This is a genomic window from Mesobacterium pallidum, assembly GCF_019966535.1.
Taxonomy (GTDB): Bacteria; Pseudomonadota; Alphaproteobacteria; order Rhodobacterales; family Rhodobacteraceae; genus Mesobacterium; species Mesobacterium pallidum.
The window spans coordinates 1-52,819 of the sequence record NZ_JAIMID010000029.1; the positions used below are offsets into that span (position 1 = coordinate 1).

Below are 52,819 nucleotides of genomic sequence, written 5' to 3' on the forward strand. Positions count from 1 at the left end.
GGCCGGCGGGACCGGCAACGACACCTACCGCTTTTCCGCCGGTTTCGGGCAGGACCGGATCAGCGATTACGACTACCAGGCGAGCGGCAGCGCCGATGCCAACGTCGTCGAATTCGACGCCACGCTCAGCGCCGCCGATTTCGTGGTCTACGAAGATGGCAGCTACCTGCGGCTGGCCTTTGCCGGCACGGCGGACTGGGTACGCATCCCCGTGCCGTCGCCGGGCTTCGAAGGCGAGGTCGACCCGGAGACGCCGGCGATCACGCAGGTCACCTTCCTGGGCGACGGCACCAGCTACACCTATGCCCAGCTCGAGGCGATGGCGGTCCCGCTGCCTGCTGGCCTGTTCCTCTTCGGTGACGTGGTCGATGACACGCTGACCGGCAGCACAGCGGCCGACAGGCTCGAGGGCCTTGGCGGCAATGACCTGCTGATCGGGCAGGGCGGCAACGACACGCTGCTGGGCGGACTTGGCCAAGACACGCTGACCATCGGCGGGGGCCGCGTGACGGCCGATGGCCAGGGCGGCGGCACCACCACCTACCGGGTGACCGGCGGGTTCGACAGCATCGACCTGGCGGCGGATTACAGCGGCGAGGTCAACGTGCTCGAACTGCCGGGCGTGGCCAGCACGGATGTCACCATCGGCTACGGGATCAGCTCGCGGCTCAGCATCGCCGAGACTGGTGGCGCGGGCCGCATCATCCTTGGCTCGGGCGCGGTGTCCGAGGTGCGGTTCTCGGACGTCACGCTCACGCTGGCAGACCTGTACCTGGCGGCCGATGCGACCGGGCGCACCGGGCTCGACCTCTTTGCCAGCTCGGGCACCGTGTCACTCGATGGCGGGGCGGGCGACGATTACCTGTCGGGCCGGTCGGGTAGCCAGGTGCTGCAGGGCTTTGGCGGCGCGGATTCGCTCAGCGGCTCGTCGGGCGACGACACGCTGGACGGCGGCGCCGGGCATGACACGCTGAACGGCGGCTCGGGCAACGACACCTATCTTTTCTCGACCGGGTTCGGCCACGACCTGCTGTATCTCGACGGGGGCAGCGACGCCTTCGACGTCATCGTCTTCGATGCCAGCGTGACGCCGGGCGACATCGGCGTGACCCAGGGGCCGGGCGGCTACGAGCTGTCCACGGATGGCGGGGCGAATACGCTGACGCTGTCGGGCGACAGAGGGCAGATCGCCGAGATCCGCTTTGCCGACGGCACCGTCTGGACCCCGGCGACGCTGGCCGCGCTGGCCGTGCCCGCGGGGCTTGACCAGACCGGGACGCAGGTGGCCGACACCCTGGCCGGCGGCGCGGGCAACGACGAGATCGCGGGCGGCTTCGGCGACGACCTGCTGTCCGGCGGCGACGGCAACGATTACATCTACGGCGGCGCCGGGCTCGACACGATCACCGGCGGGGCAGGGGACGATTACCTCGAGGATGACACGGGCGGCGCGGTCTACACTTTCGGCGCCGGCTTCGGACAGGACTACATCTGGAACCTGCGCGACCCGGGCAGCACCTCGGCCGTCGCGTTCGACGCCACCATCCTGCCCGCCGACGTGATCGTCGAAGAGCTGGGCGAGGGCGGCTCCTGGGCGCTGCGCATCGCCGGCACGGGCGACATGATCACCTTCGATCAATACACCAGTTCCTCCGGCGACGCATATGGCCTCGACGAGGTGCGTTTTGCCGATGGCACGACCTGGGACGCGGCCGAGCTGGCGGCGCGGCTGGTGTCGGTGCCGTGGCAGACCTCGATCTACGGGGACAACCCGCCGATGCCCGAGGGCGGGGCGGGTGACGACATCATCACCGGCAATTCCGACGCCAACCTGCTGGTCGGCAACGGCGGCAATGACACGCTGGACGCGGGGTCGGGCGACGACACGCTGGACGGCGGGGCGGGTGACGACAGCCTCGCGGGGGGCAACGGGCAGAACAGCTACCTCTTTTCGGCCGGGTTCGGGCAGGACACCCTCTACGATTACGGCTACGACAGCGAGATCGTCTTTGACGCGACGCTGGCGCCCGCCGACATCCGGGTCGAGCAGGCGGGCAGCGACCTGATCCTGCATGTGATCGGCACCGAGGACCGGATCACCATTCTTTACGGTGCGACCTACAGCGATCTCGAGCAGGTCGTCTTTGACGACGGCACCACCTGGACCAAGGCCGAGATGATCGCGGCCGTGGTGGCGGGCACGGGCGTGGTCGTCGCCAGTTCGGAGGCGGCGGACACGATCACCGGCACCCCCGGGGCCGACAGCCTCGACGGCATGGGCGGCGGCGACAGCATCGACGGGCTGGCGGGCGATGACACCCTTGTCGGCGGCACCGGGGCGGACACCGTCACGGGCGGTACCGGCGACGACCTGCTGACCGACGAAGGCGGCGACGACACCTACCTTTATGCCCTTGGCGACGGCAGCGACCGGATCGAGGACGCGGGCGGTATCGACCGGCTGGCCTTTGGCCCGGGCATCGCGCCCGCGGACGTGACCGTGACCCAGATCGGCGGCACCGACATCCTGCTGCGCATCGGCACCGACACGCAGGACCGCATCACCATCGCGGGCGCCTGGGACGATCCCGCCCGCGCGATCGAGACCGTGGCTTTCGACGATGGCACGAGCTGGAGCCACGCCGACCTTGTCGCGCTGGCCCTTTCGGGCAGCGCCGGGCCGGAGGTGCAGATCGGCTCGGCCCTTGCCGATACCGTGGACGGCCTGGGCGGCGACGACCGGATCGAGGGCCGCGCGGGCGACGACAGCCTGCTGGGCGGCTCCGGGTCCGACACGCTTTCTGGCGGCGACGGGGCCGATACGCTGGTCGGCGGCACTGGCGGCGACACGCTGGACGGCGGCGCGGGCGACGATGTCTACCGCTTCGGCCTGGGCGAGGGGTCGGACACGATCACCGACGGCGGCGGCCTCGACCGGGTCGAGATGGCGGCGGGGCTGCTGCCCGGCTCCCTCGCGGTCACGGCGCTGAACGGCACCGACATCGTGCTGCGCGTCACCGGCAGCGAGGACCGGCTGGTCCTTGCGGGCGCGCTGGACGATGTGGCGCGCGAGATCGAGGAGATCCGCTTTGCCGATGGCACCAGCTGGAGCCACGCGGACCTGCTGGCCCGGATCCCTGCCGAGACGGACAAGACCGTCGCAGGCACAACCGGCGATGACAGCCTCGCGCCCGGCGCGGGCGATGACACGGTCGATGCGCTGGACGGTGCGGACCTGGTCGACGGCGGCGCGGGTCATGACCTGCTGGAGGGCGGGCTCGGCAACGACACCGTCACCGGCGGTCAGGGCAACGATGCGCTCACCGATGCGGGGGGCGACGACCTTTACCATTTCGCGCGCGGCGACGGTCAGGACAGGCTCACCGATCTTAGCGGCCTGGACGCGATCCAGCTGGGCGCGGGGATCGCGCCCGCTGACCTTTGGGTGGTGCAGGACCCGGCGGGTACCGGGCTGATCCTGCGCTTTGCCGGGACCGAGGACCGCATCCACCTGGCCGGCGCGCTGGCCGACAGCGCGCTTGCCATCGAAGAGCTGCGGTTCGACGGCGGCGCGGTGCTGACCTTTGCCGAACTGGTGGCGCTGAGCCAGCAGCCGACCGAGGGCTCGGAAACGATCACCGGGACCGCCAGCGACGACGCGCTTTACGGCGCGGGCGGCGACGATTCCCTCGACAGCGGCGGCGGCGACAGCGCGCTTTATGGCGAGGGCGGGTCGGACACGCTGACCGGCCGCGACGGCAACGACACGCTGGACGGCGGCGCCGGGACCGACAGCCTGATGGGCGGGCTGGGCGATGACGCCTATGTCTTCGGCCTCGGGTCCGGGCAGGACACGATCACCGACACCGGCGGCCTTGACCGGGTGGAATTCGGCGCGGGCGTGGAGGCCGCGCAGATCACCGTGCGCAAGACCGGAACCGGAGTCGAATTGCGCCTTGCGGATGGCCCCGACCGCCTGACCATCGCCGATTTCCCGAACGGCGCCGGCACGATCGAGACGCTGCTCTTTGCCGATGGCAGCAGCTGGGACGCGGCCGAACTGCTGCGCCGCGCGACGGCCGGGACGGCGGGCGACGACAGCTATGCGGGAAGCGCCGGCGACGACGTGCTGGTGGGCCTCGCGGGCGACGACACGCTGGACGGGCTGGCCGGCAACGACCTGCTCGACGGCGGCGCGGATGACGATGTGCTTTCCGGCGGCGCCGGGGCGGATACGCTCGATGGTGGTGCGGGCGAGGATACGGCCAGCGGCGGCACGGGCGGCGACCTGTATGTCTTTGCGGCCGGCGACGGCATCCTGCTGATCGACGACCAGGGCGATGGCACGGACGACACGTTGCGGATCGAGGGCTATGCGCTGGACGCCCTGCGCTTTGCCAAGACCGGGACGGATGGCGCCGACCTGACCATCCGCTTTGCCGGCAGCACCGACCGCATCGTGGTGACCGGCGCCTTTGCCGGTACCGCGGGCGCCATCGAGACGCTGCTGCTGGCCGACAGCCTTGCCACGCTGACCCTTGCCGAGATCGAGGCGCGGGTGCAGCCCGACATCGGCATCGACGGCAGCGCGCTTTACGGCGACGAGACCGCCAACACGCTCACCGGCACCGCTTTGGGAGACTACCTGAGCGGCGGCGCCGGGGCGGATACCCTGACCGGCGGGGACGGGGACGACATCTTTGGCGACATTGCCGCCGATGACGCGGTCGACCAGATGACCGGCGGCGCCGGGCGCGACACCTATCGCTACCTGCCCAGCTTCGACATCGCGGCCGACGTGGCCGAAGACGTGATCACCGATTTCACGCCCGGCGATGCGGGCGACGTGATCCGGCTCAGCGCCTCGACCCCCAACCCCTTTGCCACCGGCCGGTTGCAGATCGTGCAGGACGGGGCCGACACCACGCTGATGCTGACCGGCGACGACGGCACGGCGCGGTCGATCCTGCGGCTTTCGGGCGTGGACGCGGGCCTGCTGACCCCCGCCAACTTCGGCGGGGTCTCGCTGACGCGCGACAGCTCGGGCCTCAGCGACAGCGACGATCCGACCGAGGCCGGCGGCGGCCCGCTGGGCGACCTGGTCTACGGCAATGGCGGGGCCGACACGATCAACGGCTACGGCGGCAACGACACGCTGGCCGGCGGCGCGGACGGCGATCAGGTCAACGGCGGCTTTGGCGACGATTCGGTCGCGGGCGAGGCCGGGCATGACGCGCTGACCGGCGGTGCCGGCAACGACATCCTCTCGGGCGGCGCAGGCGATGACACGCTGACGGGCGGCGACGAGGATGCCGAGTTCGCGGGCAACGACATCTTCGACGGGGGCCTCGGCGACGATCTGCTGCAGGGCGGGGCCGAGAACGACATCTACGTCCTTGGCGCCAACGATGGCCGGGACACGATCACCGATGCGGGTGGCACGGACCGCATCGCATTCGACGCCAGCGTGGCGCCGGGCGACGTCACGGTGGTGCAGATCGGAGACGAGCTGGAGCTGCGCGTCGCGGGCGGGACGACCCGCGTGCGGCTGGCCGGCGCGGTGATCGAAGAGATCGCCTTTGACGGTGGCACGACCTGGGACTGGGCCGAGGTGCTGACCCGCGCGATGGGCGCGACGGAAGGCGACGACGCGCTCGCGATCCTGGCGGGGCAGAGCCTTGACGGGCTCGGCGGCAACGACACGCTGACCGGCAGCGACCTGGCGGACACGATCACCGGCGGGACAGGCGACGATGTGCTGCGCGGCGGTCTGGGCGATGACGTCTACCGCTTCGCGGCCGGTTTCGGCCAGGACGCGATCGACGACCGGGACGGGCTCAACGTGATCGAGCTGGGCGCGGGCATCGCGCCCGCCGACGTGGCCCTGGTGCGCGGGCAAAAGACCGTCATCCTCGAGGTGCTGGGCACCGGCGACCGCATCGACCTCGGTTGGGACGCCGACCCGGCCATGGCGATCCGCGAAGTGCGCTTTGACGGCGGCACGGTCTGGACGGCGGCGACGCTGGTCGGCATGGCGCTGGCCGCGACGGCGGGCGACGACGTGATCCACGGCACGGACGGGGCCGAGACCCTGACCGGCGGCGCGGGCGATGACCGGCTGATCGGTGACGATGGCGCGGACGATCTGACCGGCGGCACCGGCGTCGACCTGTTGGAAGGCGGGCTTGGCGACGACACCTACCGCTTTGCCCTCGGCGACGACCAGGACCGGATCGCGGACGGTGGCGGCAGCGACGTGCTGGTGCTTGGCCCCGGCATCACCGAGGCCGACATCCGCGTCGCGCAATCGAGCGACGGCAGCGCGATGATCCTCGCCATCGGCGCGGACGGCGACCGCATCCGCATCGACGACATGCTGGGCGCGGGCCGGATCGAGACGATCCGCTTCGACAGCGGCACCGAATGGGGCATGGCCGACCTGCTGGCCCGTGTGCCCACTGCGCTCGACGATCACATCTTCGGCGACGAGACCGACAACCCGCTGACCGGGGGCCTGGGCGACGACCGCATCTCGGGCGGAGCGGGCGATGACACCTACACCTTCGCGGCCGGCGACGGGCGCGACATCATCCGCGACGGGGCGTCCTCGGGCGCGGACCGGCTGGTCATCAGCGGCTACGCGCTGTCCGAGATCCGGTTCGCGCAGCTCGGGACCGACAGCACCGACCTTGCCATCCAGTTCGACGGCAGCGACGACCAGATCCTGATCGCAGGCGGGCTCGACACCCGGGGGCGCGGGATCGAGACGGTCGAGATCGCGGATGACGGCGTGAGCCTGACGATCGCGGACATCACGGCGCGGCTGGTCGCGGCGCAGGCCAGCGACGGCGCCGACACGGTGCTGGGCAGCGACAGCGACGACACGCTGGCGGGCGGTCCGGGCGACGACCTGCTGATCGGCCAGCGCGGCAACGACGTGTTCGACTACGCCAGCGGCGACGGCGACGACCGGATCGAGGCGCTGGAGGGCGGCGCGAACGAGGTGCGCCTGCTCGACTACCTGCCCGAGGACGTGGTGCTCGCCGTGCGCGCCGGGCCGACCAGCGACGATTTCACCATCGGCTTTGCCACCAACGGTGACCGTCTGGTGCTGGTCGGCGCGCTGGGGTCCGGCAACGCGGGGAGCACGACGCTGCAGGTCCGCTTTGCCGACGACACCGTCTGGGGTCGGGCCGAGATGCGCGCCCGTGCGCTTCAGGACATCGAGACCGGTTTCGACGATTCAATCTTCGGCTTCGACGGGGACGACCTGATCGACTTCGGCGCTGGCGACGACTGGGCCGACGGGCGCGGCGGGGCCGATGGCTATACCTTCTCGGTCGGAGACGGGCAGGACCGGATCAAGGACAGCGGCACCGCGACCACCGACCTCGACGTCGTTTCGTTCGTCGGGTTCGACCCGGCGCAGGCCACGGTCAGCCGCCTGTTCCGCGGCAGCGAGACGGTGCTGATCGAGTTCGTGGACCAGCCCGGCGACAGCCTGATGGTGATCGACGCGCTGTCCAGCGGCGGCACCTCGGTCGAGGAATACCGCTTTGACGACGGCACCAGCTGGACCCGCGCCGACCTGCTGACGCTTTTGGACAACAACGCGCCGGTCGCCAATGACGACGGCTATTTCTCGGTCGTGACGGGGCAGGAGCTGGCGATCTCGCTGAACGACCTCTTGGCCAACGATTTCGACGCGGACGACGACGCGCTGACGGTCACGCTGGTCGACGGCAGCCCGGACGGCACGGCGACGCTGGTGGGCGACGGCACGCTGCGGTTCACCTCGGTCACCGATTTCACCGGCACCACGACGATCCGCTACCGCATCACCGACGGCCGCAACGCCTTTGACGAAGCGGTCATCAACGTGAACGTGCGGCCCGTGGCTGAGGCGCTGGACGACACCGGGTTCACGGTGGACGAGGACGATTACCTTGTCATCCGGGCCGAGCGGCTGCTGTCGAACGACGTGGACGGCGACCGGATGATCGTCGGCCAGGTGCTGGACGCGGTGGGCGGCACGGTCGCGCTGACCACGGATGGCAACATCGGCTTTACCCCCGACGCCGATTACAACGGCCCGGCGCAGTTCACCTATGCCGCCAACACGCCCGAAGGCGGGCGGGCCGAGGCCATCGTCCATATCGACGTGCTGCCGGTGAACGACGACCCGACGGGGGTGAACGATGGCGGCTTCACGGTCGACGAGAACGCGTCCACCCTGATCGACCCGGCCGCACTGCTGGCAAACGATAGTGACATCGATGGCGACACGCTGGTACTGCAGTCGGTGCAAAGCTCGGCCGACCTGCTGGTCACGATCAACGGCGACGGCCAGATCGTGGTCACCCCGCGCGCCGATTTCTTCGGCACGGCGAGCTTTGGCTACACGGTCGCCGACCCGTCGGGCGCGACCGACACGGCCACGGTCACGGTTACGGTCACCCCCGGCAACAGCGACCCCGAGGCGGTGGACGACCGCTTTGTCACCGAGGACATCGGCGACCCGATCCGCGAGGACAACCCGGTCGTCATCAGCCTGTCCCGGCTGATCGCCAACGACAGCGACCCGGACGGCGACACGCTGACGCTGGTCTCGGTCAGCGGCGCCAGCAACGGCCGCGCCACGCTGCTGGACAACCAGACCGTGCTGTTCGAACCGACGGCGAATTTCAACGGCGAGGCGGCGTTCACCTACACCATTTCGGACGGGCAGGGCGGCACGGCCTCGGCAACCGCGACGCTGGTCTACCAGCCGGTCAACGACCGGCCCGTGGCGCGCGACGACCATTACAGCGACAGCGAGCTGCCGATCCTGCGCGGCACCGAGGACGTCGTGATGACGATCCCGATCGCAGAGCTGCTCAAGAACGATTACGATGTCGAAGGCTTCTCGGTCACCTTCGAGAACGCGACCGGCGGCGTGAACGGCGACGTGGTGGTGGATGGCGACAACGTCGTCTTTACCCCCGATGCGGATTTCTGGGGCGAGGCCACGTTCGGCTATTCCATCACCGACCCCGAGGGGCTGGTCGATGGCGGGCTGGTGACGATGTATTTCGAGGCGGTGGGCGATGCCCCGCCCGAGCCCGAGAGCGACCAGATCCTGATCCCCGAGGACATCCCGACCGTGATCCGTCTGGACACGCTGCTGGGCAACGATTTCGACATTGACGGCGATACGCTCGAGATCATCGGCTGGCGGCCGCTGAACGGGCTGGGCGATGTCTTTACCTTCGGAGCCGCGGCCGCCGGGCCGATGAACGGCACGATCGAGGTGAATGCCGACGGCGATTACCTCTTTACCCCGTTCATCGACGCCACCTTCTCGTCCGGCTTCGTCTACATCGTCAGCGACAATGCCGAGGGGACGGCCGAGGCCTTTGTCGACATCGTCATCCTGCCGTCGAACGACGACCCGACCGTGGTGGACGACCCGGGTTTCGTCACGCCGCTGGATGTGCCGCTGGTGATCCGCGCGGCGGACCTGCTGTTCAACGATTACGACATCGAACAGGCCGACACCGATGGCGATGGCACCATCGACGTCGATCTCGACAACCCGGACCGGCCGCGCCCGACCTTCGTCGGAGTGGACGCCGTGCTCGACCCGGTCGAGCTGGCGCAGGGACGGCGGGTGCCGCTTGGCACCTTCGAGGAGGTGACCTTCCGCGGCGAGGAGTTCGTCGTGGCGCGGTTCGACGCGGGCTATTCCGGCCCGGTGGTGATCGAGTACCGGATCGCGGATGAGGAGGGGCTCGAGGACACCGGGTTCGCCACCGCGACGGTGGCCGATTTCTACGGGCAGGAGCTGGGTGGCACGCCGCTGGTGGATTACATCGAAGGCAACGCCCTGGACGAGACGATCCGCGGCTACCGGCTGGACGACTGGGTCCGGGCGCTTGGCGGCGATGACGTGATCGAGACCGGGACAGGCGACGACCTGATCGAGGCGGGCGCGGGCAACGACTGGATCGACGCGGGCGACGGCGGCGACGACATTCGCGGTGGCGCGGGGCAGGACACGGTCAGCTTTGCCGGGTCCAACGTCGGCGTGCGGGCGGACCTGTCGACGCTGATCGGGCAGGGCGGCTACGCGCAGGGCGATCTTTACTCGGGGATCGAGGCGCTGGACGGCACCGGCTGGAACGACACGCTGGGCGGTGACGACGGCGCCAACACGCTGTGGGGCCGGGACGGCGACGACCTGCTGGAAGGGCGCGGCGATGCCGACAGCCTTTACGGCGGGCTGGGCGACGACACGCTGGACGGCGGCGCGGGGGGCGACAGCCTTGGCGGTGGCGAAGGCATCGACACGGCGACCTATTTCTTCTCGGACGCGGGCGTGCAGGTCTCGCTGAGCGCGGGCACTGCCACGGGCGGATGGGCCACAGGCGATACGCTCGTGAGCATCGAGAACCTCGACGGGTCCGAGTTTGCCGACACGCTGGAAGGCGACGGCGGGGCCAACGCGCTTTACGGCGACCGGGGCGACGACACGCTGACCGGCCTTGCAGGGGACGACAGGCTGCAGGGCGGGCGCGGGGCCGACCGAATCGACGGCGGCGCGGGCATCGACACGGCGGTCTACACCCTGTCGAGCGCGGGCATCGTCATCGACCTTGCCGCCGGCACCGCCTCGGGCGGGGACGCGATGGGCGATGTGCTGGTGGGCATCGAGATCATCGAGGCGAGCTACCACGACGACGCCTTGCTGGGCGACAGCGGCGACAACCGCTTCCGCGGCAGCCGGGGCGCCGACCTGATGGACGGGCGCGGCGGCTTTGACACCGCCGACTATGCCAACGCGGACGAGGCGGTCGCGGTGAACCTGGCCACCGGCATGGGGCTGGCGGGCGAGGCGTCGGGCGATACGCTCATCTCGATCGAGGCACTGATCGGGTCGGTCCATGCCGACACCTTCACCGGCTCGGACGGCGCGGATGTGCTGGACGGCCGGTTCGGCGACGACCTCTTGCGCGGCGGCTTCGGGTCCGACGATTACCTCTTTGGCTTCGACGGCAGCGCCGACCGGATCGAAGAGCAGGGCGATGCCATCGACATCGACCGGCTGGTCATCGACTCCGCGCTGGCGCCCAAGGACCTGTCGCTGCTGCGCATCGGCGACGACCTGTTCGTCGAGCTCGAACGCGGCGACGGCTACCTGATCGACACCGTGACCGTTGCGGGCCATTTCCTTGGCACCGAGACCGGGATCGAAGAGATCGTCTTTGCCGACGGCACCACCTGGGACCGGGCCGAGATGGCGGCCCGCCTGCGCGACGGCCGGTTCAACGCGCAGGACGACATCTTCCGCCTTGGCATCGAGGACGAGATCGCGGTGATCGACCCCGCGACCCTCGTGCTGAACGACGCCGAAAGCGGCACCGACGCGCTGGAGCTGGTGTCCGTCCAGGCGGCGCAATTCGGCAGCGTATGGATCAACGGAGACGGCATGATCGAGTTCCTGGGCGACCAGGACCATAACGGCGACGCCTTCTTTGCCTATACCGTGCGCGACGCGCTGGGGCGCGAGTCGACCGCGCGGGTCGAGGTCAACCTGATGCCGGTCAACGACGCACCCGTGGCGGTGGACGATCCGCTGCAATACGGGGTCGAGGACCAGCCGCTGCGCATCCGCATCGAGACCCTGCTGGCCAACGATTACGACGTGGACGGCGATGCGGCGATGGAAGGGCTGCGCATCGTCTCGGCCCAGCCGCTGACCGGCAGTGACGGCAGCCCGCTGCGGCCCTACAAGCATCCCGATTACGATGGAGAGGCGACCGACGCGACTTGGTCCAAGGACGGCCAGTACATCGAGTTCCTGTCGCGGCCCGATTACTTTGGCTTCGCCGGCTTCACCTACGTGCTCGAGGACAACGACGGCGCGCAATCCACCGCCGATGTCGAGATCTACTTTGCCCCGGTCAACGACGCGCCCCGGATCACCGAACGCGCCGTGTCGTCGAAGCTGGAAGAGACGACGATCTTCACCGTCTCGCAGATGATGGCCAAGGTCTACGACGTCGAAGGCGATGCCTTCGAGTTCGTCGGCCTGCATATCGGCGCCGATGGCAATGCCAGCGCCAACGGGATCGAGGTGTTCGACCCCGACACCGGCATCATCGCGTTCACGCCCGAGGCGCTTGGCGCGGCCTCGATCAGCTTTGACGTGATCGACGCGCGCGGCGCCGAGGCGGTGCTGGCGTTCAACATCAACGTCCGGCCGCAGAACCTTGGTCCGAACGCACGCGACGACTACGGCCTGCGCGCGCTCGAGGACGAGGTGATCCTGATCGACCCGGCGCTGCTGCTGGCAAACGACACCGACCCGGACGACGACCCGATCAGCTTTGTCGAGGTCTACCGGTTCGCCGAGAACGGCAAGGTCATCGTCAACGGCGACGGCATGATCGAATTCGCGGTGAAATCCGATTTCAACGGCACGGCGAGCTTCGAATACACCATCACCGACGGCCGCGGCGGCTATGACAGCGCGACGGCCCATATCACAGTGTTGCCGGTCAACAACGGCCCCGAGCTGCGCAACGACGTGGTCTTCGGCATCGAGGACGGGCCGCAATACGTGATCCCGGCCGAGGCCTTCGGCAATGACCGCGACCTCGACGGCGACGTGATCTTCTTTGACGGCACCAACGTGCTGGGGACGTTGCAGAACCGCTACCTCGCGTCCGATTTCACCATCGAGGCGAAGGCCGCCAATAACACCGAGTTGCCAGATTGGCTGAGCTTCGATCTGGATACGTTGACGTTCAGCGGGGTCTTCCCCGAGGGCGGCGATCCGGTCGAGGTGGCGGTCTTCGTGTCGGACCCGTCGAACGGCGCGGTGCATCCGTTCCGGTTCACCTTCAGCGAAAGCCGCGCCACCGACCTCGCCGCCGGCCTCTCGGTCGAAGAGGCGGTGCTGGGCGGGTTCGAGCTGCGCGATGCCTTCGCCGTTACGCTGGACGCCGACGGCGACGGGGTGGCGAGCTTCGACATCTCGGCCGGGGCCTTCGACGCCACGGTGATCGGCGGGCGGCCGCTGCCGTCCTGGCTGCGCTTTGACGCCGACACCCGCAGCTTCGCGCTGACCGCGTTCGAGGCGGACGACCCGGATCTTGTCCGCGTGCAGGTGGTCTACACGCCGGATCCCAAGCCCGACCTGCCCGAAGACCAGTATTATTCGACCGAACGTGGCTTCACGCTGGAATTCGTGCTCGACCCCGCCGCGCCGGACCTCGCGGCGATCAACGCGCTGCTGGCGGGCGATCCCGGCCTCGAGGCGGCGGGGCTCTTCGGGCTCGACCTGAACGATGCGGCCAGCCTGACGGCGCTGCGCGAAAGCCAGGCGCCGCTCGACAGCTGGCTGACCTTCGACCCCGAAACGCTGAGTTTCACCGGCACGCCGCCGTCGCATTACGTCGGCGCGGTCCCGGTGCGGATCGACGTGGCGGCGGGCGGGGGCCTGCCCGACATGTCGATCATCACCGAGGTGGTGGTGGACGAGATCATCCAGGTCCACTCCGACACGGCCGGGTTCCAGGCCATCGACGTGCCGAACCGGATCGACGTTGTCACGCCGGACGATTTCAACGGCTCGGTGGTCTTCACCTACGACGCCAACGACGAAAAGGGCGGCACCTCGGACGAACCGGCGATCATCGTCTTCAACGTCACGCCCGAACGCGAGGCGCCGGTGGCGAATGGCGACCGGGTGGACCTCTTCGAAAACGGATCGGTCACCTTTGCCGTGGCGGACCTGCTGGCGAACGACCGCGACGATGACGGCGATGCCCTGCGCGTCACCGGCTTTGGCGACCCGGCCAACGGCGCGATCAGCGTGCTCGAGGCGCAGGTCGCGGCCGTGCCGCTGATCTCGCTTACCCCGCTGCCCGGCGGCAGCTGGACGGCTGAACTGGAGGACGGCAGCCCGCTGCCCGACTGGATGCGCGTCGATGCCGCCACCGGGCACCTCGGCGCCTCGGTGCCGCTGGACGTGAGGGCCGACTACGCCATCCGCTTCATCAACACCGACGGCACGACGACCAATTCCGCGGTCGAGAGCTTGGCCTTCGACGGCAATGACGGCGCCATGGTCACCTACCTGCCGCTGACCGGTTTCGCGGGCGAGGACGTGCTGTCCTACACCCTGACCGACGATGCCGAGGGGCCGGTCGAGGGTATCGTGACGCTCGACGTCGCCTCGCTGCTCGATCCGCCGGTGGCGGTGACCGACAAGCTGAACGTCTACGAGGACGGCACACTGGTGATCGACCCGGCCACGCTGCTGGCCAACGATTACGACGTGGACGGCGACAGCATCCGGTTCATCGGCGTCGAGGGGGCCGAGAACGGCAGTGTCAGTTTCGACGGGACGCAGATCACCTTTACCCCGACGCCCGATTTCGCGGGCAAGGCGCAGTTCCTCTACCGCGTGACCGACGACACCCATGGCGAAAGCACGGGCCTGGTCGATCTGACCGTGATCAGCACCAATGTCGCCCCCGAGGCGGTGACAGATGTGTTCGCCACGGTCGAGGATGTGCCCTTCGAGTTCACCATCGCCGACCTGCTGGCCAACGACACCGACCTTGACGGGGACGCGATCAGCTTTGTCTCGCTGCAATCCTCGGCGAACGGCGGGCGGATCATCGAGCTGCCGGATGGCCGCTACCAGTTCGTGCCGGACGAAAACGTCAACGGGCCGCTCAATTTCTCCTACCAGATCACCGACGGGCGGCTGCGCGACACGGGCACGATCACTTTCGACATCGAAGCGGTCAACGACGCGCCCATCGGCAACACCGACGGGCATTTCATCGGCCAGCAGGACCAGCCCTTCGTGATCGACTTTGCCGACCTGCTGTTCAACGACCGCGACGTCGAAGGCGATGCCTTTTCCATCGTCGAGGTGTTCGACGGCGACAACGGCACGGTCTGGCGCGACGGCGACACGGCAGTGTTCCAGGGCCGCGCCGGGTATTTCGGCGACGGCGGCTTCCACTACCGACTGACCGACGAACATGGCGCGACCTCGACCGGCTATGCCACGGTGCTGGTGCTGCCGCTCTTCGACGTGCCGGTGGCCGTGTCGGACAGCGGTTTCGAGATGCTCGAGGACAGTTTCATCGACATCGATCCGGCCGTGCTGATGGCGAATGACGACATCCCGCTGGGGTCCGAGGTGACCTTCCTCGGCCTCACCGGGCCGGGCGTGGAAGAGCTGGAGAGCGGTCTCTGGCGCGTGACGGCGGCGCCCGATTTCTTCGGCACGCTGACGCTGCGCTACGCGCTGACCAACGAGACGGGCTTCGAGGTGCCGACCACGGTGCGGATCGAGGTGCTGCCGCTTTCGGATGCGCCGGTGGCGGTGGACGACAGCTTTGCGATGACCGAGGACGTGCCGCTGGTGCTGTTCACCACGGCGCTGACGGGCAACGATTACGACGTGGACCGGCAGGCGGTGACGCTGACGCGGGTGCTGGATGCCGAGCATGTCGGGGTCGCGCTGACCGGGGACGGGCAGGTCATCGTCACGCCCGATGCCGATTTCGCCGGCGCCGCCTGGTTTGAGTACGAGCTGACGGATTCCACCGGCATCGCCACCACGGGCCGGGTGGACCTGGCCATCGCCGCGGTGAACGACGCGCCGGTGATCGCGGCGCCAGGCCTGCTCTCGGGGGTCGAAGACACGGCCCTGGCGATCACCCTGCCGGCGGGCACCTTCAGCGACGCCGATGGCGACGCGCTGGTGCGCGAGCTGCGCGGGGCGGGCGGCACCACGCTGCCCGAGTGGCTGACCTTCGACCCCGAGACGCTGGCGGTCTCGGGCACCCCGCCGCAGGATTTCTTCGGCGACATCGCGCTCGAGCTTGCGGCTTATGACGGGCGGCTCGAGACGGTCGAGGGCGTGGTGCTGCGTATCGCACCGGTGAATGACGCGCCGGTGATCGCGGAAACGGCCTCTGTCGCCGTGGCCGAGAACTCGGTGTCGGCCGTCACGGTGGCGGGCATGGACGTGGACGGCGACACGCTGGCCTATGCCATCGCCGGCGGGGCGGATCGCGCGCTGTTTGCGATCAACGCCGCGACCGGCGCGTTGGTCTTCGTCAACGCGCCGGACTTCGAGGCGCCTCGGGACGCGGATGGCGACAATGTCTACGGCGTCACCGTTTCGGTCAGCGACGGGTTCGAGACGGTCACGCAGGACCTGAGCGTCACCGTGACGGACGTGGCAGAGGCGGTCACCATCACCGGCACGGCGGGCGCCGACCTGATCGGCCCGCGCGGCGTGCCGGACGGGCAACCCGAGGTCACGGACCTGGGCGACACGCTCTACGGTCTCGACGGCGACGACACGCTCAGCGGCGGGCGCGGCGGGGACGAGATGCACGGCGGCGCCGGCGACGACATCTACCGCGTCACCGACGCGGGCGAAGTGGTGGTCGAGCTGGCGGACGAAGGCTTCGACGTCATGCGCGGCTGGCGCAGCGACATCCTCCTGTCCGATCATGTCGAACGCGGGGTTCTGGGCGGCAGCCTGGGCCTGTCGGTCCTCGGCAATGACGGCGACAACGCGCTCAAGGGCAACGACGGCGCCAACCTGATGCAGGGCGAGGCGGGCGACGACCGCGCTTTCGGCAATGGCGGCAACGACACGATCCTGGGCGGGGCCGGCAATGACACGCTGGGCGGCGGCGATGGCGATGACAGCATCGGCACGGGCGACGGCGACGACCTGGCCTGGGGCGGTGCGGGCAACGACACCCTGTTTGGCGCGGGCGGCAACGACGTGATCTACGGCGGCGGCGGTCAGAACCGGATCTACGGCGGCGCCGGCAGTGACACGATCTACGGCACCCATGGCGCCGACACGATCAGCGGCGGGGCGGATGCCGATACCTTCCGGTTCAACGCCGCCGTGCTGGCCGAGGACACGGTGCATGGCAACACCATCACCGATTTCAGCCAGGCCGAGGGCGACGTGATCCTGCTCAACGCCGGCGCGGATACCTTTGCCTTTGTCGGCAGCGCCGGGTTCTCGGGCTCCGGGCCCGAGCTGCGGTTCGAGATCGACGGAACCGACACGCTGGTCCTGGGCGATCTCGACGGCGACGGGGTGACCGATTTCCGCCTGGTGCTGACCGGCACCCTGGCGCTGAGCGCGGGCGATTTCGGGCTGTAACCCGGCCCGGCGCAGGGTCACGAAAAAAGGCCGGGGGATCGCCCCCGGCCTGTGCCGTTCCTTCGCGCGGCGACCTTACTGCACGGTCGCGCCGTCCGGGGCACTCTCGGTGCCGGGGGCGCGGCGGGCGCCCATCTTTTCCAGGACCTCGGCATCGACCAGCCGGGTGATCAGCGGGTGCAGCCGCATTTCGCCATCCTTCACCACCTGGCGGAAGTTGGCGATCACCGTGGCCGTGGTGGCCCGGTCCTGCGCGATCACGTCCAGCAACCAGTGGATCTTGCCGCTGTTCCATTCATCGCTTTTCAGCCGCACCGGAAAGACACCGTTGGCGATCTGCTCGCGGATGCGGGCGTCGACCTCTTCGCTGACGCTGGCCCAGATGGCGAACCCGGCCATGTCGGCGGCGGCCGGGTTGTCCTTTTTCGTCGGGTAGGCGATGGCCAGCCGGTCGTGCAGCATGGGGTCCAGTACGAGGTGCTGCAAATCCGCCAGCATCTGCGTGCGGTAACGCGGCATCATCATCATCGCCATGACGGCCTTGCCGAAATTCTCGCGCAGGGCCGACCGCAGGGTGGCGATCTTTTTCGCGACCTCGGGGTCGATCTGCGGGGTCTCGGGGGCCTCGGTCCTGGGGGCGTCGGTCATCAATCTCTCCTGCCGGTCAAATGGGTTTGGGGGCGCGGGGCCGGCCCACAATCTGCCAGACATGTCTAGCGAAGCGGGCGCGCGATGGCAAAGATCCTGTCGCCGCCCAAAGATCCGCTAATCCGAGTTATGTTGCCGCGAAGTCACCCCCGCCGCGCCGTAACCTGTTGGCAACATGCGGCTTCCGGCCCGATGACAATTTGCGTCACGCCCTCGGAATTATTGGCGCGGTCCGGATTTTGTCATTAGAACCACGCCACGGCCGCGGGACGGGCCGCCGCGAAGCCACGTATTTCAGGGGTGGCGCGGGACTTTTGGGAAGGATTGGACATGCCGATTTCTTTGAGGGCCGAGGTCAACCTCGGCACGGTCGTGGGCTGGCTTGGCTTTGGCGTCGGGATCAACCCCGAGGTCGCGGAGCTGGCCGACGGGCGCATCGTCGCCGTCTGGCTCGATGCGGCAGCAGACAGCGATCCGGGCTATGCGCATTATGACGTCTGGGCCCGCATCCACGCCGCCGATGGCAGCAGCAGCGAAGCGGCGTTCCTGGTCAATGCCGACGTGGCGGGCGGGATGGGCCGCCCCATGGTCACGGCCACGGCCGATGGCGGTTTCGTCGTTGCCTGGGCGCAGCAGAACACCGACGGGACCGATTACAACAATTACCGCGCGCGGGCCTTCGATTCCGCCGGATCGCCCCGCACGGCGGACGACCTGATCGTCGGCATCGACACCGAGAACCCGTTCTCTCCGGTGCGGGACGCCACCTGGAACGACAACGACTACGGCCGCGTGCTGGGCCTGTCGAACGGGACCACGGTGCTGGCCTGGGAACAGGACGACGCCAACACCGTCTCGGGTCGCATCCTGTCGGCCGATGGCACGACCATGGGCGACGGCGTGCTGCTCCTGTCGCCCGGCGACCACTTCCTGCTGACCGAGCTCGCGACTGGCGACGTGCTGGTCTACGAGGGCACCAACGATGGAGTCCTCATGCGCCTGTCCGACGCCACGCTGACCGGCGCGCCGGCGGGCGTGCCCGGCGCCTCCGGGCCGGTGACGCTGGAGCATGACCTCGGCAACGACCGCGCGGCGGGCGTCGCCTTTGGCGCGCGCAGCCAGGCGGGCGAGTTCGACTTCATCCAGCCCCTGCCCGGCGGCGGCTTCGTGATGGCCTATGATTACGACGACGGCGCGTCGCGCCTGCGGGTGCATTGGTTCGATGCCGCCGGCGCCCCGGTGCGGCATGTCGATCTCGCCTATCCCGAGCAGGAGGACTACGATTTCGGCCGCGTCACGCCGCTGGCCGATGGTAGTTTCCTCATCACCTGGCAGATGACCATCGCCTATGGCGACACCGACCTTGGCGTGCAGCATTTCGATGCCGCCGGCAGCGCGCTCAGCGATGTGGTCCTGATCCATACCAGCCAGGCCGCCGCGCAACAGGTGCAGGACGTCGACCTGCTGGACAGCGGCGAGCTGCTGGTCACCTTCACCGACGGCTCCTTCACCGAGATCGACGGCGTGATCGACTACCAGCGGATGAGCTTCGTCACCCTGCCCGGGATCGAGACGCCCGGCCCGACCATGGGCCCCGACGCGCTGTTGGGAACAGGCGGCAATGACGTGATCGAGGCGCTCGGCGGCAATGACACCGTGCAGGGCCTCGCTGGCAACGACACGCTGAGCGGCGGGGGCGGGTTCGACAGCCTGCTGGGCGGAGACGGGTTCGACCGGCTGATCGGCGGCGCGCAGGGCGACACCCTGTCGGGCGGCGCGGGCGGCGACACGCTGCTGGGCAACGACGGGTTCGACGTGCTCGACGGCGACGCGGGCCATGACCGGCTCGAGGGCCACAAGGGCAACGACCTGCTGCGCGGCGGGGCGGGCGACGACGTGCTCTATGGCAACATCGGCGACGACACGCTGAACGGCGGCGACGGGGCCGACCTGGCCTACATGGGCGATGGCGCGGACGTCTTCTACGACAACACCGAAGGCGCACCGGCCGGCAACGACACCGTCTGGGGCGAGGCCGGCGACGACGTGATCTACGGCGGCAACGGCTTTGACGTCTTCTTCGGTGGCAGCGGCGCGGATTACATCCAGGGCGGCAAGGGTTTCGATTCGATCTACGGCGGCGACCAGTCCGATACGATCTACGGCAACGATGGCAACGACCTGGTCTACGGCGGGCGCGGCGCGGACCTGGCCTACCTTGGCACCGGGGCGGATGTCTTTGTCGACGACGCGCAGACGGCCTTCGGCGACGACATGGTCTATGGCGGCGGCGGCTGGGACACGATCCGCAGCCTGGGCGGCGACGACACGGTCACAGGCGGCGACGGGGCCGACACGTTCATCTTCGGCGCCGGGATCGGCGATGCGGTGATCACCGACATGACCGACAATGTGGACGAGGTGCAGCTGGACGCCGCACTCTGGGGCGGCGCGCTGAGCGACGCGGCCCTGGCCGCGCGCACCACGCTGGTGGACGGCGCGGCGCAACTGGAACTTGACACCGGGGCGACGCTGACCTTTGCCGGGCTCACGACGCTGGACGGGCTGGCGGACGATTTCGCCATCCTCTGACGGCGTCGGTGGGTTGACCCGGTGACCCCGGAAAACCCACCCGACACCATGACAAAGGGGCGGCCGTTGGGCCGCCCCTTTGCCTGTTCGCAGGACGCCCAGCCGTTCAGACGAAGCGGTTGACGTAGTTCTCCAGCCGCTCCTGACGGCCCGAGCGCGGCTCAGGTTTGATCCCCTCGCTCAGCACCCGCGCCTGGATGGTCGCGAGATCGCTGCCAAGCATGGCCTGCGCCTCGGGCGTCTCCCAGCCGGCATAGCGCGCCTTCAGCGCATCCTCGAGACCGCCGTCCTCGATCATCGCCGCCGCCGCCTTCAGGCCGCGCGCGCAGATGTCCATGCCGCCCACATGCCCCGCCACGAGGTCCACGGCGTCCAGCGACTGGCGCCGCAGCTTGGCGTCGAAGTTGGTGCCGCCGGTGCCAAGGCCCCCGGCTTTCAGGATGTGGTAATAGGCCAGCGCGACCTCGGGGACGTTGTTCGGGAACTGGTCCGTGTCCCAGCCCGACTGGTAGTCGTTCCGGTTCATGTCGATCGAGCCCAGCATGCCCTCGGCCGCCGCCACGGCGATCTCGTGCTCGAACGAATGCCCGGCCAGGATCGCGTGCCCCTGTTCGAGGTTCAGCTTGACCTCGTTCTCCAGCCCGTACTTGCGCAGGAACCCGATACAGGTCGCCGCGTCGTAATCGTACTGGTGCTTGGAGGGCTCCTGCGGCTTGGGCTCGACCAGGATCGTGCCCTTGAAGCCGATCTTGTGCTTGTAATCCACGACCATGTTCAGGAACCGGCCCATGTGGTCCAGCTCCTGGTTCAGGTCGGTGTTCAGCAGGGTCTCATAGCCCTCGCGGCCGCCCCAGAGCACGTAGTTCTGGCCGCCCAGCTTGTGGGTCGCATCCATGCAGCCCTTCACGGTCGCGGCGGCCCAGGCAAAGACCTCGGGGTCGGGGTTGGTGGACGCACCCGACATCCAGCGGCGGTGGCTGAACATGTTCGCCGTGCCCCACAGGCAGCCGGTCCCGGTGCCCTCGGCCTTTTCACCCATGTAGTCGGTGATCTCTTCGAGCGTCTTCAGGTTGCCCGCGAAATCGGCCTGTTCGGGTCTGATATCGGCGTCGTGCCAGCAGTAGAACGGCTGGCCCAGGATCTCGAACAGCTCGAAGGCGACGTCGGCCTTCAACTTGGCGCGGCCCATGTCGTCCTGCGGATGCCAGGGGCGGATGAAAGTCTGCCCGCCGAAGGGATCGCCGCCTTCCCAGGCAAAGCTGTGCCACCAGGCCACGGCGAAGCGCAGGTGGTCCTCCATCCGCTTGCCCAGGATCACCTCGTCGGGATTGTAGTGCTTGTAGGCCAGCTCGTTCGTGCTGTCCGGGCCCTCGTACCGTACAGGGGCGATCCCATCAAAAAATCCGGTCGTCATGCAGTCTCCGTTTCCCCGGGTTTCTTGCCCAGGATGATCATGCCCAGCAGGTCGTCATCGGTGACATCGGGGATGTTCACCGTGCCGACCAGCTGGCCGTTCTTCATCACGCTGGCCCGGTCGCACAGCTTCATCACCGCGTGGACATCGTGGTCGATCAGGAAGATCCCGATGCCCTGCGCCTTGAGCTGCTGGATCAGCTCGGCCACCATCTGCGTCTCGTGCGGCCCCAGCGCGGCGGTGGGTTCATCCATGATCAGGATGCGCGCGTTGAAATAGACCGCGCGGGCGATGGCCACCGACTGGCGCTGCCCGCCCGACAGGGCCGACACCGGGTCGTTGAACTTCTTGAAGTTCGGGTTGAGCCGACCCATGATCTTGCGGCACTCGGCCTCCATCGCGGCATCGTTCACAAGACCCGTGCCGGTGACGATCTCGCGCCCCAGGAACAGGTTCGACGCCGCGTCGAGGTTATCGGCCAGCGCGAGCGTCTGGTAGATCGTCTCGATATTGTGGCTGCGGGCGTCGCGCGGGTTGGTGATCTCGACCTTCTCGCCGTTGATGCGGATTTCGCCGCTGTCCATCTTGTAGGCGCCCGAAAGCACCTTGATCAGGGTCGATTTGCCGGCGCCGTTGTGGCCCAGCAGGCCCACGACTTCGCCGGGATAAAGGTCGACCGAGACATCGTCGACCGCCCGGACCCCGCCGAAGCTGATCGAGATGTTCTTCATCTCGACCATCGGCGTTTCGCCGGCGGCGCGGCGCTCGGCCGGGCTGCGGTTGGTTGCGTCGCTCATCACTTGACCCCCCTCACTTCGCGCCCAGGCGCTTGCGGTAGACGATGTCGATCCAGACCGCGGCCACCAGGACCGTGCCGACGACAATGTTCTGGAACGGGGCATCCACGCCGACCATGGCCATGCCAGATTGCAGCGACTGCATGATCAGCGCGCCCAGGATGGCGCCATAGATCGTGCCCGCGCCGCCCGACAGCGCCGTGCCGCCGATGACGGCGGCGGCGATCACGCGCAGCTCGTCCAGCGTGCCGATGTCGTTCGAATGGTTGGCCAGCCGGGCCGAGGCGACCACGGCCGAGAGCGCGCAGAGGAAGCCCATCAGCGCGAAGACCTTGACCGTCAGCAGGCGGGTGTTGATGCCCGACAGCTCGGCCGCATCCGGGTTGCCGCCGGTGGCAAAGATGTAGCGCCCCAGCCGCGTGCGCCGCGCGATCACGGTCATCACGATGGCGACGGCGATCAGGATCAGCGCCGAGATCGGCAGGCCATGGGTGGCGATGAACCCCTCGGGCATCACCTCGCCTCGCGCCTCGAACATCCGCTCGAGCCGTGGCGTCGGGATCTCGTAGGCGTTCAGCGTGGCAATGTAGCCCAGGATGGCAATGGCCACGATCCCGGCCATGGTGACCTCGGCCCAGACCGGCTTGACCGGGAAATCATGCGCCACCTTGGCGCGCCGGGCATTCCACAGCGCGTAAAGCGCCAGGGCGACGAAGACCAGGCCCAGGATCCAGCTCCAGCTGGCGCCCAGCACGCCGTTGGTGCCGCCGAACTTGAGGAAATTCGCGTCCAGCGGACCCTTGGTCTGACCGCTGGTCAGGTACCAGGCCACGTTGCGCCAGACGAGGAACCCGCCCAGCGTCACGATGAAGGCGGGGATGGTCAGGTAGCCGACCATCCAGCCCTGGAAGGCCCCGATGAGGGTGCCGATGCCAAGACCCACGATGATCGTGATGATCCAGGTCGCCGGGTGGTTCAGGCCCAGCCCCATCATGTTCGGCAGGATCTCGGTCTGGGTCATCGCCATGACCGCCGAACAGGTCGCCAGCAGCGCGCCCACCGACAGGTCGATGTGGCGCGTGACGATGACAAAGACCATGCCCGAGGCCATGATGCCCACCGACACCGTCTGGACGGTCAGGTTGAAGATGTTGCGCGGCGTCAGGAAACGACCATCGGTGATGATGTTGAAGCCGATACAGAGAATGATGAAGGCGCCGATCATGCCCAGCAGACGGGTGTCCAGTTCCAGCGTTCGGAAGAGGTCACGCCCGGTCTTGGCGGGCTGCGGCGAAGAGGTCGTGTCGGTCACGTCCGTCTCCCGCGTCGAAGGGTGAGGGGGGGTCGGAGCCCCCGCGCCTGGCGGGGGCCCCGGATGTGTCAGGTCAGTTGCAGGGCGCCGGGCCGTTGGTCACGCCCTGGCAGAGCGCTTCCTGGGTGATCCAGCCCGCGTCGACGACAGCCGACAGGTTGTCCTTGGTCACCGGCAGCGGCGCCAGGAACATCGAGGTCATCTCGGTCCCTGCGGGCGAAGTCCAGGCGCCTGCGCCTTCGACATCGGCCATCATGGTGCCACCGGCCAGCGCGACGGCGATCTCGCCGGCAGCGCGACCGAGGTCACGGGCGTCCTTCCAGACGCTGACGGTCTGCGTGCCCTTGGCGACGCGGTTCAGCGCGGCGTGGTCGCCGTCCTGGCCCGACACCGGGATGCCGTCCATGCCCTGCGCGGTCAGCGCAGCCACGACACCGCCGGCGGTGCCGTCGTTCGAGGCCACGACCGCGTCGACGTTGTTGTCATTGGCGGTCAGGATCTGTTCCATGTTGCGCTGCGCGTTGGCGGGCAGCCAGCCATCGGTATAGGCTTCGCCGACGATGGTGATGGCACCGCTGTCGATCGCCGCCTGCAGGATCTCCTGCTGGCCGCCACGCAGGAAGTCCGCGTTCGGGTCGGTCGGCGAACCCTTGATCATCACGTAATTGCCTTCCGGCGCGGCCTCGAGCACGGCACGGGCCTGCATCCGGCCGACCTCGACGTTGTCGAAGGTCAGGTAGAAGGCGCGCGGGTCTTCGATCAGGCGGTCATAGGCGATGACCGGGATACCTTCGTCGGCGGCGGCCTGCACGGCCGGGCCGATGGCCTGGGTGTCCTGCGCCAGGACGATCAGCGCATCGACGCCCTGTGCGATCAGGCTTTCGATGTCCGACAGCTGCTTGGACGACGACGATTGCGCGTCGGCCGAGACGTATTTCGCACCGGCCGCATCCAGCGCGCCGACGATGGCCGCCTCGTCCGTCTTCCAGCGCTCTTCCTGGAAGTTCGACCAGCTGACGCCCACGGTCATGCCGTGGCTTTCCGCATAGGCCATGGTGGCCGACATCGCGACGGAGGCGGCCAGAGCCACCTTGCCAAGAATTTTCATGATTTCCTCCCAATCAATGACCGCACCTGCTTTTTCGGGCGGTTCGCAATCTCTAGCATGATTTTTTTTGCAGATCAAATTAAATCAGTTTATGGTTTCAGGCGGGAGGACAGCAACATGAGTGACCAAGGGACCCCGCCGGCCCCCGACCGGCCCGAGGGTGCGCGCCAGCACGTCCTGGCCGTGATTCGCAGCGCCGGCACCATCGCCCGGACCGAGATCGCGCAGGCCGCCGGTCTCAGCCCCGCCACGGTGACCGCGCATACCTCCGATCTCCTCCGCGCCGGGCTGATCGAAGAGCGGACCTCCCCCGCCGGCACCGAGACCGGCCGCAGGGGACGCCCCCGCGTCGCGCTGGGGATTCGCGGCGACGCGCATCTGCTGGCCGGCATCAAGGTGGCCCATGACACGATCTCGGTCGTGCTCAACGATTTCGCCGGCCAGGCCATCGGCGGGCTCGAGCTGCCGATCCCGGCGGGCGCGCTCGAGACCTCTGTGCTCTGCGACGCGATTTCCGACGCGCTGGCGCGGGTCTGTGCCGAGGCGGGGCTCGCCCGGTCGCAGATCTCGGGCCTCGGGGTCGGCATGGCGGGCCTCGTCGATGCGCGGCGCAACTGGGTCTACTGGTCGCCCTCGCTGGCGACGCGCAACATCGACCTCGGCACGCTCCTGTCACAGCGGCTGGGCTGCGCGGTCTTCGTCGACAACGACGCCAACGTGGTCGCCAAGGCCGAACAGATCCTCGGCGAGGGGCGCGGCCTGCGCGACTTCATCGTGGTGACGATCGAACGCGGCGTCGGCATGGGCATCGTGCTGAACAACCGCATCCACCGCGGCGCGCGCGGCTGCGGCGCCGAGCTGGGGCACACCAAGGTGCAGATAGACGGCGCCCTGTGTCGCTGCGGCCAGCGCGGCTGCCTCGAGGCCTATGTCGGCGATTACGCCCTGCTGCGCGAGGCCAGCAGCATCGGCGCGGAATTCACCAACCTGGCCGGGATGCACGCCGCCGCCCAGGCCGGCAACGTCACCGCCCGCTCGATCTTCGACCGCGCCGGGCGGATGTTCGCCCTGGGCCTGTCGAACGTCATCGACATCTTCGACCCCGCGCTCGTGATCCTGGCCGGGCGCCGCTTCGACTACGATTACCTCACGACAGAGACGGTTCTGGACCAGGCCAACGCCTTTTCCCTGCAAGCCGAGGTACAGCCCCTGCCCGAGCTGCGCGTGCACCGCTGGGGCGACCTGATGTGGGCCCAGGGCGCCGCCGCCCATGCCATCGACGAGGTCGCGCGCCTGTCTCTTGCAAGGCTTGATCCCAATGCGGCCTAGTTTCCTCCTCTGCCTGCTCGCCGCGTCCCCTCTTGCGGCCGAGCCCCGCTTCACCCCCCGCCCCCTGCCCGAGCATATCTATTCCGGCGGGTGGGAGCATTTCGTCGGAGGCGGCCTCGCCGTCTTCGACTGTGACGGCGATGATTTCCCCGAGATGCTGGCCGCCGGCGGCACCGCCCCCGCGACGCTCTTCCGCAACCGCACCGAAGGCCCCGGCGCGCTGCTCGCGTTCGAGGCCGAAGCGACCGATTGGACCGGCCTCACCGGCGCCTATCCGCTCGACATCGACGGCGACGGGGTTCTCGACCTCGCCCTCCTGCGCGTCGGCCCCGACCGGCTCATGAAGGGCGGGCCGGATTGCAGCTTCACCGACATGGACATCGGGTTCGACAGCGGCGACCACTGGACGACCGCCTTCTCGGCCACATGGGAGGCCGGGCAAAGCCTGCCCACCCTCGCCTTCGGCACCTACGTGGACAGAACCGACCCGAACGGCCCGTTCGAGGCCTGCGACGACACCCTGCTCTACCGTCCGGCCGGCGACCGCTACGGCCCGCCCGAACGGCTGACGCCCGGCTTCTGCGCCCTCTCGATGCTCTTCTCCGACTGGTCCCGCTCGGGCCGTGCCGACCTGCGGGTGTCGAACGACCGCCATTACTACGTGCGCGGCGGCGAGGAACAGATGTGGGCGATGGAGGATACGCCCCGCCTCTACACGTCCGAAGACGGCTGGCGCAGCTACAAGCTCTGGGGCATGGGCATCGCCTCGCGCGACGTGACCGGCGACGGCTACCCCGACGTCTACCTGACGTCGATGGGCGACCAGAAATTCCAGACCTTCGAGCCCTCGACCAACGGCCCCACCTGGGCCGACGCCACCTTTGAGCGCGGCACCACGGCGCACCGCCCCTACATGGGCGGCGACGGCCGCCCCTCGACCGGCTGGCACGCCCAGTTCGGCGACGTGGACAACGACGGGCGCGACGACATCTTCGTCGCCAAGGGCAACGTGGAACAGATGCCCGACGCGGCGATGGACGACCCCAACAACCTGCTGATGCAGCAGCCCTATGGCGGCTTCAGCGAAGCGGGCGCCACCGCCGGCATCGCTTCCCTCGCCCGCGGCCGCGGCGCGGCGCTCTCGGACCTCAACCACGACGGCCGCCTCGACCTCGCCGTGGTCAACCGCCGCGCGCCGATGGAGCTGTGGGAAAACGTCTCTGATACGGGGCAATTCGTCTCTCTCCGCGTCACGGTCCCCGCCCCCAACACGCAAGCCATCGGCGCCTTCGTGGAACTCGAAACCGACACCACCCGCCAGGTCCGCGAGATCACCGTGGGCGGAGGCCACGCCGGCGGCCAGTCCCTCCCTGTCCATTTCGGGATCGGAGACGCCCCCTCGGCCCGCGCCCGTCTCCTCCTGCCCGGCGCCCCCCCCGGCCCCTGGCAGGAAATCCCGGCAAACACGGAGGTCACCCTTCGGGCAAAGTGACCCCTCCCCCTTTCATTATTCCACAAATACTCACTTCGACGCGGGCCAAGGGGCGCAGGCCCCCGGGCCCTGCCCCCTGCCCTTTCATATTTCCCCAAATATGCAGATCCGCCCGCTGCAACGGGCGCAACGCCCGACGCTCAGCGATCCACCGGCAAACCGCTCGGCACCGCCTCGGGCACGCCCAGGTCGCCCGTCCCCTGCCGCACATCGGTGAGGGCATGCAGGAAGGCAAGGATCTTCCCCACCTCCCCGTCGCTCAAGGACACCGGCGCCAACGCGTTGGCATCGGCAATCGCCGTGACCTCGGCCGGGTCGTCGAGGATCGTCCAATCCTCCACCGGCATCCCCACCAGCGCCACCTGCCCCCGGTCGTAGCCCATCAGCCCCGCCACCGGGTCGAGGTGATGCCGCACGACCCCTTCCAGCGTCGCATAGGCCCCCGAATGCCCGTAGGGCGCGGTCAGCGCCACGTTGCGCAAGCTGGGTGTACGAAAGGCAAAGGCGTCCCCCGGATCGCCGGTCACGCGCAGCCGCCCCTCATCGCGGTGATGCGTCTCGAACCTTGCGGATTTGCCCGGTCCCAGCTGCGGCATGGCGATGGCGTGGAAGTCGTGATCGGTCTGGAACCAGCCCGAATGACAGGCCCCGCAGCCCGCCTTGCCGTAGAACAGCTGCCGCCCCGCCTCGGCCTCCGGCTCGAGCGGCGCGCCACCGGTCATTGCGCGGTCGAAGGGGCTGTGATCGGCCCGCCATTCCACCGCGATGAAATCCGCGATCACATTGGCGATGTCGGTGAACTGCACCTCGGCCCCCTGCCCCAGCACGGCGTCGAACCGCGCGCGGTAACCCGGGATCGCGGCAACCCGGCCCGCGATCTCGTCCCAGGCACCGCGCATGTTCGACAGGCGCACGGACGTGGACACCGCGTTCTCGGAATAATGCCCCGCCATCTCGTCGCCCGAGAGCACGGGGAACATCGCCTGCGCCGACAGCACCGACTGGAAGCCCTCGACCATGTCCTGCCCGAGAGGCGTGCGGATGCCGTTCGGCGCGCCCTCCCAGGCCTCGAGCCGACCGTCGTGGAACATCACGCTGAATTCCGCCGCCCCGAGGTTGAAGAGCGCGGGCGCATTGCGCGGGATCCGCTCTTCGGGCGCGTTTTCAGGGTCTATCCGGCGCTCAGGGCCCAGTCCCATGCCCCCTTCGCCGATCGACAGCGCCACGCCGTCGCCGGTGCCGAATCGCGGATGGTGGCAGGAGGCGCAGGAGATATTGCGGTTGCCCGACAGGACCGGATCGTAGAAGAGCAATTGCCCCAGCTCGACCCGCGCGGGGTCGCGGTCCCGGAACTCCGGACGCGGGCCAAGGTCCTGCGCCCCGGCCGCACAGCCCCAGACCAGCAGCGCCAGGACAGCCCGTTTCATGCCGCCGCGCCCATCACGGCTTCGCGCAACACGGCAAGGCCGCGATCCAGTAGCGCCGTGACCTCGGATCGCGATTTCGCCTCGACATAGAGACGCAATTCGGGGGCATTCCCCGAAGGCCGGACATGCAGAACCACCCCGTCGGCACGGGTCATCCGCACCCCGTCGGTCAGGTCGACCTCGTGCGCGGTCTCCCCCAGCACGGACAGGAACGCCCTGCGCGCGGCGGCATCCGAGGCCAGCGCCGCGACGAAGGGTTGGCTCAGCTCCTGCGGGACCTCCTGCAGCCGGTCGGCCGCGGTGCAGACCGACGGTTCCTGCGCCACGCGGGCCGAAACGCTCTCGCCCGAGGCGACCAGCACTGCCACCAGCGGCAGCACGCAATCGCGGGTCACCAGCGGTTCGAGCCCCAGCGCGTCGAAGCCCAGCAGGAAGCCGCCATTGGCCTCGTAGCCGACGACACGGCCGCCCGCCTCTTCCATCCCCGCGATCACGTAAGGCGACCCGATGCGGGTGCGCACCACCGCCGCGCCCTTCTGCACCACGCCCGAATTCGAGCTGATCGGGGTCACGATGGTCTCGGCCTCCAGCAGTTCCGCCGTGATCTGGCCCAGGATATCGCCCGGCACCACCTGCCCCGTCTCGTCCACCATCAGCGGCCGGTCCGAATCGCCATCGGTGGAGACGAGGGCGTCCAGCCCATGCTCGGTCACCCACTCGGCCAGTTGCACCCGCAGCTCGGGCGCCACCGCCTCGGTATCAACGGGGATAAAGGTGTCCGACGGCGCCAGAACGGTCACCTTCGCGCCCAGCCGATCGAACACCTCGCGCATCAACTCCCGCCCCACGGCGGAATGGGCGTAAAGCCCGATGTGCCGCCCCGCCAGCGCGCCTGCGCCAAAGGCATCCACGTAGCGGTCGGTAAAGCGTTCATCAGCGCCGGTCTCGACTTCCATCGCCCCTTCGCTGCCACCCGGCGCCGTGCCAAGCGCGCCGGTGATCGCCTGCTCATCCGCCTTGGTGATCTCTCCGGCGGTCGAATAGAACTTGAGCCCGTTGCGGTCGGCTGGGATATGCGAGCCCGTCACCATCACCGCTGCCGCCCCGCGCCGCTGCGCCTCGAGCGCCAGCGCGGGCGTCGGCAACGCGCCGCAATCCACCGCCCGAACGCCCATGCTGCGCACCGCCGCGATCACGTCCCCCGCGATGCGCGGTGAGGACGGCCGCAGGTCGCGCCCGACGCAGACCGTGCCGCCCGTTTCGCAGGCGGCAACAAAGGCCCGGACGTGATCGGCCACCAGCTCTGGCGTCAGCTCGACCACCAGCCCGCGCAGCCCGCTTGTTCCGAATTTCGGCGCCATTCTGCCCGTCTCCTGCATCGCTTGATCCTGTCGCCGCAACCATGGCTGGTCGCCCGCCCGGGGTCAATCGACCCCCGTGGCCCCCGCATTGTTCCGGTTTTAACCGCTGCGCCGCAAAATCACGCGGGGGATGCCCTGATTTGGTCGCATTTGTTGACCAGACAAACCCCAATACCCGGAGAAGCCCGGGATTGAACGGAGAGTCGGAAACAATGAAGATGTCGACGATCTCGGTCGCCTTCGTGCTCCCCTGCCTCAACGAGGCAGAGACCATCGAATGGTGCGTCCTGCGCGCGAAAGAGGCGATCGGCCTGATCGAGGAGCGCTTTGGCCTGACCGGCGAAGTGATCGTCGCCGACAACGGGTCGACCGACGGCAGCCAGGCGCTGGCCGAGGCGGCGGGCGCCCGTGTCGTGCCCATCGCGACACGCGGCTACGGCGCGGCGCTGATGGGCGGCTTCCGGGCCGCCAAGGCCGATTACCTGGTGATGGGCGACAGCGATTGTTCCTACGACTTCGTCGAGGCGCTGCCGATGGTGGAAAAGCTGCTGCAAGGCGCGGATGTCTGCATGGGCAACCGCTTCAAGGGCGGGATCAAGCCGGGCGCCATGCCGTGGAAGAACCGCTACATCGGCAACCCGGCGCTGTCGGGCATCCTGCGGCTGCTATACCGCACCGACATTGGCGACGCCCATTGCGGCATCCGCGCGCTGAGCCGTGACGCCTTCGAGCGGATGAAGCTGTCGTCTACGGGGATGGAATTCGCCTCCGAGATGGTGCTGAAATCGGTGCTGATGCGGCTCAACGTGGCCGAGGTGCCGGTGACGCTCTCGCCCGATGGCCGGGGCCGTCCGCCGCATCTGAACCCCTGGCGGGACGGGCTGAGGCACCTGATCTACATGTTCCTGCTCAGCCCCACATGGCTGTTCCTCGCCCCTGCCGCCGCGCTGGCGCTCTTCGGCGTGACCGTCATGGCCGCGCTGCTGAGCGCCGGCGGGTCCGAACTGGTGAGCTTTGCCGGCCTGCGCCTTGGCACCCACTGGGCGGTCGTCGCCTCGGGCGCGGTGGTGCTGTCGGTGCAACTGGCGCTGATGGGGATCTATGCCACGCTTTACGGCTACCGCGAAGGCTACCGCCGCCCCGAGGGTCTGATGGCCCGCCTGCTCGGCCGCTCACGGCTGCAATACTGGCTGGGCGCGGGGCTGATGACCATGGGCGCGGGCTTTGCCTGGGCCTTCGCCATCACCGCGGGCTGGGTGGCGTCGGATTTCGGCCAGCTCAACGCCATGCGCGGGCTGATCGGCGCATCGACGACGACGCTTGTGGGGGCCGAATTGTTCTTTGCCGGCTTCATGCTGTCGATCATTTCCGGCAACCGGTCGCGCCACGCGGCCGTTGCCGCGGTCTGACCGGGCCGTGGGGGCCTCGGTGACCATGGGCGCAGCGGGCCGGGTGCGGCCCGTGCTGCTGTCACTCGGGTTTGCGGCCGGGCTGCTGGCGGTGCTGGTGCTGGGCTCGGGGCTGACGCTCTCGGGCCTTTGGGCCGCGCTGGGGCGCGTGCCGCTCTGGGTCTATCTTCCCGTCGCGCTGGTGCAGGCGGTGATCATCGCCCTTGCGGCGAAGAAATGGGTGCTGATCCTGGGCGCCGGGGGCGGGCAAAGCCTGCCGCTGCGCGACGCCACTTCGGCCACCACGCTGGGCGCGCTGGCGGGGCAGGTCCTGCCGATCCAGCTGGTGACCCCCGCCCTGCGCGCCTGGGTCGCGCGGCGCCACGGGATCGCGCCGACGCGGGCGGTCGGAACCTCGCTGCTCGAGCAGGTGTTCGAGGTGATCGTGCTGGCCGCGATGGGCGCATCGGGCTTGCTGGCCCGCCTCGCGGGGTTCGACATCGTCGCAACGGGGATCTTCGCGCTGCTCATCGCGCTGGTGCTGACCGGCGTCGTCCGGCCGGGCCTGACGCTGGGCGCCTGGGCCGTCGCGCGACTGGCGCCGATGGCCGGCGCCTTTGCCACCCTCGCCCAAGGTTTTGACAAAGCGCGGGAAATGCCCGGCCGCCTGCTGGTGACGCTCACCTCGCTCAGCCTCGCCCGCTACCTCATGATGGCCGCGATGAACGTCGGCCTGCTGATGGTGCTCGCGCCGCAGGCCGACCCGGTCCTGCTGGTCGCCGCCTACCCGCTGGTGCTGCTGGTCATGACCCTGCCGATCTTTCCCGGCGGCCTCGGCGTGGTGGAACTGACCTGGTCCGGCGTGCTGATCGCGCAAGGGTCCGGCGTGGCCGAGGCGACCGAGGCGGCGCTGGCCCTGCGCATCGTCCAGACCGCCGGGTTTCTGGCCATCGCGCCGCTGCTCGTGGCCCTGGGGAAACGCCATGTCTGATCCCTGGCTCTCTGTCCTCATGCCGATCCACAAGGGCGCCGCGACCCTGCCCGACACGCTCGCCTCGCTCTTCGGCCAGCGCGACGGGGTCGAGGTGATTGCCGTGGTGCAGGACGGCAGTGACGGCAGCCGGGACCTGCTGCTGCGCGCGGGCGTGACTGTGATCGACGCCCCGGACAGCCAAAGCTGGATGGAGAACACCAACATCGCCCTCAGCGCCGCCCGCGCGCCGCTGGTGACGATGCTGCACCAGGACGACCTTTGGCGTCCCGGCCGGGCTGAGGCACTGCGGCAAATGGCCGAAGCGCACCCGAATGCCGCGCTTTACCTTCACGCCGCCGATTACGTGGACGCGACCGGCGCGCGCGTCGGTCGCGCAGCACCCCCGTTCGGCCGCAAGGCCCGCCTGATCGACGGGCAAGAGGCCCTGCGTCACCTCCTTGTGCAGAACACCGTCGCCCTGCCCGCCGCCATGTTCCGCCGCGACACGGCGCTCAAGCTCGGCGCGCTGGATCCCGACCTGTGGTACACCGCCGACTGGGACCTCTGGCTGCGCCTCGCGCAGGCCGGCCCAATCGCCTGGGACCCGCGCGCGCTGGCGGCCTTCCGCATCCATGGCGGCTCGCTCACGCTGACCGGCTCGCGCGACGCCCAGGGCTTTCGCGCCCAGCTCGCCGCCCCCGTCGCCCGCCACCTCAAGGCCCTGCCCGAAGACGTCGCCAACCGCGTCGGCCGCCTGGCGGACCTGTCGAACGCGTTGAACGCCGCGCTGGCGGGCCGGTTCCACGACCAGCAGGGCGCCGGGCTGGGCCGCATCGCGCTGCGCCTTCTCGCGCTTGGCCCCACCGGCTGGCACGCCTTCCTGCGCGACACCAATATCCTTGGCCGGGTCCTGCCCCGCCTGAAACTGAAAACGAATTGAGGCACAGACATGGGATCCATCGGCAGAACCGTGCGCAAGGCATTCGGCCCCTATGAACGGCAGGTGAGCGAGCTTTACCGCCGCATCTTCATCGACCTCGAGGACATGTCCCGCGCCATCCGCGACTGGAGCGAGCCGACCGATATCCTCGAGATCGGCTGCGGCGAAGGCGCCTTGGCCGAACGCCTGACCCGCGATTTCCCGCAGGCGCATTACACCGGCATCGACATCATCCCGCACCTCGGCCGCCTGTACGAAGGCCCCGCAGACCGCGTGCAATTCCAACAGGTTACGGCCGAGGATCTGGCCGTGCAGCAGCCCGGCCGCTTTGACCTCGTCGTCATCAACGACGTGCTGCACCACGTGCCCGACGCGCTGCGCGAAGGCATCCTTGTGGCCGCCCGCGACCTGCTGGCGCCCGGCGGCAAGCTGGTCTTCAAGGACTGGGTCCGCCGCCCCACCCCGATCCACGCCGCCGTCTACGTGGCCGACGTGCATGTCGGCGGCGACAAGGGCGTGCGCTACATGCCGCTGGACGAGCAGGAGGCGCTGATCGCCCGGGTCTTCGGCGCGGGCGCCGTGACCGCCCGTCGGTCGATCGCGCCCTGGGGCCAGAACCTCGCTTTCCTGGTCGAGAAACGGGGATGAGCCTGGCCGAGGCGCGCGCCCTGCCGCTCTCCCCTGCCCTGTCCGGCCGGCTGGTGACGGCCGCGCTGGTGCTCAAGCTGCTGATGCTCTTCGCGCTGGCGCTGAACACGCGGCTGGTGATGGACGAGTTCTGGCACCTGCACCAGGCGCAATACGTCTGGAACGGCGCGTTCACGGACATATGGCCGGAAAAAGCGCTGCTTTACGCGGCGTTCTTCAAGCTGGCGGCACTGGCCGGGGACGATGCGGTCGCGCAGGTCCTTACCGCGCGGATGCTGGCCGCCGGGCTGGCCACGGCCGTGGTCGGCGTGACATACGCCACCGCCCGTGCGCTGGGACAGTCGGCCTTTCGCGCCGTGATTATCGCACTGATATTGCTCAGCTTTTCGACATTCATCGAGCGCGGATTCCGCCTCCGCTCCGAACCGCTCGCGCTATTCTTCGCTGCCTCCGCGCTCTGGGTCGTCATCCGCCATGATGCGAACCGGGCGCGTACCATCCTGATCGCCGGGCTGCTGAGCGGGCTCGCCTTCGTCGCCACCCAAAAGTCCGCCTACTTCAACTTTGCACTCGGCTCCGCGCTGGTGGTCGAGGCGCTGGTCGCCCGCTCCGTCGTCCAGGCTCTGCAACGCGCCGCCCTGCTGATCGCCGGCTGGCTCGCTGCCATCGCCGTCTACGCGCTGGTCTTCGGCGGCAGCAACGCGGCCGAGGTCTTCCGATTCACCTTCCTCGGCCCGCTCGAGGTCGCCACCACGGCGCAGGACCATTACGGCAGCCTGCGCCATTTCGTGGCCCAAACGCTGGTCCGCAACGCGCCGCTCTACCTCGCCTGTTTTGCCGGCCTCGCCCTGACCCTCGCCCGGTTCCGGAGCCTGACCCAGGGGCAGCGCCTGCACCTCGTGTTCACCCTCGTGATGGCCGTGCTGGTGTTCCGTCACAACCAGCCCTGGCCTTATGTCTTCACCATGGTGCTGCCCTTCCTCGCGCCCTACGCACCGGCCCTGCTGGACCGCTTCCCCGAGGCACGGCAGCGCACGCTGCTGCTGGTCTTCGCACTTGTGGTGGCCGCCAGTTTCGTCCGCAACATCGGCTACGTCGCGCATGACAACCACACCCAGCTTGACACGCTGCGCGCGGCCGAGGCGCTGGTGCCGGAGGGAGAGACCTATTTCGACGGGCTCGGCATGCTGCCCAACCGCAAGACCGCGCCCTATGTCTGGCTCGACGCGATGAACATGGTCCGCCTGGAGGCCGAGGGCCCCACCGGCCGCCTGCCCCGCGCGCTGGCCTCGAACCCGCCGCTGCTGGTGATCCAAAGCTACCGGACCGAACGCCTCTCCCCCCTGCTCGCCCCCGCGCTGGCCGGCTATGTCCCCGCGGGGACAAACCTGCTGCTGCGCCCCGATGCCGCCGCCGGGATCATCCCCGGCGACGGACAGGTCGTGGATCTTTACGAGGACGTCTATTCCCGCTGACCCATGGCGAGGCGCGCCATCAGGCGCATGGTGTGTGGCGCGCCATCAGGCGCCTGTCGCGAGGCGCGCCATCAGGCGCGACGAACAACCCTCACCGAAACAGCGTCTCGATGTAATCCGCGCCGATCCCGACCTTTTCGTAATGCGCCTTGCACAACTCGATGTACTGGTGAACGTCGAAATACCCGTCCGGCTCGCCGTTCTCGTCCAGCCAGATCAGCGGCCCGGTGACCTTGAAATGCACCTTCATCGGGTCCGGGTGCTCATAGGCCACGAGGGTATGCCCCTCGCCGGGCGTCTCGTAGACGAAATCCCCCGCCGTCGCGATCCAGTCGTGTTCGAGGTAGCCCCACTTGCCGCTGATCGTGTAGGCGAACACCTCGTGCGGGTGGTAGTGCCGGTTCACCAGCCCCGGCCCCGTCGCCATCAGCACGTCGCACCACATGTTGCGGCTGGGCGAGATCCAGACCGGCTTGGAAAACACCGTCTCGGTGAACGGCACGTAGTAGCGCGCGTCGTCTTCGGCGATGTTGGGCAGGTAGACCTCGGGCTGGGCGTCGGGCTGAAAGACCTTGGTGATCGGTTTCAGGTCGCGCCAGAATTCCGTCTTGGCATCATCGGGCATCGGATTCTCCTTCGTTCAGGGGCGCTTCGCCCCCGTCTCCTCCGAAGGTGAGCCTAGACGTGGGCCGGCCGCCATGGCCAGCCCTTTGCGGCGCCGGGTCACCTGGTGAAACCCGGCGCCGCCATGTCAGCCCCGGTCGAGCCGGTCCAGAAGCGCCTGCACAGCCTCTTCCAGCGTCGCCCGGTCGAGGGCGGAAAAGTCGCGGTCGACCAGCAATTCCAGCCGCCCGTCCGAGGCGGTGCACTTGGCGGCCCCGCCCGGGCGGCTCAGCTTGATCACCGTCTTGGCCGAGCTTTTCGGCGCCGGTTTCGCCCTTGTCCCCGCGGGGACAGGCTTGGCCCAGGCGGTCAGTACGGCCAGTTCATCCTCGGGCGTCCGTTTCGGCAGGGCTTGCAGATCGGCGATGATCCCGGCCTGGATCTCGGGCGCATCGTCCAGCCGCTTGACCAGTTCCAGCCCCAGTTTGCGCGGCACTGCATCGAAATGCGACAGGTGCTTGCCGATGGCTTCGCAGAGCGTGGTGAAGTGCCGGATGTAGGACCGCTTCTGTCTCGAAGCACTGGTATAGAGACGGTCCACGGCCTCGAACGGGGTGCAGCGCGGGGTGTTCGGATCGCCCGCATAGCTGACCGCCAGCTGCGCCATCTCGCCGAAACTCAGGTCGCGCCGCACCAGGTTTTCATCGACCATGCGCTGGTAGAGCCGGTCCAGCGCCTCGCCCTTGACCTGGATCGCGGCGGGGATCTCGGCCCATGTGCGGTCGCGGGTTTCCTCCAGCAGCTCCTTGTAGGCCGTGAGGCGCCGCCAGCCCTGGATCAGCTGGTACCCGCCCGAGACCTCTTCGACCCGGATCGGGTTCGACAGGCCGATTTCCAGCAGCGACGCCTTCAGCTCGTCGATCTCGGCGTCCCGGCCGGGCTTGCGGTCACGGGTCAGCTTGCTGGTCAGGATCTCGCCCAGCGGCAGGGTCCGCACGATCTGCCCGGCCTTTTTCAACGCGACGAACTCATGGGCCAGCCGGTCGTTTTCCTCGCGGATGCGCGCCTCGGCGGCGCGGCGTTCGGTCAGGGCCTCGGCGGTTTCGTGGATCGCGCTGGCCATGGGGCCACGGCGTTCGGACTCGGGCTGTTCGGCCGGGGCGGGGGGGGCCTCGGCCGCGTCGAATTCGATGTCGAAGATACGGCGCTTCTTGCTCATCACGCGGCCTCGCTCTGCTCGATGCCGGCCCAGGCGGCCAGCAGGTTGCCCCGGAACTCTTCGTAGGCGCGGTCGAAGGAGCCGCGCGCGCGGCGCCAGGTCTCGCGTGTCATGTCGCGGTAATCCGTCTCGTAGATCGAGTTGAGGAACCGCCCCGATTGTTCGACCGCCCGCGTGAGTTCGATGGGATGTTCGGCCAGTCTGTCCCCGAAAACCTTGCCGAATGCTGACTGCATCGCGCGGTGCAGGTCGTTGTTCGGCTCGAACCTTGTCAGCAGGAAGCGGACGTCCTGGAAGACCTTGGGCAGCGGCAGTGTCCCCGCGGGGACAAGCCCGGCGAACCCGGTCAGATCCTCGAGCGCCTCGGCCAGCTGGCCGATGAAGGAGGTGGTGGAATCGTATTCCCAGTAGCCGGGGCCGGAGGGGATATAGAGCATGTCGGCGGCAAAGACCGCGTTCATCGACTGGTAGCCGATGGCCGGCGGGCAGTCGAAGATCACGATGTCATAGGCGTCATCCGACAGCTGGTCGAGATAGCGCGAGACGGCGGCGAAAAAGCTCCATTCCGGGTTCATGTGGCGGTATTGCGCGCTCGCGAATTCGACGAAGGCCGCGTTGGCGCAAGAGGGCACGATGTCGATGGTCGGCCAGTTCGTCGGCTTGATGAAATCGGTCACGCGCAGGCCCGACAGGCCCATTTCCGCGATGGAGGCGGGCAGGCGGCGCTGGGGCAGGGCGGTGCCGCTTTCGGCGCCGCGCGTGAGCGTATTCATCCGCTCCGTCTCGCGCGCGAGGTCGCGGGCCATGATGCCCCAGACGGTGAATTCCTCGTCCACGTCCGTCAGGCCCATGGAATGGCTCAGCGTCGCCTGCGGGTCGAAATCGACGCAAAGCACCCGGTAGCCGTCAAGCGCGGCGGCATGGGCGAAATGCAGCGCCACGGTCGACTTGCCGGCCCCGCCCTTGAAGTTGGCGATGGCCGCGCGGATCGCCCGTTGCCCGGCGGGGCGCTGCGGCAGGAAGGACTTGCGGCCGATACGCAGCTTGCGCCGGATCTCGTTCACCTCGTCGAGGGTGTACCAACGCTGGCGACCGTCCTCCTCGACCATGCCCTGGGGCAGGGACGGATCGGCCGCCAGCTTGCCGCGCAGTGTGGATTGGTTGACCTTGAGGATCAGCTCGGACAGCTCCCAGCTGGAGAACCGCCGCAGCGTCTTGGAGCTTTCGGGGGAATAGGTCTGGCGCCGGATCGCCCCCTGCATGCGCAGGGATTGGGTCTGAAGCGCCTTCAGGTCTTTGTGCGTGAACATGTCTGCCCTCTGGTTGCGGCCTTTGCGGCCCGCCTGTCGATCGCTGTCCCCGCGGGGACGCTAATTCTTGGTGTTTGCGAATTTACGGCGGATTTGCCAAAAACGCAAAAGCGAATATCGTAGATTCAGCCAAACCTGGTTTTTGCGTTTTGCCAAGGCGGGACAGGGGGTTGGACGGGATAACCGATTCGCGAACCCGGTCCGGTGACATGGGGACAGACCCAGGGCAGGGGTCAGATTTAGGGGGACAGCCACGTCGCATCCCCCACGGATTGGGGGACATTTTCGCCCGATTAGGGGACAGCCAGCATGTCCCCCAATACCATTGATACCCAGATTCATCATTTGAATTGGGATCAAGGCCAGGGCCCGGATCGGCTTTCCCTTGACAGAATCGACATTCAGGACGCAAATCGTCCCAAGATCGGGAAAAGCGCTGCGAAGACGGTGACGCCCGGCAATCGAGGCAGTTCGGCCATTGACCCGGTCGAGACGTGACCCTGGGGGCGCTGGCCCGTCAAGGGTGACGGAATGAGGATCGAGGACAGGATGCACCAGGCACGCCCCGTCGGACGCGCGGCGGCTTCCCGAAAATATGATCTGCTGACCGCGCTCGGCGCCTTTGCCCTGTCGCAGGAGCGGGCGGCGCAGACCCGCGTGCTGCGGCTGATGACGCTGGTGACGGCGCGCTACAACTGGGCGCGGGACGAGCTGGCCGTGGGGCAGCGCGAGATCGCCGCGCTCTGGTCCGTCGACGAACGCACGGTCAAGCGCGAGATGGCGCGGCTGCGGGCGATGGGCTGGCTCATCGTCAAGCGGCAGGGCGCGCGCGGCCGGGTGACCGAATACCGGATGGACATCGACCGGATGCTGGACGACACGCGCCCCGCCTGGGACCGGGTCGGCCCGGACTTTGCGCTGCGGATGCAGGGGCCCGAGGCGGGGCAGGGGGCCGAGATCCTGCCGATGCCGGTCAGGGGCGAGGTGCCGCCGCCGGACCTGGCCTCGGGGACCGAATGGGCGCTGGCGCAGGCGCTGCTGCACCAGGAGAACCCGGGCCAGTTCGCGGCCTGGATCCGCGGCCTCGAGCGGGCGGCGCGGACGGGCAATCGGCTGACCCTGGCCGCGCCCAGCCGGTTCCACGCGGCCTATGTCCAGACCCATCTGGAGCCGCGAATCCTGGCCGCCCTGCAGGCGGTGGACGAGGACGTGGCCGAGCTGCGCATCGTTACCCGCGGCTGAGACGCCGAAAAAGCGCTTTGGCGATATCGGCAAGTTGGGCTAACCTCCGTCCATACATATTGTCACGGAGTACGTTTTCAGAACGATCCTGCACGGCACGGGGGGACCGCGTTCATTTAGATGCGGCCATGGCCGAGGCAGGCATGGTGCCAGGGGCACGAGGCGGCCGGTGGGGCCGCGGTTTTCGAAAATGTATTTCATACGTAAGGATTTGGGTCGTGATGGCTGACGCTCTCGCACGCCGCTTGCCGGCATTTCCGAACAGGATGATTGACCAGTCACCTGCGTATGGCGCGGCGGCGTCCGCAGGCGCGGGCATGACGCGGACCGGATTCGGAATGCGGGGGACCACCTGATGGAAATCAACGGCACATTCGGCGCGGATACCCTGAACGGGACCGACGAAGACGACACCATCTACGCCCTCGGCGGGGCCGACTACATCACCGTCGGCGGCGGCAACGACCTGGTCGAGGCGGATTCGGGCGATGACACCGTGGTCGCCGGACTGGGGATGAACGTGCTGTGGGGCGGCCTGGGCGACGACCTGGCCGATTACAGCGCGGGCGGCGGTCAAACGCTGACCATGACGCTGATCCCCGAGCTGTCGATCGTGGACGGCTACAGCTCGGCCGACCAGGCGGATGTGCAGATGCGGCTCGAGGGGGCCGGGTTCGACGACCTCTTGTTCGAGTTCGAGACGGTGCGGCTGACCAGTGCCACCGACCGCGTGACGGTGATCGCCTCGGACGACCCGACCAGTTGGATCACCCAGAAGCTGACGGTCGAGCTGGGCGGCGACACGGACGACCTGCTGACCTTCAGCGACGATACGGATTCGCTTTTTGCGCAAAGCGGCGTCTACTACCGCAACGGCTATGTCCAGATCGCCGACACCGCCCAGACCAGCGCCTATTTCCAGACCAATTTCGACGGCGGCAAGCAGCCCGAGAACGTGGCCGACCTGCTCGAGGGCGAGGACGTCACCGAAGGCGACGGGCTGACCTTTACCGGCGTCGACAATGTCATCCTGACCAGCATGGACGACCGCTTTTCGCTGACCTCGGCGGACGAGGGCACCCATTCGGGCAAGGGCGAGATCCACGGCGGGGCGGGGCGCGACGTCTTTTACATCAGCAACAACCCGGTCGGGGACCTGCTGGTCCATGGCGGGAGCGACGACGACATCGTCATCGTGCTGAACGGCACCAACGTGACCACGGCCGGCGGGCTGGGGCGCGACGTGGTCATCAACTTCTCGCAGGGCGGGCTGCTTTATGGCGACGAGCCGACGGGCCAGGTCTACGACCCCGAGGGCGGCGTCGGCGCGGTTCCCGAGACATCCGAGAACGGGGACCATTTCTGGTTCGCCCCGAACACCACGATCATGGATGCGCAAAAGCACGACATCCTGACCTTCTACGGCGTGCCGCTGACCGGCGGCGACGGGGCGGGCACGGCGATCGGCTGGTCCTTCGGGATTCCCGACAACGATCTGATCAGCACGATCCAGTCCGGTGTCGCCTTCTGGAACCAGGTCACGGCGATCCAGACCACGGGCCTTCTGCGGCTGTTCTACGACAGCTGGGTGCCGGCGATCGCCTATGTCGCCACGGGCGACGGCGACATGCAGGTGGTCAACCAGACCGACATCCTCTGGCGCATCATCACCGGCAAGGCCTTTGTCGAGGAATTCGACCTGGGCGACGGGGTGGTCAGCGTCAGCGGCACCCAGCGCGTCAAGGAGATGAACTTCGCCTCGTCGGACATCTTCGAGAACACCTTCGTCAGCTGGACTTCGGAGATCGGCGGCTTTTTGTCGATTGCCGACAGCGCGGCCGACAATGTCGGCGACCTGGGGATGCTGTTCAACTTCCCCAGCGTGTTCTCGGTGCTGATGGCGGCCGGCGGCGGGCTGGCCGAAAAGATGGTGTCGGCCTTGCCGGCGATCGGCGGGGTGATCAAGGCCATTTCCATTGCCAACACCGCCGATGGCGCGGCCTGGCTGGCCGGCGCCGCGATCCGGTCGGCCAAGGCGAACAAATGGGCCGAGGGGGTCGATCCGCTGGTCATCGACCTGGACGGCGACGGGGTCGAGACGACCGAGTACCTGGGCAGCCGCGTCTTCTTTGACCTCGACGACGATCTCTTTGCGGAACTGACCGGCTGGATCGGGTCGGATGACGGCTTCCTCGTGCGGGACCTGAACGACAACGGCCGGATCGACGACATCACCGAGATGTTCGGCGCAAGGTTCGAGGGCGGCTATGACGACCTGGGCCAGCTGGACCTGGCGGCGAGCGGCGGCAACGCAGACGGGCAGCTGACCGCCGCCGATGCCGCCTGGGCCGAGTTGCAGGTGTGGCGCGATCTCGATTCCGACGGCGAGACCGACGCGGGCGAGCTCTTCAGCCTCGATGCGCTTGGGATCGTGCGGTTCGATCTCGCCTCGGACCCGCTGGACATCCTCACGCCGCAGGGGGCCGAGCTGCTGGCCAGCGGCATCGTGGAGTTCGACACCGGCGCCACCACCCGCATGTTCGAGGCGATCTTCGAATCCTCGGACAGCTACACCGAGTTCGCGGGGCAGTCGGGGCTGGCGCCCTGGCAGCAGGACCTTGGCGTGGACAGCAAGGGCTACGGGTCGATGACGAGCCTGGCCATTGCCATGGCCAACGACATCGAGCTGGGCGAGATCGCGGCGGACGTGGCCGCGTCGATGACCACGCCCGATTTCAGCCTGCTGGGGCAGCAGGTCGGGCCGGTGCTGTCCTACTGGGGCCAGACGCTGGAAACCTCGCGCGAGCTGACGCCGGTGCTGCTGCACGAGGCGGGCAATGGCACCGTCAGCCTGCTGGACCGCGCGGTCTATGTCGAGGACGAGACGGGCGGCTACTGGACCCTTGCCAGCGGCGATCCGGTGCTGGACGGCGGCGGCAGCCCCATCGGCCGCCCGACGATCGAGGATATCCTGGCCCTGTCGACGGGAACGGGCGAGAGCTGGACCATGGTCGAGGGTTGGTCGCCCGCCAGCCGCGGCACCGAGGTGCAGCACCGCGAAGATGCGCCCTACCTCGCGCGGCTGGTGGATGGCCGATTCCAGATCGACGATTTCGGCATCCAGAACGCGGACGGGTCCTGGCGGCTGGCCTCGGGGCGCGAGATCACCGATGCGGATGGCGCGGTCATTGCCCATCCGACCGTGGACGACATCCTGGCCTTCGACAGGGCCGAGGGGCAGGAATGGCGCGTCGAGGCGATCCAGTACAACCCCTATGCCGCGATCCCGGTGGCCGAGATCGGCGTGCGCGTCACCGATGGCATCACCGTCGATTACACGGTCGAGGTGACGGACCAGGACGGCACCTTCTACGTCTGGGCGCGCAACCTCGACCGGGCGCTGGAATTGCAGTTCAAGACCGGGGATTCGCGCGAGTTCAACCTGCGCAACTACGCCGTCGATTTCGACATGCTGGACGAGGTGGGATCAAGCGACGACAGCACCTACCGGGTCGAGATCCTGACCCCCGGCCAGCTGCATTTCGCCACCTCTCTGGCCGGCCTCGACTTCCAGCCGCACATGCTGTCCGCGACGCTCGACAACACGACGGGCCTGATCGACTACCGCACCAGCGAGGGCGGGGATTACACCAATTCGACCGAACAGTTCGAAAGCGTCATCACCCCGATGATCGAGCTGGTCGAGCTGTCGATGCAGCAATACATCCTGACCAGCCGGCGCCTTGCGGTGCGGCTGGCGCTGCAGGACGGGCTGTCGGACTTTGCGCGCGGTCTGACCTACGACTCCGAGGCGGACCGCTACCGCCCGACCTCCGACCGCGAACTTGCGCCGATGTTCGAGGCGATCTTCGAAGCCGCGCCCGAGACCAACGAAAACGACGCGGTCTACGACTACCTGTCCGAATGGACGCTGATCCTGGCGCAGGTCTTCCCCGACTACGCGCCCGCCGACAAGGAGCTGTTCTTTGACCCGAACCTCGGGATCGACCAGCCCTATATCTTCCAGATGGCGCTGGCGGCGTATGAGAACGTGGGCCTCGACCTCGACGTCTATGCCATCGCCAATGCGCTGGGTCTGGACGAACGGCGCATCGTCACCCACGGGCCCGACGTGGCCCAGCTGGGCGGGCCGCAGGGCGTCAACTTTTTCTACCTGACGACGGGCGACAACGAGATCATCGGCAGCTACACCAAGGACGCCGACCAGTTCCCCGGCGAGGACGAGCAGACCGACATCTATTTCTACGGCGCGAATGCCGGGAACGACACGATCTACGACCGCGACCTGGGCGACCACGACCAGCTGCGGCTGGTGCACCTGCGCTCGGACGAGGTGCGGGCGGTGCGGGATGGCGAGGACCTCTACCTCTACTACAACGACGGCGCCAACCACATCCTGCTGCGCGAACAATTCCTGGGCGAGCTGAACGTCATCCTGTCGAACGGCAGCCGCGTGCAGACCGGGGTTGAAGAGATCGTCTTTGCCGATGGCGTGGTCTGGGACCGCTACCGCATGGCCTTCAACGCCGTCGATTTCGAGCGGGCCGCGCTGGACGAGGCGGATGCCTATTACGGCTCGGGCTCGGGCGACATCCTCTATGGCGGGCGCGGCAACGATTACATGAGCGGCGGCGTCGGCGGCGACACCTACATCATCGAATTCGGCGATGGCCACGACGTGATCGACGACCTCGGCGGCTTCTCGTTCGGGCCGGTCAAGGCGGGGCTCGACTTCCTGATGTTCCGCGGCGAAGAGATCACCGAGGACACCGTGCGCCTGACCCGCGACGGGGCCAGCGGCAACCTGTTGATCACCATCCTCGACGACACCGGCGCCGAGACCGGCAACAGCGTCGAACTGGTCGGCCAGTTCGCGGGGCTGCGCCTGAACCTCGGCTTCTTCGGCGAGCTGATGGGGGCGACCGACGGGCTGGATTACGTGGCGCCCAACCTGATCGAGAAGATCGTCTTCGAATCCGGCGCGGTGCTGGATTACACCGAGATCGTCAAACGCGTGATGGCCAATGCCAAGACCGACGGCGACGACGCGATCTACGGCATCCTGAACGACAATACCCTGGATGGCGGGGCAGGGGACGATTACCTGACCGGCGGGTCGGGGTTCGACACTTATATCTACGGCCGGAATTACGGCAGCGACGTGGTCTATGACCTCGATTTCGCCTCGGCCCTGTTCGGGCCCAAGGACGACCTGCTGAAATTCACCGACGACCTGCGCTGGACCGATTTCGATTTCCTGCGCGACGGGTCGAGCGACACGCTGCGCCTGCGGGTCAAGGGGACGGCGGACGAGGTGGTGCTGACCGACTACCTCGAAGAGATCCTGCTGGTCGGCTACCTGAACCTCATCGAGGAGGTGGAGTTCGGCGACGGCACGGTCTGGACGCACCTCAAGCTGCTCCAGCATTACGTGGACATCGCCAGGACCGACGGCGACGACACCATTTATGGCTTCGAGACCATTGCCGACCGGATGGATGGCGGGCTGGGCAACGACCGGCTGGTAGGGCAAAGCGCGGGCGACACCTACGTGATGGCCATGGGCTATGGCGCGGACACGGTGTTCGACAGCGCGGGGCAGGACAGCATCGAATTCGTGGGGCTCGATTCTGGCGATGTCGAGTTCTCGCGCACTGCGCTTGACCTGATCATCACCATCGCCGGGACCGGCGACCGGATCGTGCTGGAAAACCAGTATGTCCGGGCGAATTTCCAGGCCCATGCGGTCGAGTTCTTCCAGTTCGGCGACCGGACGCTGGACTACACCGACTTCAACCCCGAGGACATCGACCTCATCGGCTCGGGCGCGGGTGAGACCATCGAAGGGTCGGATTTTGCCGAACTGATCGACGGGCGCGGCGGCAATGACCTGCTCGAAGGACATGACGGCGGGGACATCTACCTGTTCGACGTCGGCTACGGCGAGGACACGATTTCCGACATCCGCACCCGTGCGGCCTGGCAGGACCGCAAGGGCATCGTGGTGCCGGTCGATGACGTGGTGCGCTTTGGCGGCGACATCACGCAGGACAATGTGCAATTCGCCAAGGATGGCAACGACCTGGTGATCTCGGTCGCGGGCCGCGTGGACACGCTGCGCATCCGCGACCAGTTCCTTGACCTCGACCACGGGGTCGAGAAGTTCGAGTTCTTCGACGGCAGCTTCATGCTGATCTCGGACGTCGAGGAGCGGCTGGCCATCGAGGGCGGCAACCGGGGCGACAACCTGCTGACGGGCAGCCCGACCGCGCCCAACGTACTGGACGGGCGGCAGGGCGACGACACGCTGGTGGGCGGATCGCAGGCCGATATCTACGCCTTTGGCGCCGATTACGACTTCGACCGGATCATCGAACGGCCGGATGCCGAGGGCGTCATCGACACCGTGCAGTTCGGCGCCTCGGTCACGCGCGAGGCGCTGCGCATCACCCGAAACGGCGACGACCTGGTGATCGACCTCGGCAACGGGGCGGATGTGCTGACCATTGTCGGCGGGCTGGCCGGCAGCCGCATTGAGCAGTTCCGGTTCGGCGATGCCAGCGTGCTGACCTTCGACGAGATCGTGGACCGCATGCTCACCGGCACGGATGCCGACGAAGAGCTGCGCGGCCTCGACACCCGCGACGACACGCTGGACGGTGGGCCTGGGTCCGACGCGCTGCTGGGCGGGGCGGGGAACGATACGTACCTGTACGGATATGGCAACGGCAACACCTCGGTCGACGACAGGTCGGGCCTCGACCGGATCGTGTTCGGCACCGGGATCACCGAAGACGTCGTGACGTTCGAGAACATCGACGGCGACCTGTTGATCCGGCTGACCCTGACGGGGGAGCGGATCGCGGTGCTGGGCGGCTACCGCGAGCGGCCCGTGGAAAGCTTCGAGTTCGAGGATGGCAGCGCGCTGAGCATCGAGGAGGTGCGCGCCATGATCCGCGCCGGCGCCTCGACCGGCTCGCAGGATATCCTCGACACCGGCGATTTCGAGGCGGGGCAGCTGCTCGACCCCGGAACGGGCCATGACGAGATCCTGCTGAGCGAGGGCGCGCAGGTGGTGATCCGCCCGGGCGGCGGGATCGACCGGGTGCAGATGGGCGCGGGCGTGACCGATGCGGCGATCCTGCTGCCCGACGTGCCCTCGGTGGACGCGGTGGTGCGGCAGGCGGGGGCCAGCAGCCTCGACCTGATCCTGACGGTTCCGGGGACGGGCAACCAGGTCATCATCGTCGGCGCGCTTGGCGCCGGCGCCGTGCCCCGGATCGAGTTCGGCGATGCCGTCACCTGGGGCGCGGCCGAACTGGTGCAGGCCTCTGTCGCGGCGCAGTCGAGCGAGCGGGGCGAGATCATCCGGGGCAGCGACCGCGCCGACACGATCGAGGGCGGGGCCGGCGATGACCAGCTGCGCGGGGCGCGCGGGGATGACACCTACCTGTTCACCCGCGGCGACGGGCAGGACGTGATCGAGGACAGCGCCGGCAACAACGACCGGCTCGAGATCACCGGCTACACGCCGGGCGAGGTGCGGGTGGAACGGCTGGAGGCGGGGCGCGACGACCTGATCCTGACCTTCCTCGGCACCGACGATGCGGTGATCATCCGCGGCGCGGCGATCGAGACGCTGGCCTTCAGCGACGGCACGGTCTGGACCCGCGACACGCTGCTGGACCTCGTGAACGCGGTCGGCACGGACACCGACGACCTGCTGCGCGGCACCTGGGGCGAAGAGATCTTTGACGCCGGGCTGGGCAACGACATCGTGCTGGACGGGCGCGGGGCGGATATCCATACCTTCGACCGGGGTGACGGGCAGGACCGGATCATGGTCGACCGCTCGGCTGATGGCTATGGCACGATCCGCTTTGGCTCGTCCATCGCGCTCGAGGATGTGAGCGCCAAGCGCGACGCCGATGGCAATATCGTGCTGCTGATCGCGGGCGGCGACGACCGGATCACGCTGGTCGACCCGGCGAACGATCCCGACGCCATCGTCGGGCAGATCGCCTATGCCGACGGGCGCAGCCAGTCCATCGCGGTGCTGGCGCGGGCGATCCCGGCGACCGATGGGGACGATCATGTCATCATCCCCTCGGGCGCGCCGACCGAGCCCGAGCCGGGCACCGATGCCTTTGGCCGGGACGGCAATGACACGATCGAGACCGGGCGCGGCGAAGACGTGCTGTACGGCGATCTGGGCAATGACCTGCTCAAGGGTCATTCGGGCGGGGACACCTATGTCTTTGGCCTGGGCGACGGGCAGGACACGATCCACGACGTGGACGAGCTGTCGAGCACTGCGGTGGACCGCATCCGCTTCGAGGCGGGGATCGACCCGGCCGACGTGGTGGTGCTGTGGGCGAACGGCGGCGACCTGGTGCTGGGCATCGCGGGCACCGAGGACCGGCTGACCATCCGCGAGATGTTCGTGAACCGCACCCGCGACGCCGGGATCGAGGAAATCGTCTTTGCCAGCGGCGAAACCTGGGACCTGGCCGAGATCCTGTCGCGCGCGGGCACCGGCACGGCGGGCGATGACGACATCGACCTTGGCACGGCCGGGGACCTGGCCACGCTGGCAGGTGGGGCGGGCGACGACCGCCTCGCCGGCGGACGCGGAGACACCACGTATCTGTTCAACCCCGGCGACGGGCAGGACGAGATCGTGGAGGCCGACAGCTCGTACTATTCCACCGACACGCTGCGGCTGGGCGCCGGGTTCGACCGGGCGGACATGGTGGCGGTGCAGCAGGGCAACGACCTGGTGCTGCGGTTCATCGGCCATGACGACACGCTGACGATCCGGGGCCAGTTCGCCTATTCCAACGATCCCATCGACTCGGTCTTGTTCAGCGATGGCAGCAGCCTCGATGCGGCCGGGCTGGCCGCGCTGGTGGTCTCGGAAGAGCAGGCGCAGCGGCTGCTGACGCCTTCGGTCGCGGATACCAACCCCTTCCTCGATCCGCTCTTCGGGATGGCCCATGGCGGCGACGGATCCTCGACCGGCGGGACCGGCGGCGGGGGGGCGAGCGGCGCCTCGGACCTGCCGCGCACGCTGACAGGTACGCCGGGGGTGCAGGAGACGTTCGAGTTCTTCGTGCCCGAGATCGACCTTTCGGCGGCACTGACCACCATCGAGGGGTTCGAGGTGGGCGACTCCGGCGACATACTCGACATCCGCCTGGCCACCGGCCTTGTCGGCACGGTGGTGGCGCGGCAGGAGGGCGCGGACACCTACGTCTATTTCGCCGATGACGGGCAGCGCGACCTCGGTGCCGCGCGGCAGCTGATCCGGTTGGTGGGGGTCGCGGCGGGCGATCTCACCTCGGGCAATTTCGGCGGCGCGCCCTTCGAGGCGGCGGTGGCTCGGTCGATCACCGGCACCTCTTCGGCCGAGGCGCTGACCGGCGGCTGGGGCAACGACACGATCAACGCCGGCAGCGGCGACGACACGCTGGACGGGGCCGAGGGCGACGACCGGCTGGAAGGGCGCAACAACAACGACACCTACCGGTTCGCGCCCGGCTGGGGCGACGACACCATTGCCGACAACGGGTTGTCGAGCACCTCGAGCGCGGACGTGGTGGAATTCGGCGCGGGGCTGTCGCCCGATGACCTCGAGCTGCGGATCGAGGGCAACGACCTCGTACTGTCCTTTGCGGGCCTGCCGGGCAGCCTGCGGCTGCTAAATTCCCTGTCGAGCCTCAGCTACCGGATCGAGCTCTTCCGGTTCGACGACGGGACCGAGCTGACGCACGAGGAACTGACCGCCCGGGTCTGGACGCCGGATGCCACGGACCAGCTTCTCGAAGGCAGCCGCGACGCCGAGACGCTGGACGGCGCCGCCGGCAACGACACGCTGAGGGCCAAGGTTGGCAACGACACGCTGATCGGCGGCGCGGGCAACGACTGGCTCGAGGGCGGCGACGACGACGACACCTACCAGTTCGACGCCGGGTTCGGGCAGGACATCGTGTCGGACGACGGCTGGGACTTCAATTCTGAATCCGACGTGATCGCCTTTGGCGCAGGGCTGACGCTGGCCGACATGGACGTTCGCGCGCAGGGCGACAGCCTGGTGATCACCTTTGCCGGCAGCACCGACCGGGTCGAGGTGCGGGGCGCCATCAACGACAGCGACCAGCGGATCGAAAGCTACCGCTTTGCCGATGGCACGGTGCTGAGCCATGCCGACATCATGGAGCGGGCCCATGCGCCGGGCGAGGCCGACCAGGCGATGACCGGCGGCTACGACACGGACGCGTTCACGGGCGGGGGCGGCAACGACACGCTGACCGGGCGCAACGGGTCGGACACGCTTGAGGGGGGCAGCGGCAACGACCTGCTGATCGGCGGCCAGCACAACGACCTCTACCGCTTTGACGTGGGCTTCGGGCAGGACACGCTGGACGAAGACGGCTGGAACTTCAACTCGGCCGCGGACGTGGTCGAATTCGGCCCCGGCATCAGCCCCGCCGACCTGGTGGTCACGGCGACCGACAGCGACCTGGTGCTGCGCTTTGCCGGAACAGATGACCAGCTGGTGATCCGCAACACGGTGAGCGACCTCGATTCCCGGATCGAGATCTTCCGCTTTGCGGACGGGACCGAGCTGGGCTTTGCCGATCTCTCGGCGATGGCCTGGACGCCCGATGCCACGGACCAGCGCATCCAGGGCAGCACCGAGGAGGACCTGATCGCGGGCGGCGGCGGCGGCGATACCCTGATCGGCCGCGATGGCCACGACACGCTGATCGGCGGCGCGGGCAACGACTGGCTCGAAGGGAACCGGCAGAACGACGTCTACCGCTTTGACGCAGGCTTCGGCCAGGACACCGTGTCGGACTTCGGCTCGAACGTCTATTCGCCCAGCGACGTGATCGAATTCGGCCCGGGGCTGAGCCTGGACGACCTGGTCGTGCGGATCGACGGCGACGACATCGTGCTGGGCTTTGCCGGGGTCGAGGACCGGGTGGTGATCCTGAACGGGCGCAGCTCGTCCGACTATTACGTCGAGACGGTCCGCTTTGACGATGGCCGCAGCCTGACCCGGGCCGAGGTCATGGACCTGGGGCTGACCGGCACGTCGGGCGATGACCTGCTGCGCGGCAGCAACCTGGCCGAGGCGATCGACGGAAGCGCCGGCGACGACGAGATCCACGGCAACGACGGCAACGATACCGTGACCGGCGGCAGCGGCAACGACTGGCTGTCGGGCGGCTACCAGAACGACACCTACCGCTTTGCGCCCGGTTTCGGCCGCGACGTGATCTCCGAGACCGACGGGTCGAGCTTCTATTCGGGCACAGACCAGGTGGTGTTCGCGGCGGGCATCGCCGCAAGCGATGTCGCGGTCTTCGAGGATGGCACCGACCTGGTGCTGGTCCATACCCCCTCGGGCGACATGCTGCGGCTTGCCGGCACCGTCTCGGGCGGGAGCAAGCGGGTGGAATCCGTCTTCTTCGAGGATGGCGCGGTCACCTGGACCCATGACGACATGATCGCCGCGGCGGTGATCCTTCCGGGCCCGGACGGGATCGCGCAGCAGGGCGATCCGGCGACCAACCTGCTGGCGGGCGGCGCGGGCGACGACACGGTGACCGGCCTTGCCGCGACCGCCAGCCGAATGGTGGGCGGCGCGGGCAACGATACGCTGACCGGCGGCGCGGGCGACGAGACGCTGGACGGTGGCAGCGGCAACGACAGCCTCGACGGGGCGGGCGGCAGCGACGTCTACCTGTTCTCGGCCGGGTTCGGGCAGGACACGATCGCCGACAGCGGCGCGAACGCAGGCGACGGGTCGGGCAATTTCGACACGGTGGTCTTTGATGCGACGATCGATCCGGCCGACGTGACGGTCGAGCGGACGGCGCCCACGGGCGGCGACCTTGTGCTGCGCATCGCGGGCAGCAGCGACCGGCTGACCATCCTCGGCGGGGCCGAAGCGGCGCCCGCCACGGGCGGCATCGACGCGGTGACATTCGAGGGCGGCCCCAGCTGGAGCCATGCGGACCTCTTGTCCATGGCCACGCCGTTCAACCCCGAGGGGCAGGACATCACCCCGATCGAAGGGCCTGTGGACGACAGCCTGGCCGGGACCGACGGGCAGGATTACCTGCGTGGCTACCTGGGCGCCGACACGTTGGACGGCGGCATCGGCAACGACAATCTTTACGGCGACGAGGGTGACGACCTGCTGACCGGCGGGCTTGGAAACGATTACCTGGCCGGCGGGACCGGCAACGACACCTACCGCTTTTCCGCCGGTTTCGGGCAGGACCGGATCAGCGATTACGACTACC

22 protein-coding genes are annotated in these 52,819 nt (G+C 68.3%); 12 read left to right on the forward strand and 10 right to left on the reverse strand.

The genetic code is table 11. The annotated features are described in order from the left end of the window. Nucleotides 1–142 precede the first annotated feature (142 nt). The gene (locus MF270_RS25615; RefSeq protein ID WP_238368493.1) at nt 143–17,203 is read left to right on the forward strand and encodes a tandem-95 repeat protein; all 17,061 of its coding nucleotides are present in this window, start codon (nt 143–145) and stop codon (nt 17,201–17,203) included. Nucleotides 17,204–17,278: 75 nt separating this feature from the next. Here the strand turns inward: MF270_RS25615 and MF270_RS25620 are convergent, their stop codons facing one another. Beyond that, nucleotides 17,279–17,851: a toxin-activating lysine-acyltransferase gene (locus tag MF270_RS25620; RefSeq protein ID WP_238368494.1), complete on the reverse strand. Its 573-nt coding sequence runs from the start codon at nt 17,849–17,851 to the stop codon at nt 17,279–17,281. 330 nt (nt 17,852–18,181) lie between these two features. Between MF270_RS25620 and MF270_RS28285 the strand changes: the two genes are divergently transcribed. Continuing rightward, nucleotides 18,182–20,443 (forward strand): calcium-binding protein, encoded by a 2,262-nt coding sequence (locus tag MF270_RS28285; RefSeq protein WP_272490882.1) that lies wholly within the window; start codon nt 18,182–18,184, stop codon nt 20,441–20,443. 106 nt (nt 20,444–20,549) lie between these two features. On the opposite strand, the gene xylA is transcribed toward MF270_RS28285, so the two are convergent. The 4 genes from xylA to xylF form a co-directional block, all read right to left on the reverse strand. Next, nucleotides 20,550–21,857, reverse strand: a complete 1,308-nt coding sequence (gene xylA / locus MF270_RS25640; protein WP_238368495.1) for a xylose isomerase — start codon at nt 21,855–21,857, stop codon at nt 20,550–20,552. Further along, nucleotides 21,854–22,654 carry an ATP-binding cassette domain-containing protein gene (locus MF270_RS25645; RefSeq protein WP_238368496.1) on the reverse strand — a complete coding sequence of 267 codons (801 nt, stop codon included), beginning with the start codon at nt 22,652–22,654 and terminating at the stop codon, nt 21,854–21,856. Before MF270_RS25645 ends, xylA begins: the two co-directional genes overlap by 4 nt. A gap of 13 nt (nt 22,655–22,667) precedes the next feature. Next, on the reverse strand, nt 22,668–23,966 hold the full coding sequence (locus MF270_RS25650; RefSeq protein ID WP_238368497.1) for a sugar ABC transporter permease: 1,299 nt from the start codon (nt 23,964–23,966) through the stop codon (nt 22,668–22,670). 73 nt (nt 23,967–24,039) lie between these two features. Continuing rightward, nucleotides 24,040–25,074 (reverse strand): D-xylose ABC transporter substrate-binding protein, encoded by a 1,035-nt coding sequence (xylF, locus tag MF270_RS25655; protein WP_238368498.1) that lies wholly within the window; start codon nt 25,072–25,074, stop codon nt 24,040–24,042. Nucleotides 25,075–25,191: 117 nt separating this feature from the next. Here xylF and MF270_RS25660 point away from each other — a divergent pair, with 117 nt between their 5' ends. Both MF270_RS25660 and MF270_RS25665 read left to right on the forward strand, forming a co-directional pair. Then, nucleotides 25,192–26,403: an ROK family transcriptional regulator gene (locus tag MF270_RS25660; RefSeq protein ID WP_238368499.1), complete on the forward strand. Its 1,212-nt coding sequence runs from the start codon at nt 25,192–25,194 to the stop codon at nt 26,401–26,403. Next, the gene (locus MF270_RS25665; RefSeq protein ID WP_238368500.1) at nt 26,393–27,895 is read left to right on the forward strand and encodes a CRTAC1 family protein; all 1,503 of its coding nucleotides are present in this window, start codon (nt 26,393–26,395) and stop codon (nt 27,893–27,895) included. Before MF270_RS25660 ends, MF270_RS25665 begins: the two co-directional genes overlap by 11 nt. 140 nt (nt 27,896–28,035) lie before the next feature. Here the strand turns inward: MF270_RS25665 and MF270_RS25670 are convergent, their stop codons facing one another. Continuing rightward, nucleotides 28,036–29,322 carry a cytochrome-c peroxidase gene (locus tag MF270_RS25670; protein ID WP_238368501.1) on the reverse strand — a complete coding sequence of 429 codons (1,287 nt, stop codon included), beginning with the start codon at nt 29,320–29,322 and terminating at the stop codon, nt 28,036–28,038. Next, nucleotides 29,319–30,683 (reverse strand): phosphomannomutase, encoded by a 1,365-nt coding sequence (locus MF270_RS25675; RefSeq protein ID WP_238368502.1) that lies wholly within the window; start codon nt 30,681–30,683, stop codon nt 29,319–29,321. The genes MF270_RS25670 and MF270_RS25675 overlap by 4 nt, the downstream gene beginning before the upstream one ends. A 212-nt stretch (nt 30,684–30,895) precedes the next feature. On the opposite strand from MF270_RS25675, the gene MF270_RS25680 reads away from it, so the two are divergent. The 5 genes from MF270_RS25680 to MF270_RS25700 are packed head-to-tail and all read left to right on the forward strand — an operon-like array spanning nt 30,896 to nt 36,107. After that, the gene (locus MF270_RS25680; RefSeq protein WP_238368503.1) at nt 30,896–32,092 is read left to right on the forward strand and encodes a glycosyltransferase family 2 protein; all 1,197 of its coding nucleotides are present in this window, start codon (nt 30,896–30,898) and stop codon (nt 32,090–32,092) included. Nucleotides 32,093–32,117: 25 nt separating this feature from the next. Further along, a complete protein-coding gene (locus tag MF270_RS25685; RefSeq protein ID WP_238368512.1) occupies nt 32,118–33,062 on the forward strand; it encodes a lysylphosphatidylglycerol synthase transmembrane domain-containing protein in 945 nt (314 codons plus the stop codon). Then, nucleotides 33,055–33,984, forward strand: a complete 930-nt coding sequence (locus MF270_RS25690; protein ID WP_238368504.1) for a glycosyltransferase — start codon at nt 33,055–33,057, stop codon at nt 33,982–33,984. The genes MF270_RS25685 and MF270_RS25690 overlap by 8 nt, the downstream gene beginning before the upstream one ends. Before the next feature lie 9 nt (nt 33,985–33,993). Continuing rightward, nucleotides 33,994–34,632 (forward strand): class I SAM-dependent methyltransferase, encoded by a 639-nt coding sequence (locus tag MF270_RS25695; RefSeq protein ID WP_238368505.1) that lies wholly within the window; start codon nt 33,994–33,996, stop codon nt 34,630–34,632. Further along, nucleotides 34,629–36,107, forward strand: a complete 1,479-nt coding sequence (locus MF270_RS25700; RefSeq protein ID WP_238368506.1) for a DUF7056 domain-containing protein — start codon at nt 34,629–34,631, stop codon at nt 36,105–36,107. The genes MF270_RS25695 and MF270_RS25700 overlap by 4 nt, the downstream gene beginning before the upstream one ends. Before the next feature lie 91 nt (nt 36,108–36,198). Here MF270_RS25700 and MF270_RS25705 read toward each other — a convergent pair whose 3' ends face one another. The 3 genes from MF270_RS25705 to MF270_RS25715 form a co-directional block, all read right to left on the reverse strand. After that, entirely contained in the window at nt 36,199–36,732 is a 534-nt protein-coding gene (locus MF270_RS25705) for a 2,4'-dihydroxyacetophenone dioxygenase family protein (protein WP_238368507.1), read from the reverse strand. 126 nt (nt 36,733–36,858) lie between these two features. Then, nucleotides 36,859–37,929 carry a ParB/RepB/Spo0J family partition protein gene (locus MF270_RS25710; protein WP_238368508.1) on the reverse strand — a complete coding sequence of 357 codons (1,071 nt, stop codon included), beginning with the start codon at nt 37,927–37,929 and terminating at the stop codon, nt 36,859–36,861. Continuing rightward, nucleotides 37,929–39,239: an AAA family ATPase gene (locus MF270_RS25715; RefSeq protein WP_238368509.1), complete on the reverse strand. Its 1,311-nt coding sequence runs from the start codon at nt 39,237–39,239 to the stop codon at nt 37,929–37,931. The genes MF270_RS25710 and MF270_RS25715 overlap by 1 nt, the downstream gene beginning before the upstream one ends. 309 nt (nt 39,240–39,548) lie before the next feature. On the opposite strand from MF270_RS25715, the gene MF270_RS25720 reads away from it, so the two are divergent. The 3 genes from MF270_RS25720 to MF270_RS25730 all read left to right on the forward strand — a co-directional run. Next, the gene (locus MF270_RS25720) at nt 39,549–39,737 is read left to right on the forward strand and encodes a hypothetical protein (protein WP_238368510.1); all 189 of its coding nucleotides are present in this window, start codon (nt 39,549–39,551) and stop codon (nt 39,735–39,737) included. A 51-nt stretch (nt 39,738–39,788) separates the two neighbouring features. Next, nucleotides 39,789–40,481, forward strand: coding sequence for a DnaA N-terminal domain-containing protein (locus tag MF270_RS25725; protein WP_238368513.1), 693 nt, complete (start codon nt 39,789–39,791; stop codon nt 40,479–40,481). A gap of 355 nt (nt 40,482–40,836) precedes the next feature. Next, a partial coding sequence (locus MF270_RS25730) for a calcium-binding protein (protein ID WP_272490883.1) occupies nt 40,837–52,819 on the forward strand: 11,983 nt, incomplete at its 3' end.

What these genes read in the sequence shown, in the direction of transcription:
- MF270_RS25620 (WP_238368494.1), bottom strand. Translation starts at nt 17,851, where the DNA reads ATGACCGACGCCCCCAGGACCGAGGCCCCCGAGACCCCGCAGATCGAC.
- MF270_RS28285 (WP_272490882.1), top strand. Translation starts at nt 18,182, where the DNA reads ATGCCGATTTCTTTGAGGGCCGAGGTCAACCTCGGCACGGTCGTGGGC.
- xylA (WP_238368495.1), bottom strand. Translation starts at nt 21,857, where the DNA reads ATGACGACCGGATTTTTTGATGGGATCGCCCCTGTACGGTACGAGGGC.
- MF270_RS25645 (WP_238368496.1), bottom strand. Translation starts at nt 22,654, where the DNA reads ATGAGCGACGCAACCAACCGCAGCCCGGCCGAGCGCCGCGCCGCCGGC.
- xylF (WP_238368498.1), bottom strand. Translation starts at nt 25,074, where the DNA reads ATGAAAATTCTTGGCAAGGTGGCTCTGGCCGCCTCCGTCGCGATGTCG.
- MF270_RS25660 (WP_238368499.1), top strand. Translation starts at nt 25,192, where the DNA reads ATGAGTGACCAAGGGACCCCGCCGGCCCCCGACCGGCCCGAGGGTGCG.
- MF270_RS25665 (WP_238368500.1), top strand. Translation starts at nt 26,393, where the DNA reads ATGCGGCCTAGTTTCCTCCTCTGCCTGCTCGCCGCGTCCCCTCTTGCG.
- MF270_RS25670 (WP_238368501.1), bottom strand. Translation starts at nt 29,322, where the DNA reads ATGAAACGGGCTGTCCTGGCGCTGCTGGTCTGGGGCTGTGCGGCCGGG.
- MF270_RS25675 (WP_238368502.1), bottom strand. Translation starts at nt 30,683, where the DNA reads ATGGCGCCGAAATTCGGAACAAGCGGGCTGCGCGGGCTGGTGGTCGAG.
- MF270_RS25680 (WP_238368503.1), top strand. Translation starts at nt 30,896, where the DNA reads ATGAAGATGTCGACGATCTCGGTCGCCTTCGTGCTCCCCTGCCTCAAC.
- MF270_RS25685 (WP_238368512.1), top strand. Translation starts at nt 32,118, where the DNA reads ATGGGCGCAGCGGGCCGGGTGCGGCCCGTGCTGCTGTCACTCGGGTTT.
- MF270_RS25690 (WP_238368504.1), top strand. Translation starts at nt 33,055, where the DNA reads ATGTCTGATCCCTGGCTCTCTGTCCTCATGCCGATCCACAAGGGCGCC.
- MF270_RS25695 (WP_238368505.1), top strand. Translation starts at nt 33,994, where the DNA reads ATGGGATCCATCGGCAGAACCGTGCGCAAGGCATTCGGCCCCTATGAA.
- MF270_RS25700 (WP_238368506.1), top strand. Translation starts at nt 34,629, where the DNA reads ATGAGCCTGGCCGAGGCGCGCGCCCTGCCGCTCTCCCCTGCCCTGTCC.
- MF270_RS25705 (WP_238368507.1), bottom strand. Translation starts at nt 36,732, where the DNA reads ATGCCCGATGATGCCAAGACGGAATTCTGGCGCGACCTGAAACCGATC.
- MF270_RS25710 (WP_238368508.1), bottom strand. Translation starts at nt 37,929, where the DNA reads ATGAGCAAGAAGCGCCGTATCTTCGACATCGAATTCGACGCGGCCGAG.
- MF270_RS25715 (WP_238368509.1), bottom strand. Translation starts at nt 39,239, where the DNA reads ATGTTCACGCACAAAGACCTGAAGGCGCTTCAGACCCAATCCCTGCGC.
- MF270_RS25720 (WP_238368510.1), top strand. Translation starts at nt 39,549, where the DNA reads ATGTCCCCCAATACCATTGATACCCAGATTCATCATTTGAATTGGGAT.
- MF270_RS25725 (WP_238368513.1), top strand. Translation starts at nt 39,789, where the DNA reads ATGCACCAGGCACGCCCCGTCGGACGCGCGGCGGCTTCCCGAAAATAT.